The following is a 57671-nucleotide window of genomic DNA, read 5'->3' as shown; positions in this document are numbered from 1 at the left end:
AAGCAGTCCCTCTTCAATTCCCAACGATTCAAATGTAACCACTAAAATATTTTTAATAAAATGAGTCCGCAAAGGTATGATATTTGCCGGACAATGCTCTAAATGCTCTTCGGGCTCTCGAAGAGCATTTAAAGAACACTTAATAAAAAAGCCACCCTGCCCAAAGGAGGATGGCCCTGTTTTATTTGCCGAATATAGATCACTTACTGTTTTGCGGTAGTGTCAACCGGTGCTGCCTGATTGGTATCAAGGTTCACCATGGTGTCCGTACTTACTGCAGGAGGAGCAATACTGGTAGTGTCGATGGGGGCTACAGCAGCTGTATCGCCGCTATTTTCACCTTCTGCGCCGCTGTTACAGGCTGCAAAACCTACAGAACTGATTGCCAGAACAATAAATAGTTTTTTCATTACTTTAATTTTTGGATTAAACAATTTCGAATTAATACAAAAATTGAGAAAAGGTAACCTGCTTCGTCACAAAAAAGTTTTTCTTAGTGCCAAAGGGTTACTATTTTTAAAAAAAAGTATTATAAATTGTACAAAGCGTGAAAGAGACGATCTTAGAACAGGAAATATTGCTACTGAAGGGTTTAGCGCGCAATGATAAGAAATCAACCGAAGAAATATACAAACAGCATTACAACCTCATTCAGGCTTTGGTAGTCAATAATAATGGTACCGCCGATGATGCCCGGGATATTTTCCAGGAATCGATGGTGGTCCTCTTTGAAAAGGCCCGGTCGGGGACGTTTGAACTCAACTGCCAGATCAAAACCTATTTATACTCGGTAGCTAAACGGCTATGGTTAAAGAAGTTGCAGCAGCAGAGCCGGTTTACCGAGGAGTGGAACGATGCCGGCAACCTGGTAAAAGTGGATGAAGACCTGGAGGCGCATGCGCAAAAGGATCAGGATTACACTCTGATGCATCATTCCATCCAGCACCTGGGCGAGCCTTGTAAAAGTTTATTGGAGGCCTTTTATTTTAAGAAAAAGAGCATGCAGGAAATAGCGGAGGCCTTTGGCTATACGAATTCCGAAAATGCGAAGACACAAAAGTATAAGTGCCTGATGCGGTTGAAAAAAATATTCTTTTCTCAATATAAAAAGTAGTCTGATAATGCACGAGCATGACAATATTTTACTGACGGAAGCGGTGGAGCGGTATATCTCCGGGGAAATGAGCCCTGATGAACGGTTACATTTTGAAAATCTAAGAAAAGCCGACAGTGAAATTGACCAGCTGGTAGTAACGCATACGCTGTTTATGCAGCGCATGAACCGCTATCATGAATGGCAAAAATTCCATACCTCTTTAAACGAGATCCATACCGATCTGGCCACCCAGGGAAAAATTGATTCCCCCGCTCTTAAAGGGAAAGCCAGGCTGGCGTACCTGTACAACCGTTACAAAAGAGTGGCTTCCATCGCCGCTTCGATCGCAGGACTTACTGCTTTACTGGTTTCTGCCATTCTCTGGTCGGTAACGCCTAAAAGCCATAATGTCCGGATCGAACAACTAAGCAAAAACCTCAGCTCCCTCGAAAATAAATCACGGAAACAGGCCGAAGAGATCAACAACCTTAAGAACAGCCATGGCGCCGATGCCAAAACCCCGGAAATCACCTACAGCTCCGGCGGCACCGGGTTCATTATTGACAATAAGGGACTGTTGGTTACCAATGCCCATGTGATCCAGAACGCGCAGAATGTAGCAGTGGCCAGCTCTACAGGAGTTGAATACTTTGCGGAAGTAGTGTATGCGGATCCGGTAAGAGACATTGCCCTGCTCAAGATCACCGACAAAGATTTTAAACCACTGCCACCGGTTCCCTACGGATTCTCACGTAAAATGGCCGACCTGGCAGAACCGGTGTTCACGCTGGGCTACCCGAGGGAGGACGAGAACATCGTTTATAACCAGGGTTACCTGAGCGCAAAGACCGGGTTTAACGGCGACACCCTGAGCTGCCAGATACAGATCTCGGCAAACCGCGGCAACAGCGGCAGCCCGATACTGGATGATGAAGGCGATGTGATCGGGGTTTTAAACGGCCGCCAGAAGGACCAGGAAGGTGTTGCCTTCTTCATCCGATCCAGGAACCTTTATAATATCCTCAATGAAGTAAAGGAAAAAGAGAAAACCGATTCCTCCATTCAAAATGTAAAACTGAATACCCGGTCCTCGATAACAAATCTCAATCGTACACAAAAAACGAAAAAGATCCAGGACTATGTTTTTATGGTAAAAGTGAATTAACCGATTTTAGTCATCAACCAAGACCAAAGAGGGTGTCTCCGATTGAGGCACCCTCTTTATTTGGGCTGATTCATCTTCCGGATACCATCGTTCAAAATATTGCCAGCCTGGTCGCCGGTAAAAACACCAGCAATGGCAGAGAGACCTGCTTTTAGCACCCACCAATACACGAACGGCCTCTGGCCACAGTGACCCAAAAAGCCTGTTTACAGAGGATGCTCATTCTGAATGTTCTGCCTGCACAACAAGACCAATGATGGTGGTGAGGGCACTCTTACGGTCACCCTGTACTTTCACCCGGGCGGAGATTTCAGGATCAGCTCCTGGCTGCTGTCGTCGTTACAATGTGTCTACATCCGGGATCACCACTACAGATCGATACCGTTTCTCCTGGTGCAGCAGGGCCACCTGGTAAAGAACGTCTTCCTTGCATTGCCCGATCAGGCGGCTGCTGCGCGGCAGCTTCAGCAGCAGTTCCATCAGGTATTGATTGCGCACTTTGTTAATGAGCGGCTCAGAAGGGCCTGTAATATAATTGCCATAACGGTCCTGAAGACGCGCAGCGAACCAGGCTGCGGCATTCTGTACCACATCTTTGATCTTGTTTTTAAAAGTAAGCCGGATCAGCCTTGTATAAGGCGGATAGCCGAACTGTTCCCGTTTCGGCAGTTCATCATCAAATAAGGCCCGGTATTGATGCCGTTGTACCTGCAGCAGCACCGGATGCTCCGGCTGGGTTGTCTGAACCAGTACACTGCCGGTGCCATGCTTGCGGCCGGCGCGCCCGCTCACCTGCTCCATCAGCTGAAAGGCACGCTCGTTTACCCGGAAATCCGCAAAGGAAAGAATCCCGTCTGCATCCACAATACCCACCAGCTCCACATGCTCAAAATCCAGTCCCTTTACCACCATCTGCGTTCCCACCAGGATGTCCAGCTTCTGTTGCTCAAAAGCCTGTATCAGCTGATCGTGTGCGTGTTTTCCGCGTACCGCATCAATGTCCATCCGCCCCACCCGGGCACGGGGAAAGAGCTCCTGCAGCGCCTCTTCCACACGTTCTGTTCCAAATTGTTTTTGAATAAAATCATGGTTGCCGCAATGCGGACAGGTAACCATAAGCGGGTAGCTGGTACCGCAATAATGGCAAACCAATTTGTTATATACCTTATGATAATTCAGCGATACATCACAGTATTTGCATTGGGGCACCCATCCGCAGGTATTGCAGCGCTGGTAAGGCGTATAGCCCCGCCTGTTTTGAAAGAGGATCACCTGCTTCCCGCGTTCCAGTGCATCCCGGATATTTTGCGCAAGCGGCGGGAACAGGATGGTTTCCGCAAACTCCTTCGCCCGGTAACGGCGGGTATCCACGATTTCCATCTCCGGAAGCTTCATATCGCCAAAGCGCTCCGTCAGCAATACCAGTCCGTATTTTCCATTGACGGCGTTGCTGTAAGATTCAAAAGACGGGGTGGCGCTTCCCAGGAGTACCTTGCACTCCCGGAACAGGGAGGCAAAATAAATGGCCGCATCCCGGGCATGGTAGCGCGGTGCCGGCTCCATTTGTTTGTAGGAAGTATCCTGTTCCTCATCGCAAACGATCATTCCCAGGTCCTGAAAAGGCAGGAACAGGGAGGAGCGTGCGCCCAGCACGATCTTTAAGGACCCGTCTTTGACCTTATTCCAGATCTCCACCCGTTCATTTTGCGAAAACCGCGAATGATACACGCCTATATGTCCGCCGAAATGACGCTGCAACCGGCGGATGGTCTGCGAGGTCAGCGCGATCTCGGGCAGCATGTAAAGCACTTGTCTCCCCTTCCGGATCTGCTCTTCGATCAGGTGGATGTAGATCTCGGTCTTTCCGCTGGAGGTAACCCCGTGTAACAGACATACATCTTTTTTGCCAAATGCCTCCCGGATGCCTTCTAAAGCCGTACGCTGTGCTGCAGACAGGTCAAAATTGATCCGGATATCTTTCGGCAGCGCCGGGATACGGTCTACCGTTCTTTTTTCCAGCAGCAGGATGCCTTTGTCGGCAAGTCCTTTCAGTTGTGCTTCACTGGCGCCCGTTTTCTTCAGCAGGGCCTGCCGGGTAATGGTACCCTCCGTTTTCTGAAAGTGGAGATACCCGAGCAGCAGCTCCATTTGCTTTCCGGCACGTTGCAGCTTGGGATCCTCATTCAGCAGTTTTTCCAATGCTGCTTCGTTATCATAATCGGGATGCAGCAAAACATAGGTCTCCTTTTTAGGGCTGTAACTTTCTTTCAGGGATTCCCACACATAACAGATCCGGCCCTGGATCAGGCGGTTCACCACCGGGTATACATGATTGCTGTCGAGGATCTGTTGCGCTTCAGACAGCTTCAGCTCCTTCCTGATCAGCAGCGCTTCTGCAACAAGGAACGCTTCATTATCCAGGTCCGTAAAATCATCCCCGGCTTCTTCATTGAATACCAGTATGGTTTCGCTGCTCAGTTTAAAATGGGCGGGCAAGGCAGCGGCCATCACCTCCCCTTCGGTACACATATAATACCGCGCGATCCATTCCCAAAGCTTCAGCTGCCATTCAAACACCACAGGCGTTGCATCCAGCACATTGACGATCTCTTTGGCTTCAAAAAATTCAGGCGGTGTACGGTGCACCCTTTTGATGACACCGGCGTATTTTTTGGATCTTCCCAGGTTGACCTCTACCCTGCACCCCGCAATGGCCGTTGCTTTCAGGTGCTCCGGGATGGCCCAGGTATAATTCAGCGGCAGCGCCAACGGGATGACCACTTCGGCAAAGTCCGTTGCAACGGCTGACTGGTGATACGGTAATTCATTCTTCATGCGCTCCTCCCTTTATTCCGGTTATTGCTTTGCCCAGGTAACATTATACTCGATCAGTTTCTGCTCCATCAGGGAAAAAACCTTCTGCTTTAATTGCTCATGATCTTTTACCGTCCAGCCTTCTACGGGCACCTCGTCCAAAAATACCACCCGGCAGCGCCCGGGGTTCAAAGAAAACCGCCGTGTATAAGGCATCCGGTCGTAGGTATCCAGGAACAGCACGGGCCGCACCGGCGTCCGGGTTTCCAGCGCCAGCTTAAAGGCGCCGTTATAAAAATCTTTTAAAGGCCGGCCGGTTTCATTAAATGTCCCTTCCGGAAAAACAAAAATAGAGATTCCTTTATTGATCACCGACCGTAAAATACGAATGCTCTTTGCCCTCCCTTCTGCCGACCGGCGGTCTACCGTCACAATTGCCCGTTTATAGATAAAGCCAAAGACCGGCAGCTTCCCCATTTCGGCCTTGCCCAGGGCGCGCATCGGCTTGCGGAAAACCTTTACCATAACCGGAATATCCAGGTACGAGATATGATTGGAAACGAGAATATATTTTTTATTCCGGTCAAAAGGCGTGGTGTACGTTTTCCTTACCCATATGCCCGTCAGCGCAAACCAAAGATCCGCCCAAACCGTGCAAAGCCCGTAAATGATGTTGCCGCCCCTTATCCTGCCAAAGAAAGCCGCAATAACACAAAGCGGAAAGATAAGCAACATAATGACCAGGAAGACCACCGCTGCATAGATCGTATAAATGAACCGAAACATAGCTCTTAATCCTTCAAAAATAGCGGGTTATGGCAAAATAATAAGCGGATATTTCTCAACAGTTCTCAAAAGTATCCTATCGGCTAATTTTCCGTAAATTTGCAGCCTTTATGCAGGGTGTAAAAACAGTGGCCTTCCACACGCTTGGTTGTAAACTCAACTATTCAGAAACTTCTTCCATTTCCCGGTTAATGGAACAGGAAGGGTTTGAGAAAAAGGAATTTACGGATGTGGCAGACGTCTATGTGATCAACACCTGCTCGGTAACCGACAATGCCGACAAGGAATGCCGGCAGCTTGTACGCCGTATCCAGCGCAAGGCCCCGGAAAGCATGGTAGTGATCACCGGCTGCTATGCCCAGCTGAAGCCTAAAGAAATTGCGGACATCCCGGGCGTGGACCTGGTGCTGGGTGCCGCTGAAAAATTCAATATTGTAAAGCATATCCGCGAGCTTTCGAAAAACGATGCGGCCAAAATATGCAGCTGTGATATTGAGGAAGTAACCGGATTTCACAGCTCCTACTCCATTAATGACCGCACCCGGACCTTTCTGAAAGTGCAGGATGGCTGCGATTATAACTGTTCTTTCTGTACCATCCCCATGGCCCGTGGAAAAAGCCGCAGCGCAGCCATTGATGCCGTTGTAAAAGACGCAGCATTACTGGCCACCGCCGGAGCAAAGGAAATTGTGCTGACGGGTATCAATCTCGGAGATTTTGGCAAAGGGCCTGATGGCAATGCTTCTGCTGCCCTCAATAGCCGAAGCGAAAATTTTTACAGGCTCATACAGGAGCTGGACCAGGTGGAAGGCATTGAACGTTTCCGGATTTCGTCCATTGAACCCAACCTGCTGGGAAATGAGATCATTGAATTTGTTGCAGACAGCAAGAAGTTCATGCCCCATTTCCATATTCCCCTGCAAAGCGGCAGCAACGCGGTTCTTGCCGCCATGCGCAGGAGGTATAAAAAAGAACTGTACGCCGACCGGGTGGGCCGGATCAAAGCCCTAATGCCGCATTGCTGCATCGGAGTGGATGTGATCGTTGGATTTCCCGGTGAAACCGATGCCTATTTTAAGGAAACCTATGATTTCCTGCATGAGCTGGGAGTATCGTATTTTCATGTTTTTACCTATTCGGAAAGGGCCAATACCCACGCCCTCACCCTTCAACCGGTAGTTCCTGTACAGGTACGTCACGAGCGGAACAAAATGCTACGAAACCTGTCTTATATGAAAATGCAATATTTTGAGCAGCAACATGCGGGGCAAACCCGAAAAGTACTGTTTGAGAACCACAACAAAAACGGCATGATGGAAGGTTACACCGACAACTACATCCGCGTCCATACCCCCTACCGTTCCGAATGGGAGAACCAGATCATTGAGTGGAAATTATGATTTTCCGACTATTGACAGTTTATTCCCATATTTACTTTTGTTGATCCCAATTAGTTAGCACTACCACCTTCCACATTAACATTTTCTTCTTATTTATTGTCAGGGCATGGTATTGTATTTGCAGTTTTTCCATCTGAAACGAGAACATTTCCATGCTCTTTAGGTTATATGCCAAGAGCCTTCAAACCGTGTACAGGACTGGGCTATAGGCAAAAACATTTTAATGTTTTTTTACATTATTTATTAACAAATCCTGTATCATATAAATTATTTATCCGGCGTTTAAGCAAGTAAGTAAACCTTTGTTATTTATATTTTTTATTAAAATTTTAATCATGAAAAGAACTACAAAAACAGTAATGGTGGCGTTGGCTGCAACCGTAATCAGCGGAAGTGCATTTGCTCAGGTAGACAGCACAAAAACCGATACAACTGTTGTGACGACAGATTCTACACAAATGCAGCAGGATCAAAATGAGGACAAAAAGGAAGACAAAAAAGAAGATACAACAGTTACGCCTACTCCGCCCCAGGCTTATGTTGCTCCTTCGATAAAAAGCAATACTTATGTTTGGGTTGCCACCAACAGGGAACTGATGGGCAACAAAAAAACAGCTATCGAAGCAGAAAAGCAGGAAGCCTGATTAAAAGGAGTCCGGTCCGTCAAAAACCACCCTGGGAAACCAGTGTGGTTTTTTTTATTTTTGTAAGTTTGGTTAACAGAACAAGCAAATTATGCCTACAAAGATAAAGTGCCCCAGCTGCCAATATGAGTTCCCGATCGAAGCCGCGCTTACCGATGAGCTGAAACATGCCATTGAAAAAGAAAAAGATACCCTGCGCAGGCAAATGCAGGACTATAAAAAGAACAAGGACGAGGAAATCGCACTGCTGAAAAAAACAGCAGCGCAGGAGGCAACCAAAGCAGAGGAGCTGTGGCAGCAAAAGCTGACCAATGAAAAGCAGTTGCTGCACCAGCAACTGGAGGAGCAACTGCGCAAAAGCATCAGCACCGACTTCGAAAACCGCATCGGTACCTTGCAAAAGGCACAGGAGGAAAGCGAAGAAAAACTAAAGCAGGCCCGGCAAAAAGAAGCCGATTTTTTAAGAAAAGAACAGGAGTTTAAAACCCGGGAGGCCGAGCTGGAGATCACCGTTCAAAAGAAATTAAATGCAGAACGGGAAAAGCTGGCAGAAGAGCTCCGGCGGATCGAGAATGAAAAGACGGCGCTAAAGGAAAGCGAATATCAATTAAAGCTTAAGGAACTGGAAACCCAGCTGGAACAGCAAAAGAAACTGGCGGCGGAAATGCAACGCAAGGCCGAGCAGGGCTCCATGCAATTGCAAGGCGAAAGCCAGGAACTGGCGCTGGAAGAAATGCTGGCAACAGCCTTCCCTTTTGACCTCATTGAGGAGGTAGGCAAAGGTGTGCGCGGGGCAGATTCGATCCAAACCATCCGCAACAACCTGGGCATTGCCTGCGGCAAGATCATCTGGGAGAGCAAGCGGGCCGAAAATTTCGGCGGCGACTGGATCGAGAAATTAAAAGCCGATATGCGCAGCCAGGGTGCGGACGTCGCCGTTCTGGTCACCCGTCGTTATCCGAAAGATATGGAACGCTTCGGCGAAAAAGAAGGGGTATGGATCTGTAATTTTAGCGAAGCAAAGGCCCTGGCCAGTGTACTGCGGGATGGGATCATAAAGATCTTCAATGCCTCCAAAAGCCAGGAAAATAAAGGGGATAAAATGAACCTGCTCTATGCCTACCTGACCAGTCCCGAATTTTCGGAACAATGGAAAGCCATACGGGAAGGTTTTTTAAGCATGAAGGTCTCCATCCAGAAAGAACGGGATGCCATGGAGCGCTTATGGAAGGCACGCGAAAAGCAGCTGGAAAAAGTATTGCTCAACGCCACCCATATCCGCGGTTCCATCGATGGCATCAGCGGGCTGGAGTCGGTAGACCTGAATTTACTGGGGTATGAGGAGGAAGAATAAATGCTCCCATTATTATCAATCTTCCAAAAGCTCAACATACAGGGCCTGCAATTTTTTCATTACATTTCCTGCAAAATAGGGCTTCACCATTTCGAAAGACCGTTCACCCATGCCTTTCAGCTGTTCGGGGTACTGAATCAAATGGTTGATCCGTTCCCACAGGGCCGCTTTGTTGCCGGGTTCGATCAAAAAACCGTTCCGGCCCTCTTCCACCACTTCAGGTATTCCCCCTACAGTGGTAGCGATCACTGGTTTGCTGTAACTCATGGCTTCGAGTATCGAAATAGGCAATCCTTCGTTATAGGAAGGGAGCACGTAAACATCGCACGAATGGAGAAGATCCTTTTTTCTCTGACCATCTACCCATCCCATATAAGTGACCATATCCTGCAATTGATATTTCGCAATCATTCCATTCAGCTTTTCCACTTCACCGTTTCCGCCGATGTAAAATTTTGCAGCACCTTTTAATTCGCTATGATGCTTCCGGATCACTTCGATCAGGTCAAAGATGCCTTTCCGGTCGCCGATAAGGCCAAGAAACAGGAAAGAAACAGGTGCATCGGGGGAAGAAGGTGCTACCGCGCAGCGCTGCGGTTCTTCTACAATATTTTCCAGTACCACGATCTTATTTGGTACAAAACAGCGCTCGTAAAACATTTTCCATTGGGGCGAAAGACAAATAATGCAATCTACATGATTCATAAAGTGTTTGAACATCCTTCTTGTCATGCCCGCCTTTCTCTGGTAAAAATCTTTCAGCTCAGAACCGTGGCTGTGAAAAATAACTTTCCGCTTAAAAAGATATTTCGATAGTAAAAAAACACCATATTTTCTATAAAAACTGCCTTTTGCCGCTGTATGTATATGTACCAGGCGTATTTGCTTATTCAGAAATAATTTAACGACCACCCGGCAACAGGCATATACGTATATGGGCAATGATCCCAGTTTGAATTTCGTTTTTGCTTCGGGATAGGTCGCAATAAAATGAAAGGGGTAAAAATACATGCTGTAGGCATTTACTACTGCACCAATACCACCGCGGTAATTTTTATATGCCGGGGCAACCGTAAGCACCTGATCCGATATTTTTGAATTGATCATCATCTGTTCTCTTTTGGAATGCATCGCCTTTGCAGCGCCGTCAAACCGCTTTTATAATTTATCATCACACTCCGGCAGTATTCCTTTGACGTCATACACAACCGCCTTCTCCTTTTTCAGCTTCGTCAGGTCTATCTTTAAAAACTCCCTGTGCGCCACTCCTAACACAAGCGCGTCAAATTTACCTGAAGGCTGTTCCGTTGTGCTTTCGATGCCATATTCATGAAGTACTTCTACCGGATCTGCCCGCGGATCGAATGTAGTTATATGAATGCCATAATCTATCAGTGCCGAAATAACGTCCACAATCTTCGTATTGCGTACATCGGGGCAATTCTCTTTAAAAGTGATGCCCAGCATCAGCACTTCCGCGCCATTGACATTGATCCCCTTTTTGATCATCGCTTTTACTACCTGCGCTGCAACATAAGCTCCCATGGAATCATTCAAACGGCGCCCCGCCAGAATAATTTCCGGATGGTACCCATGCTCCTGCGCTTTTTGAGCTAAATAATACGGATCAACGCCGATACAATGCCCTCCTACCAGGCCGGGCCTAAACGGCAGAAAATTCCATTTTGTACCCGCAGCTTCCAGTACATCCTGCGTATTTATCCCCAGTATATTAAAGATCTTTGCCAGCTCATTGACAAAAGCAATATTGATATCCCGCTGCGAGTTCTCGATCACTTTAGCAGCTTCGGCAACCTTAATTGCAGGGGCAAGATGCGTTCCTGCCGTAATTACGGACCTGTAAACTTCATCAACCTTCCGGCCCGTTTCCGGGGTGGAGCCCGACGTAACCTTCAATATCTTTTCAACAGTATGCTCCTTATCTCCCGGATTGATCCGCTCCGGCGAATACCCGGCAAAAAAATCTTTATTGAACCGGAGCCCGGATACCTTTTCCAATACCGGAACACATTCCTCCTCGGTAACCCCCGGGTAAACGGTTGATTCATATACAACGATATCCCCTTGCTTCAATACGTTGCCTACGGTTTCCGAAGCTCTATAAAGCGGTGTCAGATCCGGGCGGTTATGTTTATCAACCGGGGTAGGTACGGTCACTACGTAAAAATCAGCATCTTCGATATCGGCCAATTGGCTGGACACGTACAAACCTTTTTCATCCCCACAATACGGGTTTTCCTGAACTAAAACACCCTGCAGCGCATCCGCTTCCACCTCCAGCGTCAGATCCTTTCCTCCACGCAATTCATCAATACGCCGCTGATTAATATCAAAACCGACAACCGGGTATTTTGTAGCAAACAAACGGGCCAGCGGCAATCCAACGTAACCCAAACCAATAACTGCGATCCTTTTCATGTATTTTCCTAATAATTAATTACATTCTTAGTTTAAACTTCCCCGATCTGGTATGATCAGGCGTTGCTCACAAATTGCCGGACGGCATCAATCAGTCCGGACGAAGCCACTTTGCCAATACGATGCAGGGGGCTCAATTCGCCTCTGGCGCCCTTTAACACCAAATCTTCCAGTTGTTCCGTACTATAGGCCACATTTATGTAGCCCATTGCTTCCAGCTTTTTTACAGTCGCCAGCTGATGCTCATTCCTCGTTTCCCTTAATGAAGCCAGACGCGGGAAAACGATGATCGGCTTTTCAAATTCAAAGGCAGACAGGATCGTCCCCATTCCGGCATGGCTTACAATGAGGTCTGCTTTCTTAAATAGCTGCTCGAATATTTTTGGTGGAACAAATCCCAATACTTCCATATTTTTTACGTCATATTCCGTATCGGATAATTGAGCGATCACTTCCCCGGAAATTTTTCCCGCAAGAACATCCATCGCCTCAACAAGCCTGTCAAACGGCTCATGTGTGCCTATCGTTAGTAATATCATGATAATATATTTCCTTCATATAAAAATTTAGTATTGGCCAGGTCCCGCCATTGTGTAAGCGCCCTGTGTGCAAAGACCGATGCTATTTTGCCGCTCAGCGAAAGACATTCGGCATTTGCAATACTATCGATCCAAAGCGTTTGCGCTCCACATAAACGGCCCGCAATGATTGCCAGCAAACCGGGCGCCGCGCCGGTGGTAACAATTACATCGGGCCGGGCCTTGCGCACGATGCCCACCACCAGGAAGAAAGTACGCAGGACCCCTAACTTATTCCAGCGCGTCGCGTTCCGCACAAAATAGAACCGGTGGGGTGCAACCATTTCTTCAAAATTTTCTTTTGTGGATAAAAAGGATACTGTGTGACCCTCAAAAGCCGGCACCAACCTCAAAAGCTGCACCCAGTGCCCGCCTGCTGATGCAACAGCAAGAATGCGTTTACTCATATCTATATTATTTCATTTTATACAGTACAAATATTTTTTTTAATCCAAAAACATCCACCGGAACTCATACGATCATACACGTTCATATTCTTTCAAATAATCCGAAGCGGTGCGTTGAATGCTGTAGTGCTTTTTAGCATGCTCACAGGCGTTTTCGGCAACTTCCGTTATCTTATCCCGGTCATCCTTAATAAACTCCTCAAGTCTACCCGCAAGATCCGGTGCACTCCCGGTTTCAAAACAAATACCATATTTTCCGTTGGCGATCACTTCCATTGGTCCGTCTATGTCAGAAACGAGAACAGGTGTTTTGGCTGCCATGCTCTCCACAATCGTTAGCCCGAATCCCTCAATAAAAGAAGGCTGCACCAGCAGGTCATAATCCTTTAAATGCTTGTAAATATAGTCCCTGTCCCTGAGCCCCAAAAAGGAGATCTGGGCATCCACCCCCAGCTTTTTAACGAGCTCCTGCAAATAATCAAAGGAAACGCCTTCTCCAATAAAATCTACATGAATCTGCTGCACGCCTTTTTTCTTCAGCAGGGATATGGCTTCTATCAAAACATGCTGTCCCTTTTTTTCGGTCTCCAACCGGCCCACCTGTACAATGCTGAACTGCTCCCCCGTTGCGGGAAAGTCATCCGACTTTTCATAAATACCATTCATATCGATCCCATTGCAAATCACGGTCGCATGCACTCCGGTCCGCCTTTTTAAATCCTCCGCCACAGCACCGGAAATAGCATATATCTTTCTGTATTTTCCAAAGTGCTTCGAGTCAATATCCGTAATATGCAACGTCAATATGGACTTTTTCCGGAACGCCGGCCAAAGCAGCTTAACTACGGAATGTGAATGACAATGAATGACATCGTATTTATTCCTGTAAATGATGTCATTCAGCCGGATGATTCTGATTACCGACCGCAGCGATCTGCTACCCCGGGTCCGGTTGATCCTGTAGAATCGTACGTCGGGCCGCAGTTTCGCCACCAGCGATTCGTCAATTTCATCATTGACAACCGCAACAGAGATGCTGTGCTGTAACGATTGCGTGTTCACAATATCCACAAGCATGGTCTCTATCCCTCCTGTTTTCATTGAAAAAAGCAAGTGAAGAATATTCATTTATCGGTTTTATTTAGTGAAACGATCGTCATCGGCACAACTGCATAATAACACGCTCCTACTTTAAAAAATAATATAGCGGAAGCTTTTCCCTTCCATCTGCATCCCATATGAATAACATCTGATACCATTCCGTTCTATTGAACATATCGGAAAAAACGGGGTATATATATGCGAACAAACTAATTACGCAAAAAAACTGCATATAAATACTGTACCGTCTGTAATTTGACAAAACATAATAATAGGAATACCCTGATACCATTATGGAGAATAACAAAAATGCGCTGCCATACCTGTCCAGTATTTCCACCTGCCCGAATATGGGCGCTATGAGGATGCCAATCATAAAAAGGTTTGCATCCAGATACCGGATCCTATTCCTTTTCAGCAGTTGCGGAATAATGTACAGCGGAAAGGAATACGCTGCTATTTTCCTGATCTGTGTGCTCCAACGCAACTCATCCCTGACGCCTATTGACCCTAACTGCCCGCTTATCAGCTGTCCAAAATTATCTGCATAGGAAGCTGACCTTTGATCAAATCCGAAAAAATTAATATAGGGTTCTAAAAAACCCAGCATCTGAATACTGCCAATAAATACAGATATCACCAATAACACCTGGGCTATAACCGGCGGCAAAACACTCCTGCGCAACCAGCACAGCGCCAAACACGCCGCTATTAATGGCAGCATTCCAATGTGAAACAAAACAGCAACAGCCCCAAACACGGCGCATTTCCAATACCTGCTTTTATGCAAAAAAGCCACAAAAAGCAGAAAAAAAGAAATGCCAAGATACCACCGGATATAGTTCTCCGCATTATATGCTTCAATTAGAAAGATCACAAACATATAGGGAGCGGCCCTTCTGTAACTTTTCAACAGAAAGACAAAAGAATAGATCAGCAAAAAGCTACACAATAAAATAAAGCATTGATACGGCAGTCCCAGGCGGAACATCACACTGTTTGTCAAACCGAATAAAAGCTCATACCCTCCTTCCTGGAGACTCTTCCCTAACTCATGATAGCGATCAGCGTACAAATTATAATCAATCATTCGCCCAAACCGCAGCCCCATACATATGCAATATGAAATGATCGGGAAGGCGGCATACTGCCAGTACATTCTTTTGCTGGCCGTTTTGGACATGTGCACACCAAAATAGATCATAACGATAACGTTAAGCAGATTGATCAATATATATACAACTCTTACATGATCGTACATAACCTCTATCGTTTAAACACTCCCTGAATCCATCCCCTGCCGAATAAATATGTTTTTGAATAGACCAACAGCAAACGGTCAAACAGGATGTAGGGCCTGCCATTCAATGCATATATATACCGGTTAGCCGATAAAGAACAGATCGAAACCCATTTTCCCAGACTCCGGAACAGCATATAGTAATCAGTCCGCAATGAATAATTGATCCGGTTAAAATTTTCGATCAGCCAAAAGGACAGGTAAGAGAACTCTTTAGTACTTACACTTTTAAAAACAACGTTCTTCCTGTTTCCTTTACAATAGATATCCAATGCTTTAATAACCTCCTGTTTCCATTGCAACAATGCTTCGGGGGGATGTTTCCGGCTCGTTAAACTCCCGTCCTCCCTTTTATAATAATGATACCCGCAATGATCAATGCTCCGGACGGTGCTGCTTACCGTCAAATACTGAAGAATAAAAATCAGGTCTTCGCTAAGATGACAATTTTCCAGGAACCGGAGATCATGAGCCTTAACAACAGAAGCTCTGCAGCATTTGCTCCATGTACTGTTCAGCAAAGCTCCCTGTATATTTTCCAAATATGCAACGATACCGTCCTTCTCCTGGCCACCGCCAAAAGCGTCCTGCAATGCGACCTTAACCGTTTTGTGATTATATATAATTGCCGCTCCCTGAAACAGCACATCGGCATCAAGATGCTCCGCATATTTCTGAAGCCAGTGTTCATCCACACGATCATCGCTGTCTATAAAGCACAGCCATGCTCCGCCGGCCTGATCCAACCCGAGGTTCCTCGCTGAGCTTACACCGCCATTTTGCTTATGAAACACCTTTACACGACGGTCCTTCCGCGCATATGTATCACAGATCCGGCCAGACATATCGCTGCTCCCATCGTTTATCAGTAACACCTCAAAATCGTCGAAAGACTGTTTAAGAACGCTATCGAGGCATGCGATCAGATACTTTTCTGCGTTATAAACAGGTATGATTATGGAAAATACCGGGGTCATTATTGCATTATCTATTTAAATGAGTACGAAGCAACCGGGCAGCTTTCTCGCGGTATATTTCCAGTTTTTCGTTCACCTCCAGCCAATTGATCGGCTGACTTAATAATCCGGTGTTATAATCATTTACCGATGACAATACCCGGTGCTCCAGATCAAACATCTTCGCTATGGAAGCAAAACGGGCAAGTCCTCTTTCCCGGTTGCCCACCACGATAAAAGGCTTATTAAATAATATAGAGAAGACCATCCCATGAAAAGAGTCCGTGATCACAAATTTTGCATCCATAAACCCCCGCAGCCAGGATGTTACCGGCGGATACCGTCTTTGAGCAATTGCCGCCCTTTTGTTTTTGGTTTGCACGTTTACCGCAAAACAGCGAAATCCGCCATCCCCGGCGATTTTATCGACCAGCTCTTTTTTACCTTCGCCGTCATCCAGCATGTACACCATACAATCACCCGCGCTTTGAAGGGCATTTTCTTTGGCAATCAGTGCCACATACTCATCTTTGCGAAGCAACATTGTAGGATCGATAACATGCTCGGCTTCTATATCAAAATGCTGTTTGCATAGCTGAACAGCAGAGTCTTCTCTTACTGCTACCAGATCAAATTTATGGATCAGGGCTTTGAGGTCCGAAGTCAGCGCCGGGTCAAACTGCCATGCATCCACTCCAAAAGAAGCCGCATAAGCGATCCGCAATTTCGTTTCATCCTTTACAAAGTCCAGGAAATAATCCCTGATTGAGGTCCTTGCGTATTCCTTCCGCCAAACCTGGTCACTACCTACGATATAACCATCCAAATCATACTGCTTCAATATTTCAAAGTCATCCTTCTTCCTTATAGCACGCGTCCGGGGCCGGATATATTTTTCAATAAAATATTCGGAATGCATGTACACGTTTCTCGCTGCAAGGATCTTTTCACCTACGAGGGGAATGAAGCCAACACCTTTCCGGACAGATCGTTTGATCCGGGACCTGAGATTTTTTCCGTGCGCCGTTTCATCAGCCAAACCAACAAGAACAGGTTCATGCCCGGCATACTTCAGGTAATTCATGAGCGCAAATGCCTGCAGATTCCCTCCATAGTTGCCATGCAACGGAAGTGTAAGAATACCAATTTTCATAATCTCTTTAATTTTCGCATTCGATGATAGATCTTCGTTACAAGCCTTAACCTTTTCAATGCCCCGCTCATCTTCCTGTTAAATACTTCTGAAAAAGGAGCAGCCTGCCACTGTTTCAAACTTCTGCCCCTCGTTATCGCCCGTTGCAGCTGAACGATACCATAGAAGACCGATACCGGTTTCAAAACTCTTCTCCGGACATACGGCAAGACATGCCCCTGCAGTTTTGCCATCCGCATTCTGAACTTTACGCCGTCTTGCCGGTGAGAAAAACTTGGCCTTTGGGATTCTATGATCTTATTTTTATCAACCGGCTGAACACAAAGACCATTGCCCTCTATCCCCTCCCTGATCAATCGATCTGCCAGCAGGGTCCTGGTGACGATCACGCTGTTGCCCATCCCGTCCGGCCGGTATTCCGGCAGCCAGGCATCTCCTAAAGAAATATCTGCCAGCTCAGTCAGTACATCTGTACAAAAATCGCAGGCCCTTGATTTAAACAACCCGGATCCCCACATATCTCCAACCCTCGACATCTTTAGCTGATAAAAGGCCCTCTTATCATCATATGCCCCAAAGGAATAATCCGAAGCCGTGCTGTTTACATCCTTAATCCTGTATTCCTGGCCATGATAGTGCCCGTCAATCCCCGAACTTTGCGCCAGGTAGTCCGTAAAAAACCGGCTTTTCCAGCCTCCGCAAATGATCCCGATTAAGAAATGGATTTTATCGTTTAACTCCGGATGATAATATTGCTTTAATCTTATTGCCTTTATAAAGCAGGCAACACCGGACACAGCTATTTTCCCTTCAATATGCTCAATTTTCACAAACAGCTGCTCCAGTGTAACCGGGATATATCTTGTCTTTGAAATCCTTTGTATGTCACCTACGTTTGAAAACAACTGATACGCGTACGTACCATTCATTTCCTTTACAATGTATAAATGATCTACGGTCTTTGACCGCAAAAGCTGCTCAAAAATATAGGTTGCTATTCCTCCGGAAGAGGAGATGGACCGGTCGTTCCGGCTATATCCAATATAAGTATTTTCAAACCGGCCGATCCCGGGATCAAATCGATTCGCTGTTCCCAGATAAATATCAGCCAGTTTATCTTCATCTGCTATTGCCGCTTCCGGTTCGGGATTGAAAGGGCAAACCTTCATTGCTTCTTCGGGAATGTACCCGTTCAATGTAACCGGTTTTAAAAACCCGTATTCATCCCAATCCATTTTTATTACCTGCTCAGATTCCGACACACACAATCCACAACCGGTACAAAACTCACCTTTAAAAAGATTCATATTTTATATTTCTTGCCATCCTTTTCCTCGCAAACCTCATAACCGATGTTCGCTCCGATGCGGACAATCCAATAAAAAAGACCAGCACTCCGATCATACATATCAAAAAAACGCTTTCATAAAGTAATTGCATGAAATTTTCTGCTTTGCCGATCCAGGCATCCATTAAACAGGAAATACCGTAGCATAAAAACGAGATGATCATTACCGGCAAAAGAACTTCCCTGAAAAAAGCGCCAACATTCAACTGGAGCATTCTTCTAAGAAACAGCACTCTAAAAACCAATGTTATGAAGGACAGCAGGATCGCCACGTAAAGAAAATACACCGGATCGGAGTATGTCCGGAATATGAAGTAGTTAACCGGAAGATTAAGAATCAGCGTAGTTCCGACAATGATCTGATACCATTTTATTTTACCGGTAGCCAGGGCACCCGTAATCAAAGGGTAAGAAATACTTTCAATAGTCAGGTTCACCAATATCAGGATCACAAAGGCCTCTGCGTATGCAGGTGGGTTTTTAAGCCACCAGGTCAAAACAAAATGAATGTTAAATATTACAGGGCATACGAGGATGACCAACAGGAAGAAAGAAAGTTTCGAGCTCTTAAATATGACCTGCTGCACCGCTTGAATGTCTCCACGTCCGTAACTTTTATAAATCTGGGGATTAATGGCCGTTTGAAAATTTTGAACGAATCCCCCAATGGCGCCCTGCACCTGCACCATAATACCATAAGCAGCATTGACAACCGTTCCAAAAAAAAGGTTCAGTAATATATTGGTTCCCTGGCCCTTTGCCACCGCCGCCACATTCCCGAAAAGATTCCATCCCGAATACGTCAAAAGTTCTTTATAAACTGCCGCATCGGTAAAAAATTTAAATTTCGTCTCTTTAAAATTCCGCACACAGTAAATCTTATAGATGGTCGAAACCAAAAAGGCAACCATTACCAAAAGCACCGAATACGTTTTTAACTTATCAAATAAAGAGATATACAGCAGATATACAATCAACAGCTTCAGCAGCACTTCGATAATACCGATGAGTGCAAAAACACTCATACGTTCTCTAACTATGATAATTGCATTAAACGGAACCTGTGTTATGGTAATAATGCTTGACAAAATCGAAAACTGGTAAACAAAATTGGCTTCTGCTATCCTATCGGCCGGTATTACCAGTTTGTGATGGACAAACCAGAGACCCACGCTTTCCGCAATCAATAAAATAATGAAGGCGATGCCAATATGAATCATTAAAGCAACATTAAACGTCTTATGCAGGCTATCCCAATCTTCCCTGCCAATATCAACTGCCAGGAACCGTTGGGTAGCGGACGACATCGCCCCGTTTAAGAAAACAAAAAGCGCTACAACACCCCCTATTACGCTATAGATGCCATAATCACTTACTCCCAAAACATTCAGCACTATCCTGGAAGTGTATAAACTCACTCCCATTGTCAAAAACATTCTGAAATAAAGCAGCAGGGTATTTTTTGCTATTTTTTTGTTGCTATTTTCCAAAACTCATTCGAATATTAATCATCATAAGAAGTCTGCCCACCCATACGAAGCTGCTGTTTCCTGTACCTGTTATAAAAGCCGTCAACGATTATCAGCCGCCGCCCGGCGCCCGGCCTTTTTTCCTTTCCTGAACCGCCACATGCGCCGGCGGGCTTTGATCTCCTGTGTATAATCGCCGTAACCATACCCGTAACCATATCCGTATCCATAACCATAGCCTCCATAATAACCTTTTCCGGACCTTATATCATTGATCAAAATCTGTATGGATCTCATTTTCTGTTGCCTCGCCAGGTTTCCGGGTATCTGCAACTGGTCTTTATAAGTATATCCCTGGCGTACAATAAACAGGCAAACATCAGCATAACGCGCCAACAGCTGCGCATCCGTTACCATCCCTACCGGCGGCGTATCGATCAGCACATAATCATACTGTTGTTTTGCTTCGGTGATCAGTGCCGATGCTCGGGGATTCACGATCAGCTCTGCCGGGTTCGGCGGAACCGCTCCTGCAGGCAATACATCTATCTTTTCATGTATTCCGGAGGAAACAATGATATCCCCGATCTTTAATTCCGGGCGCACCACGTAATTGGAAAAGCCCTTATGTTGTGCCAATCCTAACTTGGGAATAATACTGGGCTTGCGCAGATCCAGCTCCATCAGCAATATTTTTTTATCCAGCAGCGCCAGACTCATCGCCATGTTCAGTGCCACAAAGGATTTACCCTCGCCGGACATAGAAGACGTAAACAGGATGGTCTTTCCTCCGTTCAGCGAAAACTCCAGATTGGTACGTATCGCCCGGAATTGCTCGGAGATCGCCGAGCGTGATCCCGGCGCCACTACTACCTGTTCGCCGTCTTTGGAATGCGCGATGGCTCCCAATACCGGCAGGCCCGTGGCAGCCTGTACATCTTCGGTTCCCCTAACTTTTACATTCAGCAGGTCTCTTAAGTAAAACACCGCAACCGGCAGGGCCAGTCCCAGTAAAAGCCCAAGAGCATAAATCATTTTGCGCTTGGGTGCAAAAGGCAGTTCTTCCGGCTTGGGAGAATCAATCACTTTGGAATTGGATACATTGGCCGTACGGCCGATCGCTGTTTCCTCCCATTTCTCCTGCAGAAAAATATACTGTGCCTGTTTGATCTGCTGCAAACGTGCCAGGTCAATATAGCCTCGCTCAATAGAAGGCACCTGGTTCAATTGCCCGTTAAAACGGCTGGCCAGCTGCTGCTGGCTCCGGCGCGCCTGTTCCAGCTGATTGCGGGTATTGGCCAGGTTATTGATCATATCCTGCCTCAATCCCGCTATTTGCCCGTCAACGTTCTTTATCAGCGGGTTTTCCTCGGTGTTGGATAGGAGCATCCGTTCCCGTTGCAGGATGAGGTCATTATACCGTGCGGTAAGGCCGCTAAACGTCACATCCTGCGGCAGCAAGGCAGAAGGCACCACACGGGGGCGGTTCCTATCCTTCAAATAGTCTGAAACAATATCCAGGGCCGCCAGCTGACCGTCGGACTGCGCCAGGTCTTTGGTAAAGTCTGCAGCGCCTTCCAGCAAGATCCTGCTTTGCTGGGAAATATCAGCCAGTCTTGTTTCCTTCTTATACCCGGAAATGCGGTCCTCGACTTCTGCCAGCTCTTCGGTTACTTTTTCCAGGCGGGCATTGATAAAGGCCAGGGTGGAATCAGCGATCACATTCTTATCGTTAAGATTGCGCTCCACGTATTTATCAATAAGGGTCCGCAGCAATTGCTCGCCCCTTTTGGGAAGGTGATGCTGTAAAGTAAGATCAATCGTGGAAACCTGCTTATTCGTTACTTCTGCCGTCAGCGCTTCGCTCAGCCCTCCTACTACTTTTCGTACCGGGGAAACTGTAAATCCGTAGCGCTCCGGGCCATAAGGTATCTCCGGATTCCTGCTTATACGGATCATTCCCGTTCCCCCCAGAAAGAAGGCCTTCCCCAATGCCACACGAAGTGTGGTATCCGGATCCTGAAGGTCTATAAAATCCTTCTCAGCAGGAATAATATCAAAGGAATTGGTTTTCTGAATGGAATCCGGCGCGGTTTCTATCGTTATGGCATAAGGCGTCTGCATGACCGGCACGCTGTGCACGGTGCCCGCTTTAAAGTACGAAATATATGCCTTTTCTGCCAGGACCATCTCCCGCATCAGGTCGGCAGTCTTCAGTACTTCCACTTCATTGTCTACCGAACTCTTTGCACCCATAAGACCCGATAGTTCGCTGAGGGCCGTATTCTGTAAAAGGCTACTGCCTTTTTTATCATCCGATACCAGCAGCTTGGCATGGATCTTATAATTGGGCAGGGAGTAACGCAGATAAACATAGGCGCCTGAAAAGCCAATGATCCCGCACAGTACAAACCAGTACCAGCTTGCCCGTACACGGCCGATGAAACGCAATAAAGCCTTGTTCTCGCCACGCTTCTCAAGCTCAAAGTCATCGTCCCAGTTGTTCTCTCTTTGCATAAATGAATGATAGTCCTGAAATAGTTTTGGTCTCGTTTATCTGCCGGTTCGTTCATCCATCTACCGGAACCTTGTTAAGGCCACGATCAGCACCGATATGGCCGAACCGATAATGGCAATGGTCTGTGTGCGTGCCGCATTGTTTGCCGCCGCTTTTGCTTTGCCCGGCTCTACATATACCACATCATTCTGCTGCAGGTATAAATAGGGCGATGTAAGGACCTGCCCGTCGTTCAGGTTAAAGCGTATGGATTTCTGCTTCCCTCCTGAATCACGCAGCAATAGTACATTCCGCCGGTTACCATAAATGGTGAGGTCTCCTGCAAGACCCAATGCGTCCAGTAATGTAGCTTTCTCCCCGCTCACAAAATAGGTTCCGGGATGGCCTACTTCTCCCAATACCGTTACCTTAAAATTCATGATCCGGACACTGACCACCGGGTCTTTATAGTACTTAGCTGCACGTGCCCGTATCTGTTCTTTGACCTGTTCGGTAGTATATCCGCTCACCAGCAGGCTACCCAGCAGCGGCAGTTCTACCGTGCCGGCTGCGCTAACCAAAAAACCGCTGCCCGCCTGTGGCATCATCGCCGCACCCGGCGCACTCTGCGGCCTGGCGGTAGTTTCCGTTAACACCGCCGTACTGTTATCCAGCGTACTGATCGTAATGCCCAGCAGATCATCCGGCTTGATCTTCAGAGCCTGATACGCTACTGTAGGAATGATCCTGCCCCGGGCATAGGTTGCGCTATCTGCGGGAATGTTCCGGAAATAGGGAACCTTCTGGTACGTTTTGCAGGCCGTCAGTCCCAGGATGAAAGCCCCGAGCAACAGCATGCCTATTCTTCTGATCTTATACATAAAATACAGTCAATACTTCCACCGCATACGCCGGCCATCCGGGTCCATACGATCAGACCCATATCGACAACCGCGGCCACCATGCTCAGTAGCCTGCCGGCATCAGACAGCCTTTGATACAACTCCCGATGGAAGTCATTCTTTAATTAACACGTGCTAAAACGGAAAACAAAGCAGTGTTTGGAGGGCATTAGTTTTTTGATGCCGCAAAAATAATAACTTCAAACAACAATACCAATATTCTTTCAACGTTGTAAAGCAAATTTGGGAGATGCTACCCTTGAGCAGTCATCTCCCTCTGTGCTGTTTATTTTATACGTTATTACTTTCCTCCTCCGAACACGGCTCATAATCCGGCTTCTTTACATTTTTCCCGCAGCATCTCCAGATTCGTGGCGCCTACTTTCGTGCCCAGTATCTCTCCGGCTGCAGGGTTATCACCTACGGTAGCAGTATTGTCTGCTTTCACTGTCACATTATTTACATCCTTCACCGTAGCACCCCACACGGCTCTGAAATCGTATTTCTTCCCGGGATCCAGCAGCGTAGTGGAGATATACCCGTTGGTTACTATGCCCAATAGCTTGTACCCGGTTTGCCCATGCACTTTATAATACAAATAAAATGTAGGCAATACATTCACCCGCTGCGCCTGGTTGGGGCAGCGAACATACAGCTGCATGGTGGTCTTCGGATTGCCGGCAACCGGTGAAGCGGCCATGCTGATCGTTTGCAACCCTCCGTTACAGGGATCAGCGACCGTCGTTGCCGAAAGTTGGTTCTCATCCACATCGAAGGTTTTAATGATAACCGGAGCCTTGGGTAAATTATCAAAACTCAGTTCAGATCCGTCTGATGCGGTTATATTTTTTTGCACCAGTAACTTGTCCGCATGATCATCTACAGCAGAATATACTTTTACGGTCACCGGGTGCGTGATGCCGTTTCCTAACCAGTCGGCCGTTAATTTTATTTTCAAATCGTTATCGCATCCCTCTATGAAACTGCCGGCTAGGAACCAGGTTGCATGTGAACTGGAAAAGTTCACCGTAAGCTTGCCACCGGAAGACTGCACGGTAGCTTCCTGCTCCTGTTTCCAAACCGGGTCATTGCTGGAAAAGCTGAATATGCCCAGCTTGTCGCCGGCTTTTACTTTCTGACCGGTTCCCGGGTTAATAAAATCCGGATCGAGAATGATGTCCAGGTCAATTGGCTTAGAAAAATTTGTTATCGAAGTGCCATTTAACGTAAAGCTCACCTCAGACATTCCTCCCGGCAGCAGCGTACCGGCGCTGGTACCACTGGCTGTTTGTATTGCCGGCTGTGTCAGACCGGTGCCTCCCGGGAAAACGGCGGCCAGGTTTTCCGAACCGGTTTGGGGAACGATCATGCTTACTTTCAGATCGGTTCCGGAAACCACATTGTTATTGGCATCCCGGAACTGTGTTCCTGCAGGGATCATGATCGTAGCGGATTCCGAAGATCCGGAAGAAGGCGGGATATTCACCGTTACGTCAGCAGCAGGCGTTCCATCGGAAGCAAGCGCCACGGAAGTGTTCTTTATCGCCATTTCAGTGGAGGACGCCGTTGTATTCAACAGCACTACTTTGCGCATTGCAATCTTTTCACTGCCGGTTATTTTTACCGGGATCTGTACGCCCAGGTGATTTGCCGCACTAATGGCCACATTCACATTGAGGGGGGCCTGCTCGCTGATCACCACATTGGGATCTACTGCCAGGAACAAAAACCCACCGGTAACCTTAAATACCTTCTTCCCTTCCGCATTATAGATCTTTCCGGCGTCAGGGCCGCTGATGCTAATGGTTGCATTGTCCAAGGATGTACCGGCGCTACTGCTCACTTCCAGATTTACCACGTTTTTAAAAACATTGCTATTAACAGAGATCTCCAGGTCCTTAAAAGGGTTCGTGCAAGCCACGATCATACCAACCGCCGCCAGGAACATCAGCAATATAAACGAAATACGATTTTTTGTCATTATCTGTGTTTTTGTTACTCGTTAAAAATGATACGCCACACCCACCTGCAATACCGGCAACCACCGGTAGTCGCTCAGATTTTTTTGAACAGCTGCTTCCTGCGAAACATTTTCAGACAACAGGTTGTTTGCAGTCATGTGCACCTGTGGTTTTGAGAGGTAATAGGTCCCCAGGTCCGCATTGAATGCAAAACGCCCGCCCAACTCCAGTCCACGCAATGCAAGGCCGCCATAAGGCGCGATCTTATTCCATGTTACCTGCGCATTCACTTTTCCCAGATCCTCCTTTTTTATGATGATGTCGCCGTACTGGTAATCTTCTTTCGGTTTTGCAGTAGCATTTGCCTCCTCCTTATAAAAAGCAGCAACGCCCCCCTGGATATACAACCGTTGTAAAAAACGGCCCGTATGCACCCCTGAAAAAGGCTTCCAGCCAATGAGGGCCTGCACGTTGCCAAGCTGTTCTTTCATTTTTATATCATACGCGTTCTTCCCCAATGTACGGGTAGCCGTATAACCGTAAGGCGCGTAACTGGTAGCCAGCACCGCCACCCACCGGTGATGAAGCTGATAACCGGCATTGATACCAAACCCCTGTGTTCCCACATGAATGCCCGCTGAGAACCGCCGCCCTTCATGGGAGGAGGCGTCATTCCCATGTTGCGCATACACCATAACAGCACTCAGAATCGAAAAAGATAAAATTAACAGTCGCTTCATTTGTTGTTTGCTTTTAAAGAATTTGATATTGAATATTTCCAATCCGATTAATACGCATTTTTTTCTCCCCGCACCATATTCCAGACCGTCAGGAATATGATCTTCAGATCCAGCAGGATGTTCCAGTTCTCCACATAGGTAATATCATGTTCCACCCGTTTTTCCAGCTGCCATAGCTCATTGGTTTCACCCCTGAAACCGCTCACCTGCGCCAGGCCGGTAATACCGGGCTTGATATAGTGCCGGACCATAAATGTGCTGATCACCTCTGCAAACTTCTTCGTATGCGAAAGCATATGCGGTCTTGGTCCCACAATAGACATATTCCCTTTCAATACATTTATAAATTGCGGGAGCTCATCCAAACTGGTCTTCCGTAAAAAGGCACCCACCTTTGTGATCCGGGCATCGCCCCTGGTCGCCTGCACGCTGTCTGCTGCAGCGTTCACCCGCATGGTCCGGAACTTAAAGCATTTGAATACCGTGCCGCCTCTCCCGGAACGGTCCTGCACAAAGAACACAGGGCCACGGGATTCCAGTTTGATCAGCAGCCCTATAATGGGGATCAGCCAGGACAATACCAAAACACAGACCAGGAAAGAAAAAGCAAAATCAAAAATATCTTTTACCAGGGAGCTGCCTTCCTTTTCCAATGGCTCGTTCCGCACACTGAGCACCGGAAAGCTGCCAATATTATGTACGACCACGGACTTCCCCACACTTAAAAATTCCGGCAGAAAGCGCGTACGTATCAGGAAGTTCTCCGCCCGCTCACAAAAACGTTTCACTTCGTCTACCCCCAGTGCGGACAAACTGATCACGGCCTCCGACTGCGCATGCGCATCCCCGGCAGCCTCGAGCTGTTTGTAATCTCCCAGATAAGTAAGCGGCAGGTAGTCCAATTGATGCGTATGATAATAGCCAACACAGTGACATCCCAGGTAACGGTCTTCGCTCATCTGGCGCATGACTTCCTGCAGCGAATCAGACCCGCCGATAAAAACAAAATTCTGAACGATCCCTCCCTTTTCCCGGCAGTATTTCCGGATTGAGAAAAAACACAACCGGCTGAGGATAATATAGCTGATAAAGAACAGGAGGTAATTAAAGATGAACCATACGATCTCCCGGGGAAGCAATACATTAAAAAGCGTACACAAACAAACACAGCAGGAACATACAGAATAATATATGAACACTTTGAACGTATCAGAAAACACAACCGTGGACTCTTTAAAAAAAAGATTGCTGTAACAATTAAAATAGTCCGTAATGCCACACCAGGTGATCCCCTGAAGCAATAATGTAGACAGGATCACCTGGAGACCGATATTTATCGACATCATTTTCATGGACAGATAAATACCCAGCACGATCACATCCAGCACGATCATGGACTTTGTGATCCGTTTCACAAATGGTAAATCTAAATGTATCATGTTATCAGGACTACTTAAGCAGTTAATAAAAAAGCATCTCTTTTTCCGCTATTGATCCCTATCCGCCTGCACACCAGCTAATGAGGCTACAAAACATTGTGATCAGCATGATGACCGTAACAGGGCGCACCAACACAACGCAGCCGGGCTGCACCTTTTCGGCGAGTGGCAGTAAGAGAAGGTCCCGGTATCCGGGATCCCCTTCCCCATACATTGCCACCGCAGGTCGTTCCCAACATCATAAAAATCCTGGTAATAAACTTGCACTGGTTTTTGAGGGCTAATCAAAAATTCCAAAGCGCAAAATTACCGCGCGCATTCAACGCAGACGAACCGGTTCATCCTGATCCGTCTGGGTAATGTCAATAGCTCTTTGTTTCTAAAAATATCCGGATACTTGTTTGCAGCGAAGAGGGCTTAATTTCCAGCTGCACAGCAGTTTTTAATATTTATCCGATTGCAGTGCAAAGATAAACGGTGCATCAATACATGAAAATGGTAAAAGAGTAGTATTTCCAACCTTGCATTCCGTTCGGAGTACATCATCTTCTCTGCTTATATATGTTGCATATATTTGTTCATACTGTCCTTCACCTTCCTGATGGCCTCGGCCCTTGAGTTAACCTGCAGCTTTTCATATATATTCCGGACATGCGTGCGCACCGTTTCCACACTGATAAAAAAATGCGCAGCTATTTCTTTATAGCGACATCCCTTCGAAAGTTGCAGCAGTATCTCATTTTCCCGCTGGGAAAGCTTTTCGGATCGCAAGCCCGGTGGATGCACCGCAAAAAGTTTATTGATCACCTTCCGTGCCACCATGCTGCTCATGGGAAATCCGCCGTTATGTGCATCCTTTATCGCTTCTGCCACCACAGCATGATCAATATTTTTGAGCAGATAACCAGAAGCTCCTGCATTCAGTGCGTTGAATATTGCACACTCGTCATCAGCGTCAGTCAGCGCGATGCATTCCATTTTTGAATACCGTTCCTTTAACATCACCACCACCTCAATACCTGAAATGCCGGGCAAATGCATATCAAAGAGTAAAACGTCCACCAGCTGTCTTTCAATACCGGAAAGCGCCGATGCTCCGTCTTTAAAAGTGCCCACCACTTCCATCTCCGCCTGCCGGTTCAGTAACCGCACAAGCGCACTGCCGGTCAAATCCTCATCTGCTAAAATGGCTATTCTTATTTTGCTCATAATTTACACGATATTATACAGATCCGGCACCCTCTCTATAATTACAATCCGACAGTGTCGAAATCAATAAAAGGACGGGGGCTATTCCTGCTGTCTTCTTCCGGATCATCTGCAACACATTTTCTTTTGCCTCTGTACCATGGCTCCTCCCAAACAGAAGACGGCAGGGCCCATCCGTTTTAGCAATACCACAACCCCTGCTCATTGAATATATAGCCGTCCATACCGGCATGCCTGTTCATTAAAGACCATTGTTTCAACCTTTCAACAAGAACTTTGAAAACAATAGATTTTTCTTAACGCTGTCCCTTCCTGAAAATGGTAATTCCAGCACATATTTTGGTTGCATTTATCCATTTATGTCATATGCTCATTGATGCGCTTTTGTTGCCAAAAAAACGCACATAAGCATTTACAATGCCTTAACAATTAGTTTCCGAAACCGTTTGTAATTAGCGGCAATTAAAGACCGTCACAATAACAGCTGTTTTTGGTCAACCTTATCATTGTCCGATTACATCTTAACCAACCCGCCCTGCTATTTCACGCAGATCAACCACAGGAGAAAACCGTGGGTCAAAATTTGAAACCCGTATTGAGGATTGTTCAAAATACGTTTTCAATTTTTCTGTATCTTTCTATGGGTTCAGCTACGTAATGTTGAGGGCGATAGTCATTTGTCCGAAAATCCTAGAGAAGCAGCCGGCAACCCGGTTGCATTACCTGTAGCCTTTCAAACAAGGGCGAAGTTAAGGCAATATTGCTAAAAATACAGGTAGTAAAAAAGTAGTAACCCGCTTCAATTGCCACGATGATGTCAATAAGGCAATTTTTCCACGGTCAGTGTTTTTTCCCGTTCATCAACCTGACGGAATATAAGGGCCAGAGTCCGGTATGCTTTCACTTCCCTGCCACCCTGAACGGCCGGTCGCCAGTAAGGGCAGGAAAGCTTTACCAGCCGCACGGCTTCTGCTTTTGCGGCCGCAGTTTTATATAACTGGATCCTGATCCCGGATATCCCTCCACGCGGATGCACTATGAATCTCAATATGACCGTATCTGCAAATGATCCCGGGTTTGCAGCAGCCGGACCAAATTGAGGAAACAGCAAATGGCTGTTAAAAAAAGCCGACATGACGCTGTCGCCCCTCATAAAGGCCGGCAACATTTCTGCTTTTGTAAATACATCCGGCTCTTTCTTAGCCGTAATCACCATGCGTGCCGGTTCCCCGGCTTCCTCAATAATTGCTTCGTTTCCCGGATAGCAGGGGTGATTTTCATCCGAAATAAAATAAACGATGTTCTGCTCTATATGCATACGCCCACGCACCTGTTTTATGAATTGTTTGCATTCTTCCAGGGAGATCTTTGTATTCGACACACTAAAATATTGAAGCGACTTTGACCGTGGCAGCGCGTCAGGAATATGCCGTACGGGGTTCCACGAAATATCCAGCCGCTTTAGCGAGGGCAGTTCCAGCATCCCGGACGGGATCGAATCTATAAAATTATTGGCCAGGTCAATTGCCGTCAGTGTGCGAACTTCATTGAGGAAAACAGGAAGGCCCGTAATACGGTTCCCCCGCAAATTGAGTTCCTTTAAATTCTTCAGCCCGGGCAGCCAATAAGGGATGGACTGAACTCCCGACTGTACGATCCACAATTCTTCAAGCAACGGACAATACCTTAGCGATTCGGGGAAGGCCGCCAATTTGCTGTTCACAAGCAGGAACCCTTTTAATGAAGCAGGCAGGGCAAAGTCTCCATCCGTTAAAGGATTAAAAGACAGATCCAGCAGCTTCAGCGACACCAGCCGGTCCAATCCGGCAGGAAGCTCTGTGATTCGATTATTAGGAAGAAGTAATGTATCCAGTGCCCGGAGACGGGTAATTTCACCGGGAAGAGCAACAAGATGATTATTGGAAGCGGATAATTTGGTCAGCTTCGTCAGCGTGGTAATGGCTTCGGGCAGATGGGAAAGCTGGTTCCCGTCCAGTTCCAGCTGCTCCAGACCAGTTAATTGTGCCAGGGTTCCGGGAATATGGGTGATCTGGTTCTTACTCAGGTTTAAATGCCTGAGCTTTCTGCAAAGGCCGATCTTTCCGGATATTTTTTCGATCTGGTTCCGGGGAAGATAACAGCCCTGTAAATTTTTCAGCGCTCCTATCCAATCCGGGATTTCCCTGATCCCATTGCGGGGCATGCTCAATAGTTCAAGCTTTTCAAAATTCCGGATCCCCTTGGGGATCGTTTCGAAAGAGCCCCACAATGCCAGCCGGCGCACATTTTTTAATTTGAATATTTCTTCCGGCAGATAGGACAGGCTGCTGCTGCTGATAAATAAGAATTCGATATTGGGCATCTCACCAATCAGTTTCAGTTTCTCCGGAACCACATTCTTATGGGACAGTTCCAGGTTGTAAACCGAATCCTTATGCCTGTAAGCCGAATCGATATTCCTGTATACAGGTTTGCCTTTTGCATACCCCCAGGCTTGCCCGTATCCAAAGGCCGTCACTAAGCTAAGCAATAATAAAACCCCCAATACCCTGATCATTATTTCTTCATTTTACCGGGCGCAATGATACCCGCCGGTCATTTAAAGACACCGGCCTACAAAGTTTTCCATACCAATACAGGAAATATTTTCACGGTACCGGTAGAAGTTTGCACAAATCCTGTCAGGACTGCGATCGGGGGAAGACAGTTTCCGGCAACCATTCAGCTGCCAAAAGCATTCATGCCTCCGGATCAGGGTACTTTATCAAAGGCCACGATGGTGGCTACTGCCTGACCGGGGTTTGCTGTTGCCTTTAAATAAATACGGCCATCGGAGGTAGTGCTGTAGGTGGCGCCCGGTGCCAGCACACCCCGTAATGCGTCGTTTACCTTGCCGGCATAGGTAGTTTGTGTGCTGGCGGTAATGGCGTCATTCAGCTTATTGTAGTCGAGCTCTTTTTTACTGGCCACGATCGCGATCTGGTCTTTGCTCCCCTGGTTGTCGGCCTCCAAGGATTCCGATTTAGGAAACAACCGGTACCCGGTGATCCCGCAATAGGGCGAATGCTTGGACACGGCCTGCCCCGGTTTCAGATAAGGAAACAGCACATAGCTGCCGCCGGTGGTTTCCTGTCCAAAAATATAGATGTAACATTCCGTTGTATTTTTCACTTCCATCTTAAAGCGGGTACCCACTTTTATCGGAGTTACGGTCTGGAAGGCGTTTGTGCCGCCGGATCTTAATTTAATATATTGCTTTGTGCTATTGTTGACCAGTCCTACATTGCACTCCAGCGGCATGGCCGCCACATTGGCTGCTTTGGGCAGGGGATCAATGCCGTAGGCTTCCCGGACATAATTTTTAAAATCACCGTAGCGAACCCAGGCAACACCGTTGGTACCCCACTGGGGGGTCCAGCTGTTCATGATCTGGAAGGCGCCGCCGTATTTTCGATCATCATAACCGATCACACACATCGCGTGCCCGCCCATGCCTACCTGTGCCTGGTCCATTTGCTGCGGCTGCCACAGGTCGCGGCCCATCATGTCCTGCATAAAGCTCTGCCCCACCAGCATGCCGATCACGACCGGCGCATCTTTGGACAGATGTTCCTTTACGGCCCTTACGCTGATCTGGTTGAGATGATCGCCCTCCGTTAAACGGGTAAATCCGTGAATGGTGTTTTGCCTCCCTTCCTGCAGTGCCGCGCCACCCGGTGTCCGGCTGCAATCCTGGTCATCATAAGGATAGTCGCGCAATGGAACGCCGCCATTGGTCCGCATTGCCTCCATCGCCCGCTGTATATAAGAGCCCTGGCAATCGTTGCCCAGCCGGATCTGGTTGTATAAATAAGAGGGGCTGAAGGCGATCGTATTGGGATCCTTGCCGGTTGCCGCTGCCGTTAAAATCGTCTGTGCCGCATAGGCACTGCTCCACGCCACGCAACTGCCCTGCTGCCCCTGGTCGCCCCGCCGGGGCGCAAAGCGCAATAAAGAAACGGCTTCGGGCAACGGGTTCTTATTATTGTTCTCTTCCAGTCCCTCGTAGATCTTCGCTTTATTAAATTCCTGCGGACTGTAGCTGTAACCGCTCTGCGAAAACAGCTGTTGCGCCGCATCGCTGAGGCCTCCGATATTGCTGCAGCCGCCACGGCCGCCCAGGAAATACACACCTGCCGCAATCACCAGCAGTAAAATAATTCCTTTTCCCCGGAACAATCCCAGCAGCAGCGGCAAAAGTCCAAACAAGCCGTTTCCGCCACCTCCGGGGCGGGAGCCACCGCCACTGTCATCATTAAAATCATTATCCCCGCTATTGGGGTCGTCCGTCATTCTGATAGGCATCGGTTATAATTTTCTATAAAATTAACCGTTGAACATATCATTCCTGACATTTGCGAACATTTTTTTTAACTTTAAACTTATTCTACATCCTTCCCCCGATTAACATGAAATTGTTACTGTACATTGCATGCGGCATTTTGACCTGTATTTTCCCGCCCGACCTGTTTTGCCAGGCCCAACAGGGCTCAACCACATGGAAAGACCACCTGTTCACCGCATATTTTCAAAAAAGCTCGGGATGGATCGCCGGCGACGGGGCCTACTCTATACCAATGGGAAACGGCTTTTCATTGTGGACCTTTGGCGACAGCCATATCGACGATCTGGACACGGTTTCCCAAACAACACCCTGCCTGTTCCAGGTAAGAAATGCCGTCTTTACTATGGATCAGCAATATCCCGCGCATACAAAAACCTATACCGGCAACCGGAAGCAGCCTTCTTATTTTTCGCTGGGCAGCAACAACCACTACTGGTTCTGGCCCGGCTGCGGCTATGCAAACGGGGATTCGGTCTATGTGTTCCTGAACCGGCTGCATAAAACAGCTGCGGGCGGCATGTGGGGTTTCGAAAGCGTGGACTCCAGCTACATTGCGGCTATGCCTAAAAAGGACCTTTCAACCATCCGCTACCGGCTGCTTGCTGCAAAGAACGGTATCGTTTTCACCAATGCGCTGGTAAAGGAGTATAATGGCACCTGCTACCTGTATGGCATTAAGAACAATGGAATGGGCAACGACCTTTTTGTTGCCCGGTTTCATGCCGGCGCCATCGATCAGCCCTGGGAATACTATACCGGTTCCGGATGGAGCAGGGATATTGCCCGGGTGCAGAAGATCCACTCCGAATTCACCTCCAGCTTTAATGTTTGTAAGATCCGGAATAAATATGTGCTCATTACCACCGCCTTCAGTGTGGGATGTGACCAGGGAAAGGAGATCTTTACTGCTGTAAGCGACCACCCTTATGGCCCGTTTACCAACAGGCAGGCGGTATGGATGCTGGATGATACCCTGCAAGGGCATTATCCCTTCTTCTATATAGCCAATGCGCATCCCCAGTTCAGCGACAAGAATGCATTGCTCATTACCTATTGCATTAACGGGTATGACCGCTGCGTCAGCACCTGTAATCACGGGCGTATGAATCCGGACCATTACCGGCCCAAAGCAATAAGGGTTCCGTACAAACGGATCGATCCGGGATTGTAGTAACAAGGGTGGCTCAGGCCAGCTGAACCTTTCCTCCGGTTTTGACCGCTTTATAGATGGCGTCGATGATCACCAGGTCACGCAGCCCCTCTTCCCCATCAACCGGGATCACGGGCTTTTTACCATCAAGGATGATCGCAGCCATTTCATCCATCTGAACGGCCTGTTGGGGGCGGTCCGTTGCTATATCCAGGGGGCCTTTATGCGTGCGCCCTTTAATAGGGCCATAGCTTGATGCAGGCTGCAGCTCGGCAAACCCCTTTTCGCCATTCAGAAAGAACCGGTCCAGATGATTCATGTTATACGAGGAAAGACAGGATGCGATTACACCACTGGGGAATCCCAGCTGAAAGGTAATGGTTTCGTCTACGCCTTCCCTGAATTTTACGGGATCCGTTTTTGTTTCCTGCGCGGTCACCCACGCCGGCTCTTCCCCCACCATATAACGGCAACCATTCAGGGCATAGATCCCGATATCCATCAGCGCGCCGCCACCCGCCAGGGCTTTGTTTACCCGCCACTGTTTGGGATCACCGATCCGGAAACCCGAAAGCCCCTGGAAGAATTTGATCGTCCCCAGCTCCCCGTCCGTCCGCATCCGGTGTACTTCCAGAGTAAGTGGTTCAAAATGCATCCGGTACCCGACCAGCAGCTGCTTTCCTGTTTTTTTACAGGCGTCCACCATTTCCCTTCCCTCCTTTGCATTCAGCGCCATCGGCTTTTCGCAGATCACGTGTTTGCCGGCCCGGGCACTGCGGATCACCTGATCGTGGTGCAGGGCATTCGGCGTAATGACATATACCGCATCAATGTCGGGATTGTTTTTTAAGGCATCAAAATTCTCATAATTATACCGGCTCTTTTCCGGAACGCCATATTTTTCTCCCCAGGTTTTTAGTTTTTCCGGCGTACCGCTGATCAGACCGGTAATCTTTGCACGTTTTGATTGCTGCATGGATTCGGCAACACGGGTAGCATAACCACCCAGCCCCATTAATGCCACCCGCAATACCGGACCATTGGCTGCTGCATGCTTTAACGGGGACAAAACGGTTGCACCCAGACCCTGAAATGCATATAGCCCCAGGGCAGAAATTCCTACTTTCTGAATAAAATCACGGCGCGTATTCATGTAAATGAAATTTAACGGTTCAGGGATCACCAGGCCGCTTACCGAAAGGAACCGGGAGGGCGGCCAATTATCCCGTTATATTTTTTGCAAGCTTTAATGCCTTTTTCAGTTGTTCTTCCTGGGTCAGGTTTGTATTGTCGATCAGAACCGCTTCTTTTGCCTGACGCAGCGGGCTTACCGCACGGTTCGAATCGATGTAATCGCGCATCTGGATATTCTCCGCCACTTCTTCAATCGTTACATTCGGATTTTTTTCCACCAGCTCTTTAAACCGCCGTTCCACCCGAACGGCATTGTCCGCCGTCATAAATATTTTCAACTCTGCTTTGGGAAATACTACCGTGCCGATATCCCGGCCATCCATTACGATCCCTTTCTTCTTTCCCAGCTTCTGCTGCTGGGCCACGGCAAACTCCCGCACCGCTTTTACGGCAGCCACCTCGCTTACTTTTTCCGCAACGATCAGGTCGCGGATCAGGTACTCCACATTTTCATCATTCAGGTAGATCTCTATAACGCCATTCTGTTCATTCTGCCGGAAATCCAGCTCAATATTCTCCAGCGCATCCTCAACGGCTTTTACATCCTCCCAGTCTACATGATTTCTTAAAAAATAAAGTGTTACTGCACGATACATGGCTCCGCTATCCACATAAATATACCCCAGTTCCTTGGCCATCTGTTTTGCCAGTGTACTTTTTCCACAACTGGACCAACCGTCGATTGCAACAATAATTCTTTTCATTTTTATCTGCTGTTCACCCTCAGATCCGCGAAATACACATCCATCCGGAATCACAGGCAAGATACAATTTTATTAAGGGAAAATTGTGGCTTTTGGAATAAATTTGCATCCGGTACTTCAATTAAAATCTTTATTCGTATATTCAGACAAACCTTCTACTATGATCCTAAAACAAATAGCCACATTGTTTTCAGTCTGTGGTTTTTTCATCCTGGTTTCCTGTAACGGCGGTACCGATAAAACCCCGCCGGCCGGGACGGAACCGGATTCGGCCGGCTCAAACAATGCTGCCGTGGCACGGGAGCTACCGCATGTGAAGACCGAGCCGGTGGAATACGAAGACGGGATCAAGACATTTAGCAGCATAATGGCTTATGACAGCGCAAACGCCGGGAAAAAACCCGTCGTGCTGATCATTCCGGAATGGTGGGGCGTTACGGACTACATTAAGGACCGGGCAAAACAAATTGCCGAACTGGGTTACTTTGCCCTTGTGGTGGATATGTATGGAGGAGGCAAGGTACTGGACAATCCGAAAGATGCCGGCAACGAAGCAATGAAGTATTACAAAAACCCCCAGCTCGCGCAGGAGCGGTTTGACAATGCCCTGGCCATTGCAAAATCATACCCCCAGGCCGATACTGCTAAAATTGCTGCCATCGGGTACTGCTTTGGAGGTTCAATGGCATTGAATATGGCCCGCCTTGGTGAGCAGCTTAAAGGCGTGGTGAGTTTTCACGGTGGTCTGGAGAACTATGGCATTACTGCCCGGAAAGGGCATATATATCCTTCCATCCTGGTACTGAATGGCGATGCCGATTCTTTTGTGCCGGTAGGTACGATCAATGATTTTAAAAAAGAAATGGAAGCCGCAAATGCCAATATGCAGTTCATCGGATATCCGAATGCCAAGCACGCTTTTACCAACCCGGGCGCAACAGCCATCGGCGAAAAGTACAAACTGGATATCCAATATGACGAGGCAGCCGATAAGGCCTCCTGGGAAGAAATGAAGAAATTCCTGGCAAAGGTGTTTTCATAAGCCACTTCCGGATCGTGTGAAGCAGGGCGGGTCAATGGTGAATGGTCAATAGTGAAGGACACCCGTTTCCTTACGGAATCCAACCAGAAACTTTAGACCTCAAACTTTTAAATTAAGCGAGATACGCGCCCGTCACCTTATCTCCATCTACTTCTACATAAATATGATCCTGAAGCGTGGTAGCAAGGGATATGCCTTTATAATCCGGTGAGATGGGGAATAAGGTGTGCGTCCGTTCTACCAACACCAGCGTCTGGATCCTGGTGGGATGGTAATCCAGGAACGGCTTTAATGCATAGAGCAGGGTCTTGCCGCTGTTGGTAACATCATCGATCAGTACAATCACTTTCCCGGTGAAATCCATTTCCCTGCTCAGCTTTATATCGGTTGGTTTTTTCTTATTCAGTTGCAGGGTCAGCAGTTCGGTAGGGATCCTGCTGTTTTCCCGGATCAGCTGCTGGATGTTCTTTGCCAGCACCACCCCGTGCTCCTCAATCCCTACCAGGATCAGCTCCTGTACACCCAGGTTATTTTCAATCAGTTCCAATGCCAGCCGCTGCAGTTTTTTTTCTACGGTTTCCGCGTTCAATAGATATTTTTTCACCTGCGATTCGTTTAAATTGCTTACAAAATTCCTCTACTTGTCAAGGAAGCCGTAAATTAGCGCTTTGTAACTGAATGCCCATGCAAATTGCTCAACAAATTTTATTTGTACTCCTGTTTATTGTCGCCGTTGTATTTTTTTCGAAAAAAATAGCGCAGATCCGCCGCAATATCAACCTGGGGCGTGACGAGGCTATTGACGACCAGCCCGGGCAACGCTGGCGGAATGTATTGCTGCTGGCCCTTGGGCAAAAAAAAATGTTCCGCAATCCGCTGGTGGGCTTTTTGCACTTCTTCGTATATGCGGGATTTATCATCATCAATATTGAGGTGCTGGAGATCATCCTGGATGGCGTATTGGGCACCCATCGCCTGTTTGCCGCCCCCCTGGGGAGCTTTTATACATTCCTGATCAATGCGTTTGAACTGCTTGCGCTGGCAGTACTGGCCTTCTGTGCCATCTTCCTGGTCCGGAGGAACATACTGAAGATCCGGCGTTTTCTGAGCAAAGATCTCAATGGCTGGCCCCGCAGCGATGCCAATTACATCCTCATTACCGAAATTGCACTGATGGCCCTGTTCCTCACCATGAACGCCAGCGACACCCTGCTGCAATCCCGTGGCGTGGAACATTATGCTACCCACTTCACCGGCAATTTTATTGTATCGCAATACATCCAGCCGCTGATCGGCGGACTGTCTGACGGATCCCTGGAATTACTTGAGCGTGCCTGCTGGTGGCTGCACATCATCGGCATCCTGGCATTTTTAAATTATCTCCCTTTTTCCAAACACCTGCACATCCTGCTGGCATTTCCCAATGCCTATTATGCGCGGCTGAAACCCATGGGCGAAATGGAAAACATGCCCGCAGTGCAGAACGAGGTTTTGTATGCCATGCAGCCGGAGCTGGCACCGGCCGATGCCACCCCGCCTACCCGGTTTGGCGCAAAGGACATTACCGATCTGAGCTGGAAGAATCTCCTGGATGCTTACAGTTGTACGGAGTGCGGGCGATGCAGTGCTGCCTGTCCTGCCAACATTACCGGCAAATTACTGTCGCCCCGGAAGATCATGATGGACACCCGCGACCGGGCAGAGGAAATTGGCAAGAGCATTGCCGGGCAAAAGGAATGGAAAGACGATGGTAAAAGCCTGCTGCACGATTATATTTCTGTAGAAGAGCTGCGGGCCTGTACCACCTGTAATGCCTGCGTACAGGAGTGCCCGGTAAGCATCAATCCGCTCGACATCATTCTTCAGCTACGCCGTTATCTGGTAATGGAGGAAAGCAATGCTCCCCAGGAGTGGAATGCCATGTTCAGCAATGTAGAAAATAACTTTGCTCCCTGGAAGTTCAGTCCCGACGACCGGGATGGCTGGACCCAGACCCTGTAAGCTCCCGATTTCAACAGGACCCCTGTGCTCACCGGGCTCTCCTGGATACAAACCGGCAACAATATGGGGTCCGGCGCACAGATCGACCTGCTGATCGACCGGGCGGACCGCTGTATCAATATCTGTGAGATCAAATTTTCCCGGACTGAATTTTCTATCAGCAAACAATATGCTGTGGAACTAGCCAACAAATCAAACGTTTTCAGGGAACGCACCAACACTCGCAAAGCCGTATTCATAACCCTGATCACAACCTATGGGGTAAAGCAGAATGCCTGTTACACCAACCAGGAGGAGAACAATCTGACCATGGAGTGCCTGTTCATGTAGTACGTGTTGATTCAAACGCGTTCATCTCAATACTGTAATGCTATGGAAAATGAAGCGCTCTGTATCCGAATAGCATGGATGTAAAAATGAGCGGGATCTATCATCACAGCCCTGCGGCGATGGGTAATGATCATTTACAGTGAGAATGCCTTTAACAAAAGAAAGAGGAAATACAGGAGCGGATGCATGCAACAAACCGGCAACCAATGTACTTCCATGATGCTTCTAAACAGAACGCCCTTACTTTTCCGTTTCATGCAGCTTGGCGCTGATGTCTTTTTTCTTCACAAACATTCGCCAGGCCTGTATCAGCGCCGTTACTATAAAAACACCGCCGATGATGTAATTCATCAGCGATTGGTTGTTCTGGATCTTACCGGCGATCAGCCGTCCGCCAAATATAAAGATGCAATTACCCAAAAGCGTTCCCAGGCCGATCCCCACAATATAAAAATTATAATATGAGGTCCGGGGCTTCAGCACGCCCTTGGTAAACAATACCGTGCTCCATCCAAACCAGAATGGGATCTGTACCGGGTTTACGGCGCTCATTGTCAGACCCAGCAAATAAGAAGGCAGGTTGTTATTCAGGATCACATTCTTTCCCTGTGAAGGATGCATGGCGGCATACAAACTGGAAACCGCAAGCGCTACAATAATGAGCAAGGTAAGCCATTCCAGCAGGCGAAAGATCTTCTCCTGCTTGCGCACCCAGTCCATCGCTACCAGGGAAAGACGTACATAAACCATTTCCGCCGTCAGCGAGCCAAGGGAAAACAACAGTGCATTTTTAACGGACTCGCTGATGGCGATCTGCATTGCTGCTATATTGAGCGTGCCCAATGGAAGTGATCCCAGAAAGCTGACCAGCATCCCGGTGAAAAAGATCTTTATCAGCCTGCCTGCCTGTTGTTCACTCACGGTTTATCATTTAGTTTCTTCCTGTAAGCATTGGCACAAACGAAAAATTGTCAAACAGCTCTTCCCTTGTGGTACCGTCCGCCTGTTTATGGATCCGCCGCATTTGCTGTACATTACCGGCTCCCAGGGGTATCACCATCATGCCTCCCGGCTTCAGCTGCTCCAGCAATTTTTCCGGGATCTCCGGGGCTGCCGCTGTAATGATCACCCGGTCAAAAGGCCCATAGGTAGGCAATCCCTGGTAACCGTCCCCATAAAAAAATTTTATAAACGGGAACTGCTTCAAATAGGTAAATTTCTTATTTTCTTCAAACAATTTTTTCTGGCGCTCTATCGTAAACACCTTAACGCCCATCTTTGCCAGCACTACCGCCTGGTAAGCGCTGCCCGTACCAATCTCCAGCACTTTTTGTCCGGGCACGGTTTCCAGCAATTGCGACTGGTAGGCTACCGTATAGGGTTGTGAAATCGTTTGCCCCTCCCCGATCGGAAAAGCGCGGTCTTCATAGGCCACATCGTCAAAGGCTGAATCCAGAAAGAAATGGCGGGGAATGGCGTTCATGGCTTCCAGCACCGTTTCATCTGTAATTCCTTTTTCCTTTATTACCTCTATCAGTTTTTTTCTTAATCCCTTATGCCTGTATGTGTCTTCTAACGTCCTCCTCATGAGAGTGCAAATGTAAAAAAGCGCTGGCTATTTGTCGCATATATTGGCCAAATATTATCCCCAGTCGGGACGCCGCCGCCCAACCGGATGTTGCGTCCGGTACCGGCTTTCCGTTATCTCCGTTAAATTGGCCATTGTTTATGTAATTTTACACAATGTGCATCTATCAATAAACTTTTTATATGAAGATCCCAGGCAACCGCGGCTTTTTATTACTGATCATCCTGTTTGTATGTATGAAACCCAATGCTCAAACCCTTAAAAACTATGAAGCGGAATGGAACACCGCCGAAGATCACATCAATAAAGGATTGCCCGCATCCGCACTCGCAACGGTAAAACAAATATATACCCGGGCCAAAGCGGATCACCAGGAAGCACAACGGGTAAAAGCCCTGATCTATATGAACCGGCTCCAGGATCAGAACCGGGAAAACAATGAGCTTACCGGCATTGCCGAACTGGAAAAAGAAATTGCAGGGAGCAACGGTGTGGAAACAGCATTGCTCAACAGCTACCTGGCAAGCGTTTACCAGAATTATTTTAACCGCAACCGCTTCCGGCTATACAACCGCACCAATACCACCGCTTTTGAAAAAGCAGATCCCGCCACCTGGACCATTGACGACTTTACGAGAAAGATCAGCAGTCTTTACCTGGAGTCATTAAAAAACAAAAAACAATTACAACAAACAAAACCGGAAAAATATGATGCACTGATCTCAAAAGGCAATACCCGTTACCTGCGCCCCACCCTGTATGACCTCCTGGCCTTCCGGGCGCTCGACTATTTTAAAAGCGCAGAGCGCACCATAACCCAACCGGCCTATAAATTTGAGATCGACCAGGAAAAAGCATTTGCTCCCGCTGAAGCTTTTGCAACAGCAGCCTTTCCGTCAAAGGACTCCCTATCCTTGACGCATAAGGCATTACTGCTTTATCAGGAACTGATCCGTTTTCATTTGCACGACCGGAACCCGGATGCCCTGATCGATGCCGATATCAGCCGGGCGCAATTTGTGCATCAAAATGCCGTGCATCCGGATAAGGAAGCACTGTATAACACGGCCCTGGAGCAGATTGCTCAGCAACACCCGGCAAATTCCACCGCTACACAGGCCCGCTTCCTGATAGCGCAATGGCATTCCCAGCAGGCCCAATTGCCTGCCAACAGCAAAGACCCCCAAAACCAGGACCTGGCAAAAGCCGTAACCCTTCTTCAAAAAATTACGACCACTAAAGAAAAAAGCGAAGGCAGTGTGAACGCCGCCAATCTGCTGGAGCAAATAAAACAGCCGGCACTAAGCTTCCGGTTGGAAAAGGTCAACGTTCCGGATGCCCCGTTCCGGATACTGATTGCTTATACCAATGCACCCGCGGTCCATCTCCGCGTGATCAAAGCCACGCCAGCACTGAAAACAGCCATCAAAGACCGCAATGGCCGGGAGGCATACTGGAGCCGTCTCATAGCTGCACCCGCGGTAAAAGAATGGGAACAGCAGTTGCCGGCATCAGACGACCACCGTGCACATACCACCGAGATCAAGGCGGATGGGTTGCCGGCCGGCGAGTATTATGTGCTTTCGTCATTAAACAAAGACTTTACCCGGGAAAAGAACATCCTTGCTTTTCAGCTGACCTATGTTTCAACTATCAGCTATGTAAATAACAAGAATGATTTCTTCGTACTAAACCGCAACAGCGGCCAGCCAATCCGTGCGGCGGCCGTCACCATCTGGAAAAAAGAGTACGATTATAAGACCAGCTCTTACAAAAATACCCGGGCAGGCAATGCCATCACCGATCAAAACGGACATTTCACATATACCGCCGGCAATACGGGAAGCAAAACCCGGGGAGGCGGCAACTATCTGTTGGACATTACCAGCAACCAGGAGCGCTTCTTTATGGACGAAACCAATTATGGATACTATTATTATAATGATTACGAACCTGCCGATCAGAAGAAACAGACATCGGTATTCCTGTTTACAGACCGGAGCCTCTACCGGCCCGGACAAACCGTCTATTTTAAAGGCATTGCCATAAGTTATGATCCTGCTGAAAAAAGGTCATCCATTATTTCCGGCTTTAAAACAACTGTAACCCTTTCTGATGCCAACGGACAGAAGGTTGCAGATATGGAGGTCAGCACCAATGCATTTGGCTCTTTTAACGGCACTTTCAAACTACCGGAGGGCGGCCTGAACGGCGATTTTAGCATTGCCACTCCCAACGGCAGCACGCATATTAAAATGGAAGAATACAAACGGCCAAAGTTCTTTGTAGATTTTGAAAAGCCAACCGGCACTTATAAGCTGGGTGAAACCATTCGTTTTACCGGAACAGCCAGGGCCTATGCCGGTAACCCCATAGACGGTGCTGCCGTAAAATACCGGGTGGTACGCCGGGCCCGCTTCCCCTATCCCTGGATCCTCGCGCGTCACTGGTGGCCGGTGCGCCAGGAACAAATGGAAATAACACAGGAAGAAACCACTACAGGGCCGGATGGCACCTTCAAAATCAGCTTTACTGCCATCCCCGACAAAAGTATCGATCCGAAAACAGAGCCGGTATTTGACTACCATATTTATGCAGACATTACGGATATAAACGGGGAAGTAAGGAGCGGTCAGGAATCGATCTCCGTCGGTTATAAATCATTACTGATAAAAGCCCGTATCCCCGACCGGTTAACAGCACCACAATTAAAGACGCTGTGGATCCGGACAGAAAATATGGCCGGCAGCTGGGAAAAAGCCAATGTACAAGTGTCTTTTACGAAACTCGTTCCGGAACAGCGTTTATTACGGCCCCGCTTTTGGGAAAAACCCGATCAGTTTGTAATGACGAAGGAAGCATATATCCGGTATTTCCCCAACGATATTTATAAGGATGAAGACCAGCCGGCCAGCTGGAAAAAAGAAAAAGAAGGGATGCTCCAGTCGGGGATTACCGATTCTACAGGAATATTTGTATGGACAGAACCTGCCCCGGCCCCTGGTTTTTATGTTGTGGAAATTACAGCAAAAGACAAAGAAGGCAATCTTATAAAAGACATTCATTATACGGAAATATACGAACAACCACAAAAGACACCGGCCCGCCCTCAATACCTGTGGAGCATTGCTCCCAAAGCAATAGAGCCGGGCGAAAAAACAACCATCGGCATCGGTAGCTCCGCACCAGACGTATTCCTGGTACAGGCAACAAATAAGGGGCAGACGAGCTACACTTATACCCGTCTCAACCAGGAAATAAGGTCCTTCCCTTTTGGCGCTTCAGAAGCAGACCGCGGAGGATACGACGTCCACTATATGTTTGTAAAAAACAACCGGATCTTTAGCAGTAACAACAGGATCTATGTTCCCTGGAGCAACAAGGCACTTCGCATCACCTATGAAACCTTCCGCAACAAAACCCTACCAGGCGCCGAAGAAAAGTGGAGCGTAAAAGTGAGCGGTCTCAAAGGAGAAAAAGTAGCAGCCGAAATGCTTGCCAGCATGTACGATGCATCGCTTGACCAGTTTTACGGGCATCAGTGGCAGCTGCCTGCTGTTTGGCAGACCGGTTACCGGTACAGCAGCTGGAACACGGGTGTTAATTTCATGGCCGTGCAGGCGCTTACCAAGGGCACCATTTACTACAAATACCAGCACTTTGACAAACAATATGACCAGCTGTTCAAACCGGGTTTTTGGGGCGCTGATGCGGATAGGCGGACCGACCCCGTTGCAGACGCCCCGGCCATGGAGGAAGTCGTAGTGGTCGGTTATGGCATACAAAAGAAAAGCGCCCTTGCAGGATCCGTCAGCCAGATGGTGGCACCAGCGCCCCAGGCAGCGATGGACGCCGGTAATGGAATTACGGAAGCGAAGGAACCCGATTTATTCACTCCTCCTGATAGTAGGGTACCGGAAACACAGATCCGTAAGAATCTGAACGAGACCGCCTTTTTCTTCCCTGATCTGAAAACTGATGCCAAGGGGAATATCCGGTTTTCCTTCACGATGCCGGAAGCCCTGACCCGCTGGAAGTTTCAGGCACTCGCGCATACCAAGGACCTGGCCCTGGGTTATTCTTCAAAAGAGATCGTTACTCAAAAAGAGCTGATGGTGCAACCTAACATGCCACGGTTCCTGCGGGAAGGAGATAAGATGGAGCTCAGCAGTAAAGTGGTGAACGGCTCTTCAAAGGAAGTCACCGGCATTGCCACCCTACAATTAGTTGATGCTGCCACCAATGAACCGGTAGACGGCTGGTTCAAAAATGCCATTCCACAGCAATATTTCACCATTGCTGCCGGACAAAGCCAGTCCGTTAGCTTTCCTGTTGAAGTGCCCTACCAGTTCAGCAAGCCGGTTACCTGGCGCATCGTGGCAAAAATTACCGGCAATAACGGAACAGCCGCTCTTAGCGACGGTGAAGAAAATATGCTTCCCGTGCTCACCAACCGTATGCTGGTCACCGAAACATTGCCGCTTCAGCTACGCGGCTTCGGCTCCAAAAAGTTCAGTTTCGATAAGCTGCTCAAAAGCGGCAGCAATGAAACCCTCACTACGCAGGCGCTCACGGTAGAATACACTTCCAACCCTGCGTGGTTTGCAGTGCAGGCATTGCCGTATATGATGGAGTACCCTTACGAATGTGCAGAGCAGACCTGGAACCGCTACTATGCCAACTCCCTTGCCACGCTGATCGCCAACAGCTCCCCGAAGATCAAACAGGTTTTTGACTCTTGGAAAACGCTGGACACTACGGCACTATGGAGCAATCTGCAGAAAAACCAGGAACTGAAAGCGGTATTGCTCGAAGAAACGCCCTGGGTATTACAAGCCAAAAATGAAACACAACAAAAAAAGAACCTTGCCCTGCTGTTTGACCTGTTACGGATGAGCAGCGAACTGAACAAAGCCTACGACAAGCTCAGCCAGCTGCAAAGTCCGAATGGCGGTTTCGTGTGGTTTAAAGGGGGCCGGGACGATCAATACATGACCCAATATATCGTAACCGGGATCGGTCATCTGAGAAAATTAAACGCCGTTGAAAAAACACAGGCGCAAAAGCTGGACAACGTGGTAAACAGGGCGCTTCCTTACCTCGACAGAAAGATAAAGGAAGCATACGACGTGCTCATCCGGAACAAAACAAAGCTGAACGAGTATATACCCTCCTATTACGTGATCCAGTATTTATACATGCGAAGCTTTTTCAACAACATCAAAATAGCGCCGGAAGCAGAAAAGGCTGTGGCTTATTTCAGCGGTCGGGTGGCTAAAACCTGGACAAAAACCAATAAGTACATGCAGGGCATGACCGCCCTGGCGCTGCACCGCAAAGGAGACGCTATTACTCCAAAAGCTATTTTAAAGTCGCTGCAGGAAACGGCTATCAATAATGAAGAACGGGGCATGTATTATAAGGATGCCGCACGCAGCTGGTGGTGGTATGAAGCACCTATTGAACGCCAGGCGTTGATCATCGAGGCTTTTGACGAAATTGCGAAAGATAAAAGAACAGCAGACGACCTCCGGACCTGGCTGTTGAAAAATAAGCAAACCAACAACTGGGAAAGCACTAAAGCCACCGCAGAAGCTTGTTATGCCCTGTTATTGGAGGGAACCCAATGGTTATCCGTAACCCCGGAAGTAACCATCGACCTGGGAGGGCAAAAAGTGGAATCCGCACTGAAAAAAACAGCAGCCGGAACGGGTTATTTTAAGAAAGTCATCCCCGGAGAAAAAGTGCGGCCTTCAATGGGCTCCGTTACCGTTTCTGTAACACCCCCGTCAGGTATTCCCGCACAAGGCAGCACCCTGCCTACCTGGGGCAGCCTGTACTGGCAGTACTTCGAAGACCTGGATAAGATCACTTTCGCAGAGACGCCCTTAAAGCTCAGCAAAAAATTATTTATTGAAACCAACAGCGACCGGGGACCGGTATTAACACCCATAGCCGAGGGTGGCACCATAAAAGTAGGCGATAAAATAAAAGTGCGTGTAGAACTTCGGACAGACCGCGATATGGAATACGTGCATATGAAGGATATGCGTGCCAGCAGCTTTGAGCCGGTAAATGTACTCAGTTCCTATAAATGGCAGGATGGACTGGGTTATTATGAAACCACCAAAGACGCCAGCACCAACTTCTTCTTTGGTTATTTACCCAGGGGCACTTATGTTTTTGAATACAACCTGTTTGCAACGGTTGCCGGCAACTTCAGTAATGGAATCACCAGCATCCAGTGTATGTACGCACCGGAGTTTACTGCACATAGCGAGGGAGTAAGAGTTACCGTTACAAAATAAAGAACCGTCAAAGGCATCAGGCGAAACAGACACTATGCTGAATTTAAAAAAACTGCATCATATTGCTATTATCTGCAGCGACTACGGACGCTCAAAAAAGTTCTATACAGAAATATTAGGATTTACGATCGTGCAGGAGGTTTATCGCAGCGAACGGAACTCTTACAAGCTGGATCTTGCCTTAAATGATCAGTACCTCGTAGAACTGTTTTCTTTCCCGGCCCCTCCCCTACGCGTAACAGGGCCCGAGGCCGCCGGCTTGCGGCATTTGGCGTTTGAGGTAGCAGATGTAGAAGCAGCCGTTCGCCAACTACAGGCAAAGGATGTTGCAGTGGAACCGGTTCGGGTAGATGAATATACGGGCAAAAAGTTCACGTTCTTTCCGGACCCGGATGGATTGCCGGTTGAGCTGTATGAGCAGTAGCTTCATATTATTAAAAGGTCAATAACCCAGTCATGCTAATGCAAAAACTATATTTATTATTGGCACTCCTCGTCATTACCAATACGGTAGGTGCTCAAACCATCAGGGTAAATTCCGGCCCCGAACTGCTCCATTCTTTCAACCACGATCTGCCTTTTTGGGGCATTGGTGTTTCTGCGCAGGGCGAAGTATGGGTAAAAGAACGACTGGGCCTGGGCTTGAACACCGGCTTTCTGAAATGCATCAGCGCCAGACCGCTGGTTCCTACCGGCAATATAACATATACGGCCATCCCGGTGCTGGCCGTCATCAAATACCCGTTACCGGTTATCAAAAACCTATATGGCCAGGATGCCATGGGCTATACTTTTGCCACCGACGTGCATGATCGCAACAACGGAGAAAAAATACCGGGAGGCTTTACTTATTATTTTTCTCTTGGATATACGTTTGCAAAGCATTTTGATATGGCAGTAAAGGTTGGCCGCTCCCGGTTTGATAAAAAGGACCGCCCTGCCAATGTAAACGAACATAATCTGGGATTAAGGTTGGCTTATATTTTTTAGAACGGTTCCTAAATCCGGTCCGGGGTACAAAAGCCCGGGTCTTTCATTTACATACCTATTCTCTTGCAAATTTATTATACGCCACTTTCAGTTTTGCGTCGTAGCGGTTTTTCCGGTAATCCGGCCCATTGTATTTCCGCGCGAAATCGGCCCAGCGGTGTTCCCGGAGTTCATCATCCAGCGATACGTTTCTGATATAATTTACAAATGCCATCAGATGTTCCCGTTCGGAGCGGTACATGGCATTCACAAACTCCTGCAAGGTATTGAATCCCGCCAATGCATAATTGAATCCCATGATCTGGAATTTGCCCCATGAAGCCGACATCAATGCGGCCTCGCGGTTCAGCGTCACGGCCTCCTGCAGGCGTTTATGCTGACTGGCCACTGTGCCATATCCCCCGGGTGTGGGGTTGGATACATTCGGGTGCGATTCATCAAAAAGCCTGCCCGTCCGTTTCGAAAAAACATGTCGCTCAAATAATATTTTGGGTTCACCGCTTTGCAGGAACCCGCTTCCTGCGGATTCTACCTCGGCAACCGCTTTAACAGCCGCCACTTCTGCACCCAGCGCACGGGCGGCATCTTTATAATCTTTATCGGTTAAAACTGGTTTTGTCATGGTATGTTTATTGGGCATCAATAATGCTGCAATAAATATACCTCAATATCAGCCGCGTTCCTATCGATAAATATGGCGATATTACAGCGCTACCTGATTAACCGTTAAATTTGCGCTCATAATTCATCTTACTGTAAAAATGGCCGTTCCTAAACAGATAGCTGCTGTGATGATGGCCGTTGCCTTGCTGGCAGGCTGCGCTACCACGCAGCGCACCGATCTTTACTTTGGGCGGAATATACCCGGCGGCGGCCAGGTGACAGAGCAGCAATGGAAAGCATTCAGCGATAGCATCCTTACCCCTGCATTTTCCGGAGGCTATACCGAAACCGACGCACAGGGGAAATGGCTGGATCCCGGGATCGGGAAAACGATAACGGAAGACACAAAAGTGGTCACGGTCATTGGTAAACGCAGCGCAAAACGAAACAAACAGCTTAACCGCGTTACAGAAGCTTATATAAACCGTTTTAACCAGCAGGCTGTGTTACGGGTTGATGGAAAAGTCAGACAGTGGTTCATTATGAAAAAGGCTATAAATTAACCGGCTCCCCACTCCCGTTTCTAAAAGCCCCCTTCGTGGTAAGATCAACGACTACCGGTCAGCTATAAAACACTTCGATATGCGGTTTATGCGCTAAAGCGCCTATCGTCACCGGCGGCTGATGGTAGCTCTTACCGGGATGATCCAGCTGGCGTTTTTCTCCTCCAAAATCAAGTTCGTAACCGATATTCTCAACAGTTGTTAATGAAATGGTGTCGTCTTCATGATCCGATTCTGCAACAAACAGCATTATGGGCTTATCTGCAATCCTGCGCGTGATCCTCGCATCGGTATCCCTCGCAATGGTCCAACCGGTCGCGTTAAAATGCCGGTCATCGCCCGGGGGACAATTTAAATAATGAACAAAACGGCAATAAGTTTCAAAATCAATATCGTAAGGAAATCTTATCGCAAAAGCCCGTTCCTCCATTTTTGTTAACACCGGAACGAATGAATAGTTTGGGTTACGATACAAATCAAAAAAATCCCGGACGAATTTTATCAGGTCACCTTCGTCAATATCTTCCACAACGATCAACTTATCGTTTAAATTTTCTCCACCCGGCAATACACCATCCGATCGGCCTTCCAGGCCCGTGTCTGCCTGTTTGCGTTTGTCTTTCAACTCCAGCCGGTCAAAAATCAACAGTAATGTTACCATTAAGATGATGGCCAGGATCAGGTAGGGATGTTTCATATAAACAATGTTGTTTTTGGTAAAATTACTATTATCTGATACAGATGAAAAACCAACAGAAAAGCACAACGCATAAGCTTTTATTATCATATAGTCATTTTTTTACATAACTTTATCACGTTAATGAATCATGAAAATGCCCATTCACTGAACGGCGGCTAACCGTTCATCTAAAAAAACCTATATGAAACCCCAAAAACCCTACCTGCAATTTGTACAGACAGTAAAGAGGCAAATATTGCAAAGCCGTTATCAGGCCGCAAAGCTGGTCAATCGTGAACTGCTTTTGTTATACTACACCATCGGCCATAGTTTGCAGGAAAAAATGACCACGGCCTTCTGGGGCCATAAAGTATTACAACAAATTGCTGCAGACCTGCAAAAAGAGCTGCCGGGGCTTCGTGGCTTCTCCTACAGGAGCCTGAAAAACATGCGCCAATTTTACGAATGCTATCAAGCCTCCGCAATTAGGCAGTCGTTAACTGCCCAATTGCCCGGCCCTCCTAAAAAGAGACAACACGCTTCTTTCCCCGGAAAGTTAATTGGGCAGTCGTCAACTGCCCAATTAACGCCTTCATTCATCAACAGCATTTTTACAGCGCTTAGCTTTACGCATCACATCCTGCTTATAAACAAATGCAAAGACCTGAACGAACGCATATACTATATGCAGCTGGCGGTAACCAATCACTGGACGGTAACCCTGCTACAGCACCACATCGAAAGCCGCTTATATTATCAGAAAGGGAAACTGCCCAATAATTTCCGGAAAGCGCTGCCCAAAACAATCGCAACCCATGCGCTGAACGCTTTTAAAGACGAATATTTATTGGATTTTATCAATATCAGTCCGGCGGACGATGAACGGGTTCTTGAGGGCAAGATCATCAACAATATAAGACAGTTCATCCTGTCACTGGGGACAGGGTTCTCATTTATGGGCACACAGTACCGGTTGATGGTAGATGACGAAGAGTTTTTCACCGATCTGCTTTTCTTTAACCGGGTATTACAATGCCTGGTAGCTATTGAATTAAAAAGGGGCCGGTTCAAACCCGAATATGCGGGCAAGCTCAATTTTTATTTAAACCTGCTGGATGACCAGGTAAAGCTCCCGCACGAGCAAAACAGTATCGGCATTATTCTCTGCAAAGAAAAAAATAACAAAGTGGTGGAGTATGCCTTTAAGACCATACACAAGGCAATGGGTGTTGCCACATACAAAACCAGCAAACAGTTGCCCGCGCGGTTAAAAAAAGTATTACCCAATGCAGACGCTCTGAAAAAACTGATCTGATAAATATATCTTTAAACCGATCCTGACATACAGTTGTCACTACCCCGCTTTAGCTTCGGGCCTCCAAATAAAACAGGCCGCGTTTTTACACGATTATTTTACAGAAAATAAACAAAGTATTTATTTGGTTTATTAGTTTTTTGACTTACTTTTGAAATCCGGATAAAAAAACAGGTTACCTTTTTCAAGGAATTGTATTAATCAGGCACATGCGCTTTGTCAACAATTACAATACTTTAAGAAAGCAGCTATCAACGGTGCAGCACTAACAAACGTTTGGGCCGCGAACATTTCAAAAAAAATTTGGAAGTAGCTTCAAAACACCGTTAACTTTGCTAACACTGTTAGGTAAATTTATTTTTTATGAGTGTAGCAGAGCGCAAATTGAGAGAAAAAGAAATGATCCGGAAGAAGATCATCGATGCAGCCTTGCAGCTGGTAAAGAATGAAGGCTGGGAATCGTTGTCCATTCGAAAGATCGCAGATGCCATCGAATACAGCGCACCCGTGATCTACGATCATTTCGCCAACAAGGAGGCCATTCTTTTTGAGATTTCGCAGGACGGTTTTAAACTGCTGCTGTCAAATATTCACAAAGCCATCTCAAAAAAAGCGTCGCCACGGGAAGAGCTGAAAGCACTGGTAGATACCTACTGGAAGTTTGCGCTCAGGAACCGGAGCTATTTCAAACTCATGTTTGGGGTGGGCATGCCCTGCTGCGGAGAGGGAAAAATGAAAACAGAATTTGGAGCCTTACAGGATATAATTTATGAAATCATAAAAAAAATAATCATTGAAAAGAAAACCAATATTGAATCCGCGTGTTATAAAACGCACGCATTCTGGTCGGCAATACATGGTTTTACTTCAATCATGATCGCAAGGAGCGCTGATGTGCCGCAAACAATGAACGTATCGGTGCTCGATCAAATGGTAGTGAACATTATAGAAAATCTTTAAGCCAAAAAAGACAACAATTCAAATAGCAATTATTTTTTAGTGTATTCCGTTTTAGGATGACAACGGGCAATGGTTTGTCTTCCCGTAATACGCAGGAATTGCACTATAAACAGGATCACTGGCCCCGGCAATACCCTGGGCGCCTTTCTCCGGTATGTACCCCGGCAGGATTTATATTTCTTTGACTCAAAAAACAACTCTACAGATGAAAGCAAACAACCATACCATCCACACAAGTATTATTGTACCCGCGCTTATTGCGCTTTCTATATCGCTGCAAAGCTGCACAAACGGCTCAGCAAACCCCGGGCCGCAAAACCAGGCGCCAGCCCTGCCTGTAATGGGCACACCCGTATCTCCCGTAACCGTTTACCAGGAATTTTCAGCTTCGCTGGAAGGAAAGGTAAATGTAGAAGTACGGCCACAGGTAGACGGCTACCTGGAGAAGATCTACGTAGACGAAGGCGCTTACGTAACCGCAGGGCAACCGTTATTTAAGATCAACGCGCAGTTGTACAACGAAGCGCTGAACAACGCAAGCGCCAACATACTGGCGGCACAGGCCAATGTACAAAAAGCACAGGTTGACCTGGACCGGCTGAAACCACTGGTAGATAACGCCGTAATCTCCGACGTGCAGCTGAAGACCGCTAAAGCCAACTACAATGCCGCCACCGCCGCACTGGCACAGGCCAAAGCAATGGCAGGCAACGCGCGGATCAATGTAGGTTATACATTGATCAAAGCGCCGGTGAGCGGTTATATCGGAAGCATCCCGTTCAAAACCGGTAGCCTGGTAGGCCGCGGGGAAACACAGCCGCTTACCGTGCTCAGCGAGGTGAACACGATGTACGCCTACTTCTCTATGAGTGAGCCCGACTTCATTGCCTTTAAAAATAAATACCCGGGCGAAACCATCGAGCAGAAACTGAAGAACGTTCCTTCTGTTGAATTGCTGCTGGCCGATAATACCATTTATCCGCAGCAAGGAAAGATAGAGCTGGTTCAGGGGCAGTTTGATAAAACCATCGGCGCCATCAACTTCCGCGCAGCCTTCCCCAACCCCAATAAAATATTAAGAAGCGGTAACACAGGTAAGATCCGCCTGCCACAGCTCTTTAATGAAGTATTGGTGGTACCACAGGAAGCCACGTTCGAGATCCAGGATAAAGTATTTGTATTTACAGTAGACAGCAGCAACAAGGTAACCAGCAAACCCATTGCCGTTTCCGGTAAAACCTCCTACTACTACTTTGTAAACAAAGGACTTTCCGCAGGCGAAAAGATCGTACTCTCCGGCACCGGTAATTTAAAAGACGGTGTACAGATACAACCCCAGGTGGTTTCGGCCGACAGCGTGTTAAAGGCGAATCCGATCTAACGGAATAGATTTTCCCGCAGATGCTGCAGATGCCCGCAAAGCATCCGTTGTTATCAGCGTTTTTCTGCGTGCTCTGCGGGAAACTTTACACTACATATTTTTTGCGGAACAGCACTCCGCTGTAAAAGCAGCCCCGAAAAAGCAGCAGCCCCTGCCGCTCCGGGATTCTTTTACCCCATTATTTACGCACAGCATACTTACAACTCCATATCATGCTAAAGAAATTTATACAACGACCCGTATTATCTACGGTTATTTCCATTATCCTGCTCTTGCTGGGTATTCTCTCGCTCTTTGCCCTCCCTGTTACCCTGTTCCCGGACATTGCTCCGCCCAGCGTGCAGGTTACCGCCACCTATCCTGGTGCCAACGGTGAGGTAGTGGCGCGCTCTGTGGCCACCCCGCTGGAAGAAGCCATTAACGGCGTGGAGAACATGACCTATATGACCTCCAACTCCAGCAACGACGGTACCATGACCCTTACCGTATTTTTCAAACAGGGCACCGACCCCGATATTGCTTCGGTAAACGTACAGAACCGCGTATCCAAAGCCGTGAACCAGATCCCACAGGAAGTAGTGCAGTCGGGCATTTCCACCCAAAAGGTGCAGAACAGCTTTATCATGTTTACCGGGCTTTACAGTGAAGACAGTGCCCAGTATGATGAACTGTTCCTCGAAAACTATCTTAAGATCAACGTGATCCCGCAGATACAGCGGATCCCCGGTGTGGCCCAGGCCCAGGTATTTGGTGCCAAGGACTACTCCATGCGTATCTGGCTGAAACCGGACCGCCTGGCAGCGAACAACCTCTCGCCCCAGGATGTATTAAGTGCCATCCGGGACCAGAGCCTGGAAGCCGCTCCCGGACGGCTGGGTCAGAACAGTGATGAGGTATTTGAATATGTATTAAAGTACAAGGGCAAACTGAACCAGCACGAGGATTATGAAAACATCGTGGTAAAAGCAAACGCCAATGGCTCCGTATTAAAGCTCAAAGACCTGGCCCGTGTGGAGTTTGGTGCCTTTACCTACAATGCCAATAACCGCCTGAACGGGAAGCCCGTTTCCGGTTTTGCGATCTTGCAAACCGCCGGATCCAATGCCAACGAGATCCTTACAGAAGTAGAAAAGCAGCTGGGAGAACTGTATACCACTATGCCCAAAGGCATCAAACCCGTTACCATGTACAACTCCAAGGAGTTCCTGGATGCCTCCATCCACCAGGTACGGGAAACATTGATCATAGCCTTTATACTGGTGTTTATCGTGGTATTCATCTTCCTGCAGGACTTCCGGTCCACGCTCATACCGGCCATTGCCGTGCCGGTGGCCATTGTGGGCACCTTCTTCTTCCTGCAGCTATTTGGGTTTACCATTAATCTGTTAACGCTCTTTGCGCTGGTACTGGCCATTGGTATTGTGGTGGATGACGCCATCGTGGTCGTAGAAGCCGTACACGCAAAAATGGAGCATAAGGACATGCCGGTGCGCAAGGCCACGGTGCAATCGATGAACGAGATCTCCGGTGCCATCATCTCCATCACCCTGGTAATGGCGGCGGTATTTGTACCCGTTGGCTTTATGCAGGGCCCGGCAGGTGTGTTCTACCGGCAGTTTGCCTTCACACTCGCCATCGCTATCCTCATCTCCGCGGTAAACGCGTTAACACTGAGTCCGGCGCTTTGTGCACTGTTCCTCAAAAACCCGCATACGCCGGGCGAAAAAGGACATCCGCACGAAAAGAAAGGCTTTATGGCCCGCTTCTTCATGGCCTTTAATGCCGGCTTCCGTACATTAACCAACCGGTATATCGGTAGTTTAAAGTTCCTCATCCGCCGGAAATGGGTCGCCATCGGTGCGCTGATACTTATCGCGGGAGTAAGTTACTGGCTGATCAAAAGAACGCCCTCCGGTTTTATTCCTACGGAAGACCAGGGCTTCGTACTGTACGCGGTAAACACACCTCCGGGAAGCTCTTTGCACCGTACACACAAAGCAACAGAAGCCATCGACCAGATCATTAAAAAAGAAGAATCGGTAAACAATCTTTGGGTAGCTGATGGATTGAACTTCATCAGTAATGCCAGTGCCTCTCCCTATGCCGCAGGTTTTATCCGGCTGAAGGATGTAGACAAACGCGGCAAGCTGACAAATCCCGATGAGATCGCTGCGGCACTTACCGGCAAGGTAACCTCCGTAAAAGATGCCAATACCTTCTTCTTTAACTTCCCAACGGTACAGGGTTTTGGTAACGTAAGTGGTTTTGAATTTATGTTGCAGGACCGTACCAATGGTCCGCTGGAAAAGCTGGGCAATACCGCGGGAGCCTTTATCGGTGCACTGATGCAGCGTAAAGAGATCGCATATGCCTTTACCACCTTTGCCGCCGGCAACCCGCAGTATACCATTGAAACGGACTTTATAAAAGCCAAACAATTAGGTGTATCCGTAAGCGAGCTGATGCAGACCATGCAGATCTATTTTGGTAGCAGCTTTGTATCCGACTTCAACCGCTTTGGTAAATACTACCGGGTAATGGCGCAGGCAGATATCCCCTATCGTAAAGACCAGTCTTCGCTGGACGGTATCTTTGTAAAGAACAACCAGGGGGAAATGGTACCGGTTAAAACACTGATAAAACTGAAACGGGTATTTGGTCCGGAAACCGTAACCCGTAACAACCTCTTTAATGCGGTTACTATTAACGGGGTGCCCAAACCGGGCTTTAGTACGGGGGATGCTATCCGCGCTATTGAGGAAACGGCAAAGACAGCCCTGCCGAGAGGCTACTCGTACGAGTGGACGGGCATTACCCGTGAGGAACGGAGCGCCGGTAGTCAGCAGATCTACATCTTCCTGCTCAGCATCATCTTTGTATACTTCCTGCTGGCGGCCCAGTACGAAAGTTATGTGCTGCCCCTGGCAGTGATCCTTACCGTACCGGCAGGTATCCTGGGGGTATTTATGTTCATCGGCTTTGCCGGACTGGAAAATAATATTTATGTACAGATCGGGTTGATCATGCTCATCGGGCTATTGGCCAAGAACGCCATCCTTATTGTGGAGTACGCGGTGCAGCGGCGAAGAAAAGGGATGAGCCTGGTGGCATCGGCACTGGAAGCCTCCAGGCTGCGCCTGCGCCCGATATTGATGACCTCCTTTGCCTTTATCGTGGGTATGTTGCCGCTGGTATTTGCAAAAGGAGCCTCCGCCATCGGTAACCACTCCATTGGATATAGTACCGTAGGGGGCATGCTTACGGGTGTGTTGCTGGGTATATTCATTATTCCGGTGCTGTACATCATCTTCCAGTATTTGCAGGAAAAGATCGTATCAAAAAGAGCAGATGATGATGAGGATTGGGAACTGGGATAGCAGTTCGTGGCTCGTCAGGCTCGCTATGACAAAGAGCAATGTCACCCTGAACTTGGCGAAGGGCCTCTTAATCCGAAGAGATGCTTCGGCTACGTTACACTTCGCTCAGCATGACGTGAGTGTGATTTTATTCCGTCACCCTGAGCGTAACGAAGTGGAGCCGAAGGGTCTCACAAATAACAGGCTATCAAATAAAACAGAGATGTTTCGGCTACGCTTCGCTCCGCTCAACATGACGACAGTGTAATTATCCTCCGTCACCCTGAGCGCAACGAAGTGGAGCCGAAGGGTCTCTCAGATATCGATCGGTCTAATAACACAGGGATACATCGACTCCGCTCAGC

46 protein-coding genes (1 of these 46 running past the window's edge) are annotated in these 57671 nt (G+C 47.7%); 17 read left to right on the top strand and 29 right to left on the bottom strand.

What is annotated here, in order from left to right:
* Window positions 1–42: the beginning of a DEAD/DEAH box helicase gene (locus tag B160_RS0101735; RefSeq protein WP_018626121.1), read on the bottom strand. The gene continues 1623 nt to the left of window position 1, outside the view; the window shows 42 of its 1665 coding nt (coding positions 1–42); its start codon is at window positions 40–42; its stop codon lies beyond the left edge, outside the window.
* Between the two features lie 161 nt (window positions 43–203).
* Window positions 204–410: a hypothetical protein gene (locus tag B160_RS0101730; protein ID WP_018626120.1), complete on the bottom strand. Its 207-nt coding sequence runs from the start codon at window positions 408–410 to the stop codon at window positions 204–206.
* Between the two features lie 137 nt (window positions 411–547).
* Here B160_RS0101730 and B160_RS0101725 point away from each other — a divergent pair, with 137 nt between their 5' ends.
* Window positions 548–1114, top strand: a complete 567-nt coding sequence (locus tag B160_RS0101725) for an RNA polymerase sigma factor (protein WP_018626119.1) — start codon at window positions 548–550, stop codon at window positions 1112–1114.
* Between the two features lie 7 nt (window positions 1115–1121).
* Window positions 1122–2261: a S1C family serine protease gene (locus B160_RS0101720; protein ID WP_018626118.1), complete on the top strand. Its 1140-nt coding sequence runs from the start codon at window positions 1122–1124 to the stop codon at window positions 2259–2261.
* A 339-nt stretch (window positions 2262–2600) separates the two neighbouring features.
* On the opposite strand, the gene priA is transcribed toward B160_RS0101720, so the two are convergent.
* Both priA and B160_RS0101705 read right to left on the bottom strand, forming a co-directional pair.
* Window positions 2601–5096: a replication restart helicase PriA gene (priA, locus tag B160_RS0101710; RefSeq protein ID WP_018626116.1), complete on the bottom strand. Its 2496-nt coding sequence runs from the start codon at window positions 5094–5096 to the stop codon at window positions 2601–2603.
* 21 nt (window positions 5097–5117) lie between these two features.
* Window positions 5118–5861, bottom strand: coding sequence for a lysophospholipid acyltransferase family protein (locus B160_RS0101705; RefSeq protein WP_018626115.1), 744 nt, complete (start codon window positions 5859–5861; stop codon window positions 5118–5120).
* Between the two features lie 110 nt (window positions 5862–5971).
* On the opposite strand from B160_RS0101705, the gene mtaB reads away from it, so the two are divergent.
* From mtaB to B160_RS0101685, 3 genes are all read left to right on the top strand, one after another.
* On the top strand, window positions 5972–7261 hold the full coding sequence (gene mtaB / locus B160_RS0101700; protein ID WP_018626114.1) for a tRNA (N(6)-L-threonylcarbamoyladenosine(37)-C(2))-methylthiotransferase MtaB: 1290 nt from the start codon (window positions 5972–5974) through the stop codon (window positions 7259–7261).
* A 335-nt stretch (window positions 7262–7596) separates the two neighbouring features.
* Window positions 7597–7905 (top strand): hypothetical protein, encoded by a 309-nt coding sequence (locus tag B160_RS0101690; RefSeq protein ID WP_018626112.1) that lies wholly within the window; start codon window positions 7597–7599, stop codon window positions 7903–7905.
* 91 nt (window positions 7906–7996) lie between these two features.
* A complete protein-coding gene (locus B160_RS0101685) occupies window positions 7997–9259 on the top strand; it encodes a DUF2130 domain-containing protein (RefSeq protein WP_018626111.1) in 1263 nt (420 codons plus the stop codon).
* A gap of 15 nt (window positions 9260–9274) precedes the next feature.
* Here B160_RS0101685 and B160_RS28190 read toward each other — a convergent pair whose 3' ends face one another.
* From B160_RS28190 to B160_RS0101595, 18 genes are all read right to left on the bottom strand, one after another.
* Window positions 9275–10369, bottom strand: coding sequence for a glycosyltransferase family 4 protein (locus B160_RS28190; RefSeq protein WP_169539979.1), 1095 nt, complete (start codon window positions 10367–10369; stop codon window positions 9275–9277).
* Between the two features lie 48 nt (window positions 10370–10417).
* Window positions 10418–11698, bottom strand: a complete 1281-nt coding sequence (locus B160_RS0101675) for a nucleotide sugar dehydrogenase (protein WP_018626109.1) — start codon at window positions 11696–11698, stop codon at window positions 10418–10420.
* A gap of 56 nt (window positions 11699–11754) precedes the next feature.
* A complete protein-coding gene (locus B160_RS0101670; protein WP_018626108.1) occupies window positions 11755–12237 on the bottom strand; it encodes a glycosyltransferase in 483 nt (160 codons plus the stop codon).
* A complete protein-coding gene (locus tag B160_RS0101665) occupies window positions 12234–12683 on the bottom strand; it encodes a glycosyltransferase family protein (protein WP_018626107.1) in 450 nt (149 codons plus the stop codon). Before B160_RS0101665 ends, B160_RS0101670 begins: the two co-directional genes overlap by 4 nt.
* Window positions 12684–12755: 72 nt before the next feature.
* A complete protein-coding gene (locus B160_RS0101660) occupies window positions 12756–13811 on the bottom strand; it encodes a glycosyltransferase family 4 protein (protein ID WP_026309448.1) in 1056 nt (351 codons plus the stop codon).
* Window positions 13812–13869: 58 nt separating this feature from the next.
* The gene (locus B160_RS30405; protein ID WP_018626105.1) at window positions 13870–15045 is read right to left on the bottom strand and encodes an EpsG family protein; all 1176 of its coding nucleotides are present in this window, start codon (window positions 15043–15045) and stop codon (window positions 13870–13872) included.
* Window positions 15046–15050: 5 nt separating this feature from the next.
* Complete coding sequence (locus B160_RS30400) at window positions 15051–16061, bottom strand: glycosyltransferase family 2 protein (RefSeq protein ID WP_018626104.1); 1011 nt, start codon at window positions 16059–16061, stop codon at window positions 15051–15053.
* A gap of 7 nt (window positions 16062–16068) precedes the next feature.
* Window positions 16069–17193 (bottom strand): polysaccharide pyruvyl transferase family protein, encoded by a 1125-nt coding sequence (locus B160_RS0101645; protein ID WP_018626103.1) that lies wholly within the window; start codon window positions 17191–17193, stop codon window positions 16069–16071.
* Entirely contained in the window at window positions 17190–18500 is a 1311-nt protein-coding gene (locus B160_RS0101640; RefSeq protein ID WP_018626102.1) for a Coenzyme F420 hydrogenase/dehydrogenase, beta subunit C-terminal domain, read from the bottom strand. Before B160_RS0101640 ends, B160_RS0101645 begins: the two co-directional genes overlap by 4 nt.
* Window positions 18487–20031 (bottom strand): lipopolysaccharide biosynthesis protein, encoded by a 1545-nt coding sequence (locus B160_RS28175; RefSeq protein WP_018626101.1) that lies wholly within the window; start codon window positions 20029–20031, stop codon window positions 18487–18489. Before B160_RS28175 ends, B160_RS0101640 begins: the two co-directional genes overlap by 14 nt.
* A gap of 81 nt (window positions 20032–20112) precedes the next feature.
* The gene (locus tag B160_RS28170) at window positions 20113–22527 is read right to left on the bottom strand and encodes a GumC family protein (RefSeq protein WP_018626100.1); all 2415 of its coding nucleotides are present in this window, start codon (window positions 22525–22527) and stop codon (window positions 20113–20115) included.
* A 60-nt stretch (window positions 22528–22587) separates the two neighbouring features.
* A complete protein-coding gene (locus tag B160_RS0101625; RefSeq protein ID WP_040679238.1) occupies window positions 22588–23388 on the bottom strand; it encodes a polysaccharide biosynthesis/export family protein in 801 nt (266 codons plus the stop codon).
* A 346-nt stretch (window positions 23389–23734) separates the two neighbouring features.
* Entirely contained in the window at window positions 23735–25390 is a 1656-nt protein-coding gene (locus tag B160_RS0101620) for a hypothetical protein (protein ID WP_018626098.1), read from the bottom strand.
* Window positions 25391–25411: 21 nt separating this feature from the next.
* Window positions 25412–26110, bottom strand: a complete 699-nt coding sequence (locus B160_RS0101615) for a hypothetical protein (RefSeq protein ID WP_157557847.1) — start codon at window positions 26108–26110, stop codon at window positions 25412–25414.
* A gap of 47 nt (window positions 26111–26157) precedes the next feature.
* Window positions 26158–27525 carry an exopolysaccharide biosynthesis polyprenyl glycosylphosphotransferase gene (locus B160_RS28165; RefSeq protein WP_169539977.1) on the bottom strand — a complete coding sequence of 456 codons (1368 nt, stop codon included), beginning with the start codon at window positions 27523–27525 and terminating at the stop codon, window positions 26158–26160.
* 579 nt (window positions 27526–28104) lie between these two features.
* The gene (locus B160_RS28160; protein ID WP_018626095.1) at window positions 28105–28758 is read right to left on the bottom strand and encodes a response regulator transcription factor; all 654 of its coding nucleotides are present in this window, start codon (window positions 28756–28758) and stop codon (window positions 28105–28107) included.
* Window positions 28759–29575: 817 nt separating this feature from the next.
* The gene (locus B160_RS30395) at window positions 29576–31315 is read right to left on the bottom strand and encodes a leucine-rich repeat domain-containing protein (protein WP_018626094.1); all 1740 of its coding nucleotides are present in this window, start codon (window positions 31313–31315) and stop codon (window positions 29576–29578) included.
* A 194-nt stretch (window positions 31316–31509) separates the two neighbouring features.
* On the bottom strand, window positions 31510–33102 hold the full coding sequence (locus B160_RS0101595; protein ID WP_026309445.1) for a C1 family peptidase: 1593 nt from the start codon (window positions 33100–33102) through the stop codon (window positions 31510–31512).
* A 104-nt stretch (window positions 33103–33206) separates the two neighbouring features.
* Between B160_RS0101595 and B160_RS0101590 the strand changes: the two genes are divergently transcribed.
* Window positions 33207–34313 (top strand): glycoside hydrolase family 183 protein, encoded by a 1107-nt coding sequence (locus tag B160_RS0101590; RefSeq protein ID WP_018626092.1) that lies wholly within the window; start codon window positions 33207–33209, stop codon window positions 34311–34313.
* 13 nt (window positions 34314–34326) lie between these two features.
* Here the strand turns inward: B160_RS0101590 and B160_RS0101585 are convergent, their stop codons facing one another.
* Together B160_RS0101585 and cmk are read right to left on the bottom strand one after the other, a co-directional pair.
* Window positions 34327–35445: a Gfo/Idh/MocA family protein gene (locus tag B160_RS0101585; RefSeq protein ID WP_018626091.1), complete on the bottom strand. Its 1119-nt coding sequence runs from the start codon at window positions 35443–35445 to the stop codon at window positions 34327–34329.
* 67 nt (window positions 35446–35512) lie between these two features.
* A complete protein-coding gene (gene cmk / locus B160_RS0101580) occupies window positions 35513–36190 on the bottom strand; it encodes a (d)CMP kinase (protein ID WP_026309444.1) in 678 nt (225 codons plus the stop codon).
* 160 nt (window positions 36191–36350) lie between these two features.
* On the opposite strand from cmk, the gene B160_RS0101575 reads away from it, so the two are divergent.
* Complete coding sequence (locus tag B160_RS0101575; RefSeq protein WP_018626089.1) at window positions 36351–37232, top strand: dienelactone hydrolase family protein; 882 nt, start codon at window positions 36351–36353, stop codon at window positions 37230–37232.
* A 112-nt stretch (window positions 37233–37344) separates the two neighbouring features.
* Here B160_RS0101575 and B160_RS0101570 read toward each other — a convergent pair whose 3' ends face one another.
* Complete coding sequence (locus B160_RS0101570) at window positions 37345–37836, bottom strand: phosphoribosyltransferase family protein (protein ID WP_018626088.1); 492 nt, start codon at window positions 37834–37836, stop codon at window positions 37345–37347.
* An 80-nt stretch (window positions 37837–37916) separates the two neighbouring features.
* On the opposite strand from B160_RS0101570, the gene B160_RS0101565 reads away from it, so the two are divergent.
* Window positions 37917–39233 carry a 4Fe-4S dicluster domain-containing protein gene (locus tag B160_RS0101565; protein ID WP_040679407.1) on the top strand — a complete coding sequence of 439 codons (1317 nt, stop codon included), beginning with the start codon at window positions 37917–37919 and terminating at the stop codon, window positions 39231–39233.
* 24 nt (window positions 39234–39257) lie between these two features.
* On the top strand, window positions 39258–39563 hold the full coding sequence (locus tag B160_RS0101560; RefSeq protein WP_211218030.1) for an ATPase: 306 nt from the start codon (window positions 39258–39260) through the stop codon (window positions 39561–39563).
* Window positions 39564–39803: 240 nt separating this feature from the next.
* Here B160_RS0101560 and B160_RS0101555 read toward each other — a convergent pair whose 3' ends face one another.
* Window positions 39804–40484: a LysE family translocator gene (locus tag B160_RS0101555; RefSeq protein WP_018626085.1), complete on the bottom strand. Its 681-nt coding sequence runs from the start codon at window positions 40482–40484 to the stop codon at window positions 39804–39806.
* Window positions 40485–40494: 10 nt separating this feature from the next.
* Entirely contained in the window at window positions 40495–41151 is a 657-nt protein-coding gene (locus tag B160_RS0101550) for a protein-L-isoaspartate(D-aspartate) O-methyltransferase (protein ID WP_018626084.1), read from the bottom strand.
* Window positions 41152–41333: 182 nt separating this feature from the next.
* Between B160_RS0101550 and B160_RS0101545 the strand changes: the two genes are divergently transcribed.
* Genes B160_RS0101545 through B160_RS0101535 form a run of 3 tightly spaced genes read left to right on the top strand, consistent with a single transcriptional unit; the run spans window position 41334 to window position 48449 of the window.
* Window positions 41334–47459, top strand: coding sequence for an alpha-2-macroglobulin family protein (locus B160_RS0101545; protein ID WP_018626083.1), 6126 nt, complete (start codon window positions 41334–41336; stop codon window positions 47457–47459).
* A 34-nt stretch (window positions 47460–47493) separates the two neighbouring features.
* A complete protein-coding gene (gloA2, locus tag B160_RS0101540) occupies window positions 47494–47883 on the top strand; it encodes an SMU1112c/YaeR family gloxylase I-like metalloprotein (RefSeq protein WP_018626082.1) in 390 nt (129 codons plus the stop codon).
* 38 nt (window positions 47884–47921) lie between these two features.
* Window positions 47922–48449, top strand: coding sequence for a porin family protein (locus B160_RS0101535; RefSeq protein WP_018626081.1), 528 nt, complete (start codon window positions 47922–47924; stop codon window positions 48447–48449).
* A 55-nt stretch (window positions 48450–48504) separates the two neighbouring features.
* On the opposite strand, the gene B160_RS0101530 is transcribed toward B160_RS0101535, so the two are convergent.
* Window positions 48505–49071, bottom strand: a complete 567-nt coding sequence (locus tag B160_RS0101530; RefSeq protein WP_018626080.1) for an N-acetylmuramidase family protein — start codon at window positions 49069–49071, stop codon at window positions 48505–48507.
* A 139-nt stretch (window positions 49072–49210) separates the two neighbouring features.
* Here B160_RS0101530 and B160_RS0101525 point away from each other — a divergent pair, with 139 nt between their 5' ends.
* Window positions 49211–49615, top strand: coding sequence for a DUF3574 domain-containing protein (locus B160_RS0101525; protein WP_018626079.1), 405 nt, complete (start codon window positions 49211–49213; stop codon window positions 49613–49615).
* 58 nt (window positions 49616–49673) lie between these two features.
* Here the strand turns inward: B160_RS0101525 and B160_RS0101520 are convergent, their stop codons facing one another.
* Entirely contained in the window at window positions 49674–50312 is a 639-nt protein-coding gene (locus B160_RS0101520; protein WP_026309443.1) for a hypothetical protein, read from the bottom strand.
* Window positions 50313–50496: 184 nt separating this feature from the next.
* Here B160_RS0101520 and B160_RS0101515 point away from each other — a divergent pair, with 184 nt between their 5' ends.
* The 4 genes from B160_RS0101515 to B160_RS0101495 all read left to right on the top strand — a co-directional run bounded on the left by B160_RS0101515 (window position 50497) and on the right by B160_RS0101495 (window position 57327).
* On the top strand, window positions 50497–51609 hold the full coding sequence (locus B160_RS0101515) for a PDDEXK nuclease domain-containing protein (RefSeq protein WP_018626077.1): 1113 nt from the start codon (window positions 50497–50499) through the stop codon (window positions 51607–51609).
* 363 nt (window positions 51610–51972) lie between these two features.
* Window positions 51973–52569 (top strand): TetR/AcrR family transcriptional regulator, encoded by a 597-nt coding sequence (locus B160_RS0101510; RefSeq protein ID WP_018626075.1) that lies wholly within the window; start codon window positions 51973–51975, stop codon window positions 52567–52569.
* Between the two features lie 205 nt (window positions 52570–52774).
* The gene (locus B160_RS0101505; RefSeq protein ID WP_018626073.1) at window positions 52775–53950 is read left to right on the top strand and encodes an efflux RND transporter periplasmic adaptor subunit; all 1176 of its coding nucleotides are present in this window, start codon (window positions 52775–52777) and stop codon (window positions 53948–53950) included.
* A gap of 212 nt (window positions 53951–54162) precedes the next feature.
* Window positions 54163–57327: an efflux RND transporter permease subunit gene (locus tag B160_RS0101495; RefSeq protein ID WP_018626071.1), complete on the top strand. Its 3165-nt coding sequence runs from the start codon at window positions 54163–54165 to the stop codon at window positions 57325–57327.
* The last annotated feature ends 344 nt before the right edge of the window (window positions 57328–57671 follow it).

Source organism: Niabella aurantiaca DSM 17617 (assembly GCF_000374125.1).
Taxonomy (GTDB): Bacteria; Bacteroidota; Bacteroidia; order Chitinophagales; family Chitinophagaceae; genus Niabella; species Niabella aurantiaca.
Note: the sequence above shows the minus strand (reverse complement) of the source record. Positions and strands in the feature narration are given on the sequence as shown.

What these genes read in the sequence shown, in the direction of transcription:
- B160_RS0101730 (WP_018626120.1), bottom strand. Translation starts at nt 410, where the DNA reads ATGAAAAAACTATTTATTGTTCTGGCAATCAGTTCTGTAGGTTTTGCA.
- B160_RS0101720 (WP_018626118.1), top strand. Translation starts at nt 1,122, where the DNA reads ATGCACGAGCATGACAATATTTTACTGACGGAAGCGGTGGAGCGGTAT.
- priA (WP_018626116.1), bottom strand. Translation starts at nt 5,096, where the DNA reads ATGAAGAATGAATTACCGTATCACCAGTCAGCCGTTGCAACGGACTTT.
- B160_RS0101705 (WP_018626115.1), bottom strand. Translation starts at nt 5,861, where the DNA reads ATGTTTCGGTTCATTTATACGATCTATGCAGCGGTGGTCTTCCTGGTC.
- mtaB (WP_018626114.1), top strand. Translation starts at nt 5,972, where the DNA reads ATGCAGGGTGTAAAAACAGTGGCCTTCCACACGCTTGGTTGTAAACTC.
- B160_RS0101690 (WP_018626112.1), top strand. Translation starts at nt 7,597, where the DNA reads ATGAAAAGAACTACAAAAACAGTAATGGTGGCGTTGGCTGCAACCGTA.
- B160_RS0101685 (WP_018626111.1), top strand. Translation starts at nt 7,997, where the DNA reads ATGCCTACAAAGATAAAGTGCCCCAGCTGCCAATATGAGTTCCCGATC.
- B160_RS28190 (WP_169539979.1), bottom strand. Translation starts at nt 10,369, where the DNA reads ATGATGATCAATTCAAAAATATCGGATCAGGTGCTTACGGTTGCCCCG.
- B160_RS0101675 (WP_018626109.1), bottom strand. Translation starts at nt 11,698, where the DNA reads ATGAAAAGGATCGCAGTTATTGGTTTGGGTTACGTTGGATTGCCGCTG.
- B160_RS0101670 (WP_018626108.1), bottom strand. Translation starts at nt 12,237, where the DNA reads ATGATATTACTAACGATAGGCACACATGAGCCGTTTGACAGGCTTGTT.
- B160_RS0101665 (WP_018626107.1), bottom strand. Translation starts at nt 12,683, where the DNA reads ATGAGTAAACGCATTCTTGCTGTTGCATCAGCAGGCGGGCACTGGGTG.
- B160_RS0101660 (WP_026309448.1), bottom strand. Translation starts at nt 13,811, where the DNA reads ATGAATATTCTTCACTTGCTTTTTTCAATGAAAACAGGAGGGATAGAG.
- B160_RS30405 (WP_018626105.1), bottom strand. Translation starts at nt 15,045, where the DNA reads ATGTACGATCATGTAAGAGTTGTATATATATTGATCAATCTGCTTAAC.
- B160_RS30400 (WP_018626104.1), bottom strand. Translation starts at nt 16,061, where the DNA reads ATGACCCCGGTATTTTCCATAATCATACCTGTTTATAACGCAGAAAAG.
- B160_RS0101645 (WP_018626103.1), bottom strand. Translation starts at nt 17,193, where the DNA reads ATGAAAATTGGTATTCTTACACTTCCGTTGCATGGCAACTATGGAGGG.
- B160_RS0101640 (WP_018626102.1), bottom strand. Translation starts at nt 18,500, where the DNA reads ATGAATCTTTTTAAAGGTGAGTTTTGTACCGGTTGTGGATTGTGTGTG.
- B160_RS28170 (WP_018626100.1), bottom strand. Translation starts at nt 22,527, where the DNA reads ATGCAAAGAGAGAACAACTGGGACGATGACTTTGAGCTTGAGAAGCGT.
- B160_RS0101625 (WP_040679238.1), bottom strand. Translation starts at nt 23,388, where the DNA reads ATGTATAAGATCAGAAGAATAGGCATGCTGTTGCTCGGGGCTTTCATC.
- B160_RS0101620 (WP_018626098.1), bottom strand. Translation starts at nt 25,390, where the DNA reads ATGACAAAAAATCGTATTTCGTTTATATTGCTGATGTTCCTGGCGGCG.
- B160_RS0101615 (WP_157557847.1), bottom strand. Translation starts at nt 26,110, where the DNA reads ATGAAGCGACTGTTAATTTTATCTTTTTCGATTCTGAGTGCTGTTATG.
- B160_RS28160 (WP_018626095.1), bottom strand. Translation starts at nt 28,758, where the DNA reads ATGAGCAAAATAAGAATAGCCATTTTAGCAGATGAGGATTTGACCGGC.
- B160_RS30395 (WP_018626094.1), bottom strand. Translation starts at nt 31,315, where the DNA reads ATGATCAGGGTATTGGGGGTTTTATTATTGCTTAGCTTAGTGACGGCC.
- B160_RS0101595 (WP_026309445.1), bottom strand. Translation starts at nt 33,102, where the DNA reads ATGCCTATCAGAATGACGGACGACCCCAATAGCGGGGATAATGATTTT.
- B160_RS0101590 (WP_018626092.1), top strand. Translation starts at nt 33,207, where the DNA reads ATGAAATTGTTACTGTACATTGCATGCGGCATTTTGACCTGTATTTTC.
- B160_RS0101585 (WP_018626091.1), bottom strand. Translation starts at nt 35,445, where the DNA reads ATGAATACGCGCCGTGATTTTATTCAGAAAGTAGGAATTTCTGCCCTG.
- cmk (WP_026309444.1), bottom strand. Translation starts at nt 36,190, where the DNA reads ATGAAAAGAATTATTGTTGCAATCGACGGTTGGTCCAGTTGTGGAAAA.
- B160_RS0101575 (WP_018626089.1), top strand. Translation starts at nt 36,351, where the DNA reads ATGATCCTAAAACAAATAGCCACATTGTTTTCAGTCTGTGGTTTTTTC.
- B160_RS0101565 (WP_040679407.1), top strand. Translation starts at nt 37,917, where the DNA reads ATGCAAATTGCTCAACAAATTTTATTTGTACTCCTGTTTATTGTCGCC.
- B160_RS0101550 (WP_018626084.1), bottom strand. Translation starts at nt 41,151, where the DNA reads ATGAGGAGGACGTTAGAAGACACATACAGGCATAAGGGATTAAGAAAA.
- B160_RS0101545 (WP_018626083.1), top strand. Translation starts at nt 41,334, where the DNA reads ATGAAGATCCCAGGCAACCGCGGCTTTTTATTACTGATCATCCTGTTT.
- gloA2 (WP_018626082.1), top strand. Translation starts at nt 47,494, where the DNA reads ATGCTGAATTTAAAAAAACTGCATCATATTGCTATTATCTGCAGCGAC.
- B160_RS0101535 (WP_018626081.1), top strand. Translation starts at nt 47,922, where the DNA reads ATGCAAAAACTATATTTATTATTGGCACTCCTCGTCATTACCAATACG.
- B160_RS0101530 (WP_018626080.1), bottom strand. Translation starts at nt 49,071, where the DNA reads ATGACAAAACCAGTTTTAACCGATAAAGATTATAAAGATGCCGCCCGT.
- B160_RS0101525 (WP_018626079.1), top strand. Translation starts at nt 49,211, where the DNA reads ATGGCCGTTCCTAAACAGATAGCTGCTGTGATGATGGCCGTTGCCTTG.
- B160_RS0101520 (WP_026309443.1), bottom strand. Translation starts at nt 50,312, where the DNA reads ATGAAACATCCCTACCTGATCCTGGCCATCATCTTAATGGTAACATTA.
- B160_RS0101515 (WP_018626077.1), top strand. Translation starts at nt 50,497, where the DNA reads ATGAAACCCCAAAAACCCTACCTGCAATTTGTACAGACAGTAAAGAGG.
- B160_RS0101510 (WP_018626075.1), top strand. Translation starts at nt 51,973, where the DNA reads ATGAGTGTAGCAGAGCGCAAATTGAGAGAAAAAGAAATGATCCGGAAG.
- B160_RS0101505 (WP_018626073.1), top strand. Translation starts at nt 52,775, where the DNA reads ATGAAAGCAAACAACCATACCATCCACACAAGTATTATTGTACCCGCG.
- B160_RS0101495 (WP_018626071.1), top strand. Translation starts at nt 54,163, where the DNA reads ATGCTAAAGAAATTTATACAACGACCCGTATTATCTACGGTTATTTCC.